The 57671-nt window shown below is 66.0% G+C and carries 44 protein-coding genes (1 of these 44 cut by a window edge); 26 read left to right on the forward strand and 18 right to left on the reverse strand.

Annotation, left to right across the window (positions count from 1 at the left end; translation table 11 throughout):
• Positions 1-281: 281 nt before the first annotated feature.
• On the forward strand, positions 282-2822 hold the full coding sequence (locus DESPIG_RS07210; protein ID WP_147588993.1) for a hypothetical protein: 2541 nt from the start codon (positions 282-284) through the stop codon (positions 2820-2822).
• Between the two features lie 297 nt (positions 2823-3119).
• On the opposite strand, the gene DESPIG_RS07215 is transcribed toward DESPIG_RS07210, so the two are convergent.
• A complete protein-coding gene (locus DESPIG_RS07215; protein ID WP_006006871.1) occupies positions 3120-4568 on the reverse strand; it encodes a M23 family metallopeptidase in 1449 nt (482 codons plus the stop codon).
• 281 nt (positions 4569-4849) lie between these two features.
• Here DESPIG_RS07215 and DESPIG_RS07220 point away from each other — a divergent pair, with 281 nt between their 5' ends.
• The 11 genes from DESPIG_RS07220 to fmt all read left to right on the forward strand — a co-directional run bounded on the left by DESPIG_RS07220 (position 4850) and on the right by fmt (position 20756).
• A complete protein-coding gene (locus tag DESPIG_RS07220; RefSeq protein ID WP_169304816.1) occupies positions 4850-6085 on the forward strand; it encodes an MFS transporter in 1236 nt (411 codons plus the stop codon).
• Positions 6086-6372: 287 nt separating this feature from the next.
• Positions 6373-7734 (forward strand): DnaA/Hda family protein, encoded by a 1362-nt coding sequence (locus DESPIG_RS07225; protein ID WP_006006876.1) that lies wholly within the window; start codon positions 6373-6375, stop codon positions 7732-7734.
• A 102-nt stretch (positions 7735-7836) separates the two neighbouring features.
• A complete protein-coding gene (gene dnaN, locus DESPIG_RS07230; protein ID WP_006006879.1) occupies positions 7837-8991 on the forward strand; it encodes a DNA polymerase III subunit beta in 1155 nt (384 codons plus the stop codon).
• On the forward strand, positions 8991-11390 hold the full coding sequence (gene gyrB, locus DESPIG_RS07235) for a DNA topoisomerase (ATP-hydrolyzing) subunit B (RefSeq protein ID WP_006006881.1): 2400 nt from the start codon (positions 8991-8993) through the stop codon (positions 11388-11390). Before dnaN ends, gyrB begins: the two co-directional genes overlap by 1 nt.
• 18 nt (positions 11391-11408) lie before the next feature.
• A complete protein-coding gene (locus DESPIG_RS07240) occupies positions 11409-11720 on the forward strand; it encodes a hypothetical protein (RefSeq protein WP_006006883.1) in 312 nt (103 codons plus the stop codon).
• Positions 11721-11822: 102 nt separating this feature from the next.
• The gene (gyrA, locus tag DESPIG_RS07245; protein ID WP_006006885.1) at positions 11823-14378 is read left to right on the forward strand and encodes a DNA gyrase subunit A; all 2556 of its coding nucleotides are present in this window, start codon (positions 11823-11825) and stop codon (positions 14376-14378) included.
• A 332-nt stretch (positions 14379-14710) separates the two neighbouring features.
• The gene (gene purF / locus DESPIG_RS07250) at positions 14711-16120 is read left to right on the forward strand and encodes an amidophosphoribosyltransferase (protein WP_006006888.1); all 1410 of its coding nucleotides are present in this window, start codon (positions 14711-14713) and stop codon (positions 16118-16120) included.
• 15 nt (positions 16121-16135) lie between these two features.
• Positions 16136-17407, forward strand: coding sequence for a histidine--tRNA ligase (hisS, locus tag DESPIG_RS07255; RefSeq protein WP_006006891.1), 1272 nt, complete (start codon positions 16136-16138; stop codon positions 17405-17407).
• On the forward strand, positions 17407-19263 hold the full coding sequence (aspS, locus tag DESPIG_RS07260; protein ID WP_006006894.1) for an aspartate--tRNA ligase: 1857 nt from the start codon (positions 17407-17409) through the stop codon (positions 19261-19263). The genes hisS and aspS overlap by 1 nt, the downstream gene beginning before the upstream one ends.
• A 12-nt stretch (positions 19264-19275) precedes the next feature.
• Positions 19276-19788 carry a peptide deformylase gene (gene def, locus DESPIG_RS07265; protein WP_006006896.1) on the forward strand — a complete coding sequence of 171 codons (513 nt, stop codon included), beginning with the start codon at positions 19276-19278 and terminating at the stop codon, positions 19786-19788.
• Complete coding sequence (fmt, locus tag DESPIG_RS07270) at positions 19767-20756, forward strand: methionyl-tRNA formyltransferase (RefSeq protein WP_006006898.1); 990 nt, start codon at positions 19767-19769, stop codon at positions 20754-20756. The genes def and fmt overlap by 22 nt, the downstream gene beginning before the upstream one ends.
• Before the next feature lie 371 nt (positions 20757-21127).
• Here fmt and DESPIG_RS07275 read toward each other — a convergent pair whose 3' ends face one another.
• Positions 21128-22996: a heavy metal translocating P-type ATPase gene (locus tag DESPIG_RS07275; protein WP_006006901.1), complete on the reverse strand. Its 1869-nt coding sequence runs from the start codon at positions 22994-22996 to the stop codon at positions 21128-21130.
• A gap of 176 nt (positions 22997-23172) precedes the next feature.
• Positions 23173-23448, reverse strand: a complete 276-nt coding sequence (locus DESPIG_RS07280) for a metal-sensing transcriptional repressor (protein ID WP_040369674.1) — start codon at positions 23446-23448, stop codon at positions 23173-23175.
• 577 nt (positions 23449-24025) lie between these two features.
• Here DESPIG_RS07280 and DESPIG_RS07285 point away from each other — a divergent pair.
• Complete coding sequence (locus tag DESPIG_RS07285; RefSeq protein WP_006006908.1) at positions 24026-24871, forward strand: DUF116 domain-containing protein; 846 nt, start codon at positions 24026-24028, stop codon at positions 24869-24871.
• Between the two features lie 5 nt (positions 24872-24876).
• Positions 24877-26394, forward strand: a complete 1518-nt coding sequence (locus DESPIG_RS07290) for a transcription antitermination factor NusB (RefSeq protein WP_006006910.1) — start codon at positions 24877-24879, stop codon at positions 26392-26394.
• Between the two features lie 517 nt (positions 26395-26911).
• Here DESPIG_RS07290 and DESPIG_RS07295 read toward each other — a convergent pair.
• Positions 26912-27925, reverse strand: coding sequence for a ParB/RepB/Spo0J family partition protein (locus tag DESPIG_RS07295; protein WP_006006914.1), 1014 nt, complete (start codon positions 27923-27925; stop codon positions 26912-26914).
• 80 nt (positions 27926-28005) lie between these two features.
• On the opposite strand from DESPIG_RS07295, the gene DESPIG_RS07300 reads away from it, so the two are divergent.
• A complete protein-coding gene (locus DESPIG_RS07300) occupies positions 28006-28407 on the forward strand; it encodes a hypothetical protein (protein WP_006006916.1) in 402 nt (133 codons plus the stop codon).
• A gap of 194 nt (positions 28408-28601) precedes the next feature.
• Here DESPIG_RS07300 and DESPIG_RS07305 read toward each other — a convergent pair whose 3' ends face one another.
• On the reverse strand, positions 28602-29387 hold the full coding sequence (locus DESPIG_RS07305) for a ParA family protein (protein ID WP_006006920.1): 786 nt from the start codon (positions 29385-29387) through the stop codon (positions 28602-28604).
• A 278-nt stretch (positions 29388-29665) separates the two neighbouring features.
• Between DESPIG_RS07305 and DESPIG_RS07310 the strand changes: the two genes are divergently transcribed.
• Positions 29666-30067, forward strand: coding sequence for a response regulator (locus DESPIG_RS07310; RefSeq protein WP_006006924.1), 402 nt, complete (start codon positions 29666-29668; stop codon positions 30065-30067).
• A gap of 9 nt (positions 30068-30076) precedes the next feature.
• Complete coding sequence (locus DESPIG_RS07315; RefSeq protein WP_006006926.1) at positions 30077-30892, forward strand: DsbA family protein; 816 nt, start codon at positions 30077-30079, stop codon at positions 30890-30892.
• A gap of 580 nt (positions 30893-31472) precedes the next feature.
• Here DESPIG_RS07315 and DESPIG_RS07320 read toward each other — a convergent pair.
• The 3 genes from DESPIG_RS07320 to DESPIG_RS07330 all read right to left on the reverse strand — a co-directional run bounded on the left by DESPIG_RS07320 (position 31473) and on the right by DESPIG_RS07330 (position 34420).
• Positions 31473-31955 (reverse strand): C40 family peptidase, encoded by a 483-nt coding sequence (locus DESPIG_RS07320; RefSeq protein WP_006006930.1) that lies wholly within the window; start codon positions 31953-31955, stop codon positions 31473-31475.
• Positions 31956-32397: 442 nt separating this feature from the next.
• Entirely contained in the window at positions 32398-33960 is a 1563-nt protein-coding gene (locus tag DESPIG_RS07325; protein ID WP_006006936.1) for an ammonia-forming cytochrome c nitrite reductase subunit c552, read from the reverse strand.
• A complete protein-coding gene (locus DESPIG_RS07330) occupies positions 33953-34420 on the reverse strand; it encodes a NapC/NirT family cytochrome c (protein ID WP_006006938.1) in 468 nt (155 codons plus the stop codon). The genes DESPIG_RS07325 and DESPIG_RS07330 overlap by 8 nt, the downstream gene beginning before the upstream one ends.
• Positions 34421-34733: 313 nt before the next feature.
• Between DESPIG_RS07330 and DESPIG_RS07335 the strand changes: the two genes are divergently transcribed.
• From DESPIG_RS07335 to DESPIG_RS07345, 3 genes are all read left to right on the forward strand, one after another.
• Positions 34734-37073, forward strand: a complete 2340-nt coding sequence (locus DESPIG_RS07335) for an ATP-binding protein (protein ID WP_006006941.1) — start codon at positions 34734-34736, stop codon at positions 37071-37073.
• Between the two features lie 273 nt (positions 37074-37346).
• Positions 37347-38792, forward strand: a complete 1446-nt coding sequence (locus tag DESPIG_RS07340) for a sigma-54-dependent transcriptional regulator (RefSeq protein WP_006006943.1) — start codon at positions 37347-37349, stop codon at positions 38790-38792.
• A gap of 110 nt (positions 38793-38902) precedes the next feature.
• Entirely contained in the window at positions 38903-39163 is a 261-nt protein-coding gene (locus DESPIG_RS07345) for a hypothetical protein (RefSeq protein WP_006006945.1), read from the forward strand.
• A gap of 329 nt (positions 39164-39492) precedes the next feature.
• Here DESPIG_RS07345 and DESPIG_RS13295 read toward each other — a convergent pair whose 3' ends face one another.
• Both DESPIG_RS13295 and DESPIG_RS07355 read right to left on the reverse strand, forming a co-directional pair.
• Complete coding sequence (locus DESPIG_RS13295) at positions 39493-40947, reverse strand: glycosyltransferase (protein WP_006006948.1); 1455 nt, start codon at positions 40945-40947, stop codon at positions 39493-39495.
• A gap of 94 nt (positions 40948-41041) precedes the next feature.
• A complete protein-coding gene (locus DESPIG_RS07355; protein ID WP_006006950.1) occupies positions 41042-42184 on the reverse strand; it encodes a DegT/DnrJ/EryC1/StrS family aminotransferase in 1143 nt (380 codons plus the stop codon).
• 281 nt (positions 42185-42465) lie between these two features.
• Between DESPIG_RS07355 and DESPIG_RS07360 the strand changes: the two genes are divergently transcribed.
• Positions 42466-43380 carry a DMT family transporter gene (locus DESPIG_RS07360; protein WP_040369675.1) on the forward strand — a complete coding sequence of 305 codons (915 nt, stop codon included), beginning with the start codon at positions 42466-42468 and terminating at the stop codon, positions 43378-43380.
• Between the two features lie 135 nt (positions 43381-43515).
• Here DESPIG_RS07360 and DESPIG_RS07365 read toward each other — a convergent pair whose 3' ends face one another.
• A complete protein-coding gene (locus DESPIG_RS07365; protein ID WP_006006954.1) occupies positions 43516-43890 on the reverse strand; it encodes a hypothetical protein in 375 nt (124 codons plus the stop codon).
• Between the two features lie 24 nt (positions 43891-43914).
• On the opposite strand from DESPIG_RS07365, the gene mutL reads away from it, so the two are divergent.
• Positions 43915-46092: a DNA mismatch repair endonuclease MutL gene (gene mutL, locus DESPIG_RS07370; RefSeq protein ID WP_040369676.1), complete on the forward strand. Its 2178-nt coding sequence runs from the start codon at positions 43915-43917 to the stop codon at positions 46090-46092.
• Positions 46093-46374: 282 nt separating this feature from the next.
• On the opposite strand, the gene DESPIG_RS07375 is transcribed toward mutL, so the two are convergent.
• Positions 46375-48777, reverse strand: coding sequence for a heavy metal translocating P-type ATPase (locus DESPIG_RS07375; protein ID WP_006006959.1), 2403 nt, complete (start codon positions 48775-48777; stop codon positions 46375-46377).
• Positions 48778-48792: 15 nt separating this feature from the next.
• On the opposite strand from DESPIG_RS07375, the gene DESPIG_RS14475 reads away from it, so the two are divergent.
• Complete coding sequence (locus tag DESPIG_RS14475) at positions 48793-49041, forward strand: hypothetical protein (protein WP_006006961.1); 249 nt, start codon at positions 48793-48795, stop codon at positions 49039-49041.
• A gap of 190 nt (positions 49042-49231) precedes the next feature.
• Positions 49232-49681 carry a Cd(II)/Pb(II)-responsive transcriptional regulator gene (locus DESPIG_RS07385; RefSeq protein ID WP_006006964.1) on the forward strand — a complete coding sequence of 150 codons (450 nt, stop codon included), beginning with the start codon at positions 49232-49234 and terminating at the stop codon, positions 49679-49681.
• 108 nt (positions 49682-49789) lie between these two features.
• Here the strand turns inward: DESPIG_RS07385 and DESPIG_RS07390 are convergent, their stop codons facing one another.
• Both DESPIG_RS07390 and DESPIG_RS07395 read right to left on the reverse strand, forming a co-directional pair.
• Positions 49790-51139 carry a sugar transferase gene (locus DESPIG_RS07390; RefSeq protein ID WP_006006965.1) on the reverse strand — a complete coding sequence of 450 codons (1350 nt, stop codon included), beginning with the start codon at positions 51137-51139 and terminating at the stop codon, positions 49790-49792.
• Positions 51140-51283: 144 nt separating this feature from the next.
• Positions 51284-52474, reverse strand: coding sequence for a glycosyltransferase family 4 protein (locus tag DESPIG_RS07395; RefSeq protein WP_040369677.1), 1191 nt, complete (start codon positions 52472-52474; stop codon positions 51284-51286).
• 400 nt (positions 52475-52874) lie between these two features.
• On the opposite strand from DESPIG_RS07395, the gene DESPIG_RS07400 reads away from it, so the two are divergent.
• Entirely contained in the window at positions 52875-53897 is a 1023-nt protein-coding gene (locus DESPIG_RS07400; protein WP_006006971.1) for an NAD-dependent epimerase/dehydratase family protein, read from the forward strand.
• Positions 53898-54252: 355 nt separating this feature from the next.
• Here the strand turns inward: DESPIG_RS07400 and DESPIG_RS07405 are convergent, their stop codons facing one another.
• The 3 genes from DESPIG_RS07405 to DESPIG_RS07415 form a co-directional block, all read right to left on the reverse strand.
• Positions 54253-54765, reverse strand: a complete 513-nt coding sequence (locus tag DESPIG_RS07405; protein ID WP_006006973.1) for an adenine phosphoribosyltransferase — start codon at positions 54763-54765, stop codon at positions 54253-54255.
• Between the two features lie 47 nt (positions 54766-54812).
• On the reverse strand, positions 54813-55154 hold the full coding sequence (locus tag DESPIG_RS07410) for a hypothetical protein (protein ID WP_006006975.1): 342 nt from the start codon (positions 55152-55154) through the stop codon (positions 54813-54815).
• Positions 55155-55320: 166 nt separating this feature from the next.
• On the reverse strand, positions 55321-55920 hold the full coding sequence (locus tag DESPIG_RS07415; protein ID WP_006006977.1) for a hypothetical protein: 600 nt from the start codon (positions 55918-55920) through the stop codon (positions 55321-55323).
• A gap of 131 nt (positions 55921-56051) precedes the next feature.
• On the opposite strand from DESPIG_RS07415, the gene serS reads away from it, so the two are divergent.
• Positions 56052-57329: a serine--tRNA ligase gene (gene serS, locus DESPIG_RS07420; RefSeq protein ID WP_006006978.1), complete on the forward strand. Its 1278-nt coding sequence runs from the start codon at positions 56052-56054 to the stop codon at positions 57327-57329.
• 280 nt (positions 57330-57609) lie between these two features.
• On the opposite strand, the gene DESPIG_RS07425 is transcribed toward serS, so the two are convergent.
• Positions 57610-57671: the 3' end of an Hsp20/alpha crystallin family protein gene (locus tag DESPIG_RS07425; RefSeq protein ID WP_006006980.1), read on the reverse strand. The gene runs 475 nt beyond the window's last position; the window shows 62 of its 537 coding nt (coding positions 476-537); its start codon lies off the right edge, out of view — the gene reads right to left on this strand; its stop codon occupies positions 57610-57612.

The following is a 57671-nucleotide window of genomic DNA, read 5'->3' on the forward strand; positions in this document are numbered from 1 at the left end:
GCCGGCATCCCAACCTTACTCCGATACGAAGGGTGGCCGGATCCGGTCGGGATTCCGCCTACAGGTGCCTCCCGCCTCTCCGGTGACAGCTCCGGCAAAGGGGCCGTGGGAAGGCCGTACTCATGCCGGGCCCCGCAGGGACCTCGCCGGACCGGCGCCACACAGGCGGACACGGGGTGGCGGCGCCGCAGGAAAACCCATAACGACACCCCGCCCGGCCACGGCAGCCGGAGCAGGCCACCAGACAGCCGCTCTCAACCATACGAATAAAGGGGGACGCCATGCCAGGACCAGTGCAGGCACCGCAGACACGCTACATCAGCCTCGATACGGATTTCGGCTATGACGCCCTGGGCGGCATGGGCCGCCTTGGCAGGCACAGCATGGAAGTGCTGGAGCCGGGCACACGGCAGACCGACCGCATCCCAGGCCCGCCCAGGACGGTGGGGCGCTGGTTCTCCAAACTTCTGGACAGCCTCACTCCGGCCGGCTGGCGTGCCCAGGGCAAGTTCCGGCGCGGGCTGGAAGACTTCAGCGCCCAGACGGGCAGGATCCTGGGCCATCTGCGCAATGCCGCTGCCGGTGCGCCCGACGATCCCCAGCGCCGTGCGGATCTGGAATCGGCCTTGCGGGAACTGGCCGGGCTGCGGCAGGCAGCGCGCCCCATGACCAGCCGGGGCACGGACTATGCCGAGCTGCTCCAGACCCGTGTGCGCCGCAACATGGCCATCCTGCGCGAGGAAGCTCCGCAACGGGCCGAGGAACTGCGGCAATTGCAGACGAGCGGCCTGCTGGATGCGGTCATCGCCGACCTCGATGAGGGACAGGCGGACATGGCCGCCGACCTGGCCCTGATCCGGGATGCCCTGCATACCGGGGCGGACGACATGGCCGCCCGCGTGGAGGCCCGGGCCACCGATCTGGGAACGGCTCCTGCCGCAGCGGTCGATGACACGGCGCCCCCAACGGCCCCGCAGCCCTATCGTTCGCGTTTCAGCCCCGCCGCCCTGCGGGACTTTTTCCTGGGCCGCATCACCTTCAGGGAGGAAGCCCGGCAGGCCCTGCAGGAACGCCAGGCCACCCTGGCCCGGTTCACGGGCGAGGCCCGGGACACCCTGCAGGCCGCACTGGAAGCCGTGGATGCCGTCCTGCAGGACAGACTGACGGCCGATGCGGACAGCTTCGCCCACGTCCAGCATCAGGTGGACGCCAAGATGCGCCGGGCCATCCACTGCGCTTTGGACGATGTCTGCGGTCTGGCCCTGCGCCATCTGGATACGCCGGAGAGCGTGGGGCAGGAGGGGCAGGACTTCCGCCGCATCGACGCGGACTTCGTCCGGCAGGAGCTGGCCGCCCTCCAACGCGGTGACCGGCCCTCGACCGGAGACAGTGCCCCGGCGGATGCGGCTCGCCCCGACGCTGATCCGTTCCGGCAAGGCATCCGGCAGGCACGCCTTCAGATACGGGACATCTCCCGCCTGTACGGCCAGCTGACGGAAGGTCTGGGCGAGCTGGCCCAGCGGGACAGCCGCTGCCGGACCGGCCTGCTGCTGCACGAGCTGGCCGAGACCGACCTGCCCCCGGACATGGACCGTCAGGAATGGGGCCAGGCCTGTGACACGCTCATCGAGGCCCTGCGCTCTCCCGCCACGGATCCCTGGGCCGTCAGGGACGCCCTGTCCCTCATCGACCGGAGGACGGGGGATGCCCGGATGCCGGAAGCCGTGCGCCAGCGCTTCCGGGAAGGGCGGGCCGATCTGCTGCGCCATCTCGAACCGGCCATGGATCGCCCCGTCTTCCAGCTTGCCGAGACCGGCCAGGCGGAGAGCCGCCTGGATGCCCTTGAGCAGGCGCGCGCCCTGCATCAGGTGGTGGGGCACGCGGGAGCACTGTTGCAGCGCGCCCGGCTGCCCCAGGCGGACAGCCTCATCTCCCAGGGGCTCCAGATCAGCCGTCTGGCCCTGCGCCTGCGTACCGACGGCCCGCGCGAGCCGGAACACCGGCAGCAGGCCATCGTGGAGCTGCGCACCTCCGTGGCCCGCTTCATGGCCAACCTGACCCTGGCCCGCATGCAGACGGAGAACCCCACCGTGCGCAGCGCCCAGCCCGAAGCCCGGGGCCTGGACACCGACGGCGCCCGGGAGGGCCTCGATCTGATCCGGCAGAGCGTGGAACGCATCCTTGGCGGCCTGAAGGACCAGGAAGGCGGCGTGGTGGCACGCGCGGCCCTGCAGGACGGCCTGCGGCTGCTGGAGAAGGGCAGGGACGCGGCCGTGGCCTGCGGCAGGCTCCTCGACAATGTCATCCATAAGGAAGCGAATGTGGCGGAACAGCTGGCCGTCTGCCTGGAATCCGGCCGGGACGATGCCGCCGCGGCCCTGCACGGCCTGCTGGAAGGCAGCCGCTGGGCCAAGGGCAAGCACGGCGAGGCAAAGGCCGCCATCGACGCCTTTCTGGCAGCCCTGCGCCCCGTGCAGGAAAGCCGGGGGCAGAGCCAGCTGCTGCGCTTCCTTGCCAACCGTTTGTCCGGCGCCTTCACCCCGCACGATGTCTACATGGGCTTCGACGGCAGCATCCACATGCTCATCAATACGGACAGGCAGGGCCTTGGCGGCAGCCGGAAGCTCCAGGGCACCCGCTGGATCACCCTGCCGCCGCCGGACCAGCTCCGGCCGGGCGTCACCACCGGCGTGCACCGTCTGGACCAGCTGCTGGATGCGGGGGACAACCGCACCACCTTCTACCCGCAGCTCCACCAGCTGCTGACGCGCTATTTCTCCGGCATCCCCTATGATCTCAGCCTTCCCGGAGACGGGCAGTAATTACGTGAAACAGTCCCGGGGGAAGACGTTCTCCCCCGGGCTTCCGCAACGGTTGCGGCCACGCCCCCTGCTTCAGCACACAGCCCCTTCACAGGGGCTTTTTCTTTTCAGGAGCGGGACAGGCCCCCGGAAAAAGTGCATTTGGAGGGGGATGGGGGGCTTGGGGGGGAAGGTACCCCCTTGGGGCACTGGTCAAAGGGGGTACCTTCCCCCCACAAAAGCAGTGCTCAAAACGAACGCCCCGTGCGATGCACGGGGCGTTCGTTTTGGCATACTGCCCAACAAATATCATGACCGCTACCTGACGGAAGGCTCCACGTCGTCCACAGGCACGATGCTGTCCACATCGTATTCCAGCAACGATGTCTGGCCCAGCAGCAGGGCACGTTCCTTTTCCACGGTCTTGCGGAAGCGCTCCATGGAGGCCTTGCGCACGCTCTCGCCGCGCGGGTTGATGGCCTTGGCCGGATTGACGAACTTGCCGTTCTGCCGCAGGCGGAAATCCAGATGCGGCCCGGAAGAAAGGCCCGTGCTGCCCACGAAGCCGATGACCTGGCCCTGCCGCACGCGCTGGCCGTTACGCAGGCCGCGGGCATAGCCGGACAGATGGGAATACATGGATTCCAGCCCGGCCGAATGCTTGATGATGACCTGGTTGCCGTAACCGCCGGCCCAGCTGCGCCGGGTGACCACGCCGTCGCCCACGGCCTTGACCGGCGTACCGGTGGGCGCGCCGTAGTCCACGCCCAGATGGGGGCGGCTGTAGCCCAGGATGGGGTGCTTGCGGTTGTGCGAGAAGCGGGACGTCACGCGGGTGAAGGCCAGCGGCGCCTGGAGCAGGGTCTTGCGCAGGTTCTCGCCCTTGGCATTGTAATGCTGCGGCCGGTTCTTGCCGTCACGGAACAGATAGGCCTCGTAGGTGGTGCCCGTATTGGTGAAGTGGGCGGCCAGCACGCGGCCATAGCCCTTGTACTCGCCGTCACGGTAGCGCTTTTCCACCAGCACCTTGAAACTGTCGCCGGGCTGCAGGTCGCGGATGAAGTTGATCTCCGAGCCGAACAGGTTGCCCAGGGTGAGGGCCAGCTGCGGGCTCTCGCCGATGTCGGCCACGGCCTGGAAGAGATTGTCGTCGATGGTGGCTTCCACCTGGGCGAGGGTGGTCACATATTCGATGGGCTCCACGCGGGCCACGGGCTCTTCCGCCCCTTCCACCACCAGACGGCGGCTGGCGTCGATCTCGTACTCGAAGCGCTTGAGCTGGCCGGAAGCCGGATCCACCACGATGGTGTAAGGCTGGCCGGTACGGAAGGCCCGCATGGAGAAGACCTGCCGGGCGGCGCTCACATAGGGGTGGGATCCGGAAGACGTGTTGCCCTCGATGATCTTGCTGACGGTATCGCCCTTTTCCACCGTGCCGTGCACCACGGCCTCGCCGTTGATGATCTCGGCCCCTTCGGGCAGCGGCACCGCGGGCTGGGCATCCTGATCCGCCGCTATCGCTTCCGTGGCGGCGGCTTCGGGAGCGTCGGGGGCTTCTGCCTGCCCGGCATCTTCCGCCCCGGTCGCAGAGGCCGTCGTCTCCCCATCCCGGGCCGGGGCCTCGGCGGCCTGCTCCGTCACGGCCTGGGCGGGAGCCGTATCTGCATCCTCCGAGCTCCAGGGCAGGTGGGCTATGCCCAGCTGCCCGGCCAGCAGGCCGAGAAGGATCACGAGGACGAAAAAGACTGCAAGTCCTGTTTTCTTCATGCGGTACACTCCAAACAGTATGGCATATAGCCTGCGCGCCCGTCAGTTGTCCAGCAAGATGCCCGCCGTCATCTCCGGACGAGGAACACGGAACGCGCCATGCCCTCCCTGAGGGGTGTTCCTTGTGTCATCATGTGCGTAAATATGATAACATACTGAAAATAAAGATAATAATAAAAACATTCGGACTTGATTTTCTTGCGCCTGCCGTATAGATGTTGCTCACGCAACAAACAATCATCATCGCAGCAGCGTCAGAGGACGCTTTCATGGAGCTTTCCGTGTCTTTGCATCTTTCCTACAAAAAATGGCTGTTTTTCGTCCTGTCCTCAGCCTATCTGGTGGTTTTCATCCAGAACGTGGCCATCACCGTCGTCACCCCCGATGTCATGCGGGATCTCGGGCTCTCCTCCGGTGACATGGGCCTGCTGGGTTCCGCCTATCTGTATGCCTATGCCCTCACCCAGGTCTTTTCCGGCATTCTCTCCACCCGCTTCGGCCCGCGCCGCCTGCTGAGCTGCCAGTTCCTGGTGGCGGCCCTTGGCGGCTTCCTTTTCGCCACGGCCCACAGTCTGCCCATGGCCGTGGCCGGGCGCCTGCTCAACGGCCTGGGCATGGCGGGGGTCATGTCCTCTTCCTTCACCCTGTTCAGCCGCTGGTTCGCGCCCGAGACCTTCTCCCGCCTCTGCACCCTGTTCTTCATCGCGGGCGGCATGGGCGGCCTGCTGGCCACCACGCCGCTCTCCCTGGCCAACCACTGGGTGGGCTGGCGGCTGGTCTTCCTGGCACTTTCCGTGCTGACCTGTTCCCTGACCGTCATCATCTATACCGTGGTGCGGGACTGGCCGCCCCATCTGGCCGCCACCTGCAACGGTATCCGCCTGGCAGACGTGCTGCGTGATGTGGCCGCCATGGCCAAACAGTCCGACTTCTGGAAGATGGTCGTCTGGTACCTGACCCTGCCGTCGCAGTATTTCGTGTTCCACGGCCTTTGGGGCGCGGTCTACATGGGCGGGACCTTCGGCCTTTCGCCCAGCCTCATCGGCAACATCCTGGCCATGGGCGCCGTGGGCTTCATCGCCGGGACGCCGCTTTTGACCTGGATCAGCGAAAAGCGCCTCAAGTCCCGCCGCAAGGCCATGGTCCTGGCCAGCCTGCTGGCCTGCGTCTCCGCTGCGGCCCTGAGCCTGGGCAGCGCCAGCCTGAGCGTGCCCCTGCTGTTCGTCGTTTCTCTGGGGCTGGGCATCGCGGCCAACGGTCCCTGCCCCGTGGGCTATGCCACCGGCCGGGAGCGCTTCGGCAATCGCATGGTGGGCAGCCTGAGCGGCATCCTGGCGTCCTCGGTCTTCGTGGGCGGGGCGCTGCTCCAGCTGGTCTCCGGGGCGCTGCTTTCCTTTGCCCAGCAGGCGGGCCTGTCCCAGCCCTGGACATGGGCCTTTGCCCCGCTGGTGCTCCTGGCTGCCGTCAGTGCTTTGGCCGCCTGGCTCCTGCCCGAGACATTCGTTGATAAAAAGTAATAAAAATAATATCTTAATAAAGATACGCACAAAAGTTTCATAAGTGACATAGTTAAGGATCCCGCCCCCGGCAGGCTGTACAGGCAGGCTGCTGGGGGCTTTTGTCAAACGCCGCCGTATCCCCCCACACAGAAGAAGGCAAAAAGGCTTACCGCCCAAATGCAAGCCTTCCTGACCCATCCGTCGCGTTGGAGAACCATCAGCGCACTTGTTTAGCGGACGTTTTTATGCTATAAAAACATCTTTGCGACGACCGGAAGAAGGTCCCGGATCGCAAGGGGCCGCTCATGACAAATGCACATGTTTCCCTTCAGGATTTTCGCCACCGCCTGCGCCGGCATCTGCTCGGCGGCATCCCCGGTGGCCCGGATGGCGGGGGAGCGCCCTGGCTGGATGGTCTGGTCATGGAGCACCTTCCGTCCGGCAATGTGTTGCGGATCACCTTTCCCCATATCTACTTCGCCCGCTGGTTCGCGCCGCACGAAACGGATTTTTCGGCAGCCGTGAAGGCCGCCTGGCCGGACGCCGACGCCCCCCGGCTGGAATATGTCCTGCCCGGGCAGCCCCGGCCCCAGGGCCCCGCGCCGCACACGGCCCCGGCCCGCATCCCGGACGCCCTCTTTTTCCATGATGACAGCAGGGACGAGATGCCGCTGCCGGGCGGTGCCCGCAATGCCTTCCCCCTGGCCATGGCCAGGGCCGTTGCCCTGCGGGAGCCCGGGCACAGCCCCTTCCTTCTCCACGGCGAAAAAGGCACGGGCAAGAGCCATCTGCTGCATCACATGGCCGCGGCCCTTGCCCGGCAGGACCTGCGCGTCATCCTGGCCCCGGCGGCCCGTTTTTTTCAGCACTGCCCTCTGGAGGAACAGACGGCCCCCCTGTTCTGGCAACAGGCCGATGCCCTGTTCCTGGACGATATCCAGACCCTGGGCGGGCAGCCCCGTTTCCAGCGCCTGCTGGCGGCCCTGCTGGCGCATCGCCCCGAAAAGGCCCCGGTGGTCCTGGCCCTGGAGGGCGGCCCCGATGTTCTGGGAACGTGGGAGCCCGGTCCCGCCGCCCGCGTCCGGCAGCTGTTCTCCGCCGAGCTGACCCCGCCGGACATGGAAGCCCGCATGCGTTACCTGCAGCAGTGCTGCCGCGAGAACGCCCTGGACCTGCCCCGCGAACATCTGCGCCTCATGGCACGGCGCGCGGCCCATTTCCACGGCCTGCGTTCCCTGCTGCTCCGGGTCAAGGCGGCCTGGGAAGATGCCGCCGCACCGCGCCCCAGCCTGGACGATCTGGAACGTCTGGCCCGCACGGGCCCGGTGCAGTCCTGCCATGCCGGACACGAACAGATCCTGGCCGAGGCCGCACGCTGCTGCGACGCCGCCCCCGCCGACATCACCGGTACGGGCCGCCACGCGCGCCTGGTCATGGCCCGGCAGGCGGCCATGTACGTCTGTCGCCGCCATCTGGGCCTTTCCTATCCCGAACTGGGCCGGGCCTTTGGCGGACGCGACCATAGTACCGTCATCCATGCGGTCAAAAAGATTGGAAAAATGCTGGAAAGTAACAAAGATGTGCAACACCTTGTCGCCAGACTGGAAAAATGCGCACATCAGGAACAGCCGGACGGCGCTCCCACGGATGACGTGTTCAGGGCGTAGACGGGCAGTGCTTAAAGGGCTTGCTAAAATTTCAAGTAAAAACAGCTTGTTGCAGAGGTTTCGCACAAAAGCACAGGCATCAATTATTACAAGGATTCTTTTATGAAACTTTCTGTTAATAAAGAACAGATCATCGAAGGCCTGCAGAAAGCGGCAGCCATCATCCCTGCCAAAGCAGGGGCCGCCTACCTGCGTTCCATCTGGCTCAAGGCCGAGAAGGGCAGCCTGTCCATCATGGCCACGGACGCCAATATCGAATTCACCGGCCGTTATCCCGCCGAAGTGAAGCAGCCCGGCCTCATCGGCGTGCAGGGCCGCGCCTTCGTGGATCTGGTGCGTCAGCTGCCCGCGGGCGTGCTCCAGCTCACCCTGGACGAGAGCACCGGCAACCTGCTGCTGGAACAGGGCCGCCGTACCTACAAGCTGCCCGTGAGCGGGGCCGAGTGGTTCCAGAACTTTTCCGAATTCCCGGACGAGACCCCGGTGACCTGGTCGGGCGACTTTTTGCAGGACGTGCTGGATCGCGTGGTCTTCTGCATCAGCGATGACGACGCCACCGACGCCATCACCTGCCTGTACATGAAGCCCTGCGGCAATGGCCGTATCGACGTCTGCGGCCTCAACGGCCATCAGTTCGCCCTGGTCTCCTTCACCCATGACGATCTGGCCGCCCGTCTGCCCGAAGAGGGCGTGCTGATCCAGAAGAAGTACCTGCAGGACATGAAGAAGTGGCTGGGCGTGGACGAGATCGAGCTCAACATCACCGACAAGCGCCTGTACCTGCGTACCCTGGACGGTGCCGAGAGCCTGTCCGTGCCGCGTGCCGGTCATGATTACCCCGACTACACGGTGTTCATGAGCCGCCTGGAAGGCGACGGCGTGAGCCTGCTCACCGTCAACCGCAAGGAAGCCATCGAGGCCCTGGGCCGCATCCAGATCTTCAACACCGACAGCGACCGCTGCGCCTATCTCGACCTGGGCGACAACGAAGTGCGCCTCTCCGCCCAGGGGCAGGACACCGGTTCGGCCAACGAGAGCCTGGAAGTGACCTACCGCGGCGACATCAGCCGCATCGCCTTCCCCACCCGCAACCTCATGGACGTGCTGGGCCACTTCAGTTCGCCCAGCGTGGACATGATCCTGACCGGCGCCGAAGGCCCCTGCGGCATCCGCGGTTCCGAAGACAACGAGTACACGGTCATCATCATGCCCATGAAGATTTCCGAATCCACCTATTATAGCGAGGAAGATGTTTAATGGCTCCTGACATGGCCTCCAGCTACGACGCCTCATCCATTACCATTCTCGAAGGGTTGTCCGCGGTGCGCAAGCGCCCGGCCATGTACATCGGTTCCACCGACGTGCGCGGCCTGCACCATCTGGTGTACGAAGTGGTGGACAACTCCATCGACGAGGCCATGGCCGGCTTCTGCACCCGCATCACCGTCATCCTGCACGCCGACAACAGCGTCACCGTGCGCGACGACGGCCGCGGCATCCCCGTGGACATCCATCCCAAGGAAGGCGTGCCCGCGGTGCAGGTGGTCATGACCAAGCTGCACGCCGGCGGCAAGTTCGACAACAACAGCTACAAGGTCTCCGGCGGCCTGCACGGCGTGGGCGTGTCCTGCGTCAACGCCCTGTCCGAGTGGCTGACGGTCACGGTGCGCCGCGACGGCAAGCGCTACCGCCAGCACTATTCCCGCGGCGTGCCGCAGGACCAGCTGACGGTCATCGGCGAGGCCGACGGCCACGGCACCACGGTGCGTTTCCAGCCCGACGAACAGATCTTCGAGGTGCTGGAGTTCTCGTACGACACCCTCAAGAAGCGCTTCGAGGAGCTGGCCTACCTCAACAAGGGCCTGTACATCGAGTGCATCGACGAGCGCACCAGCGAGACCCATGTGTTCCACGCCGAGGGCGGCATCCGCCAGTTCGTGAGCGACCTCAACTCCGGCCAGCAGGGCATCCATCCCATCATCATGGCCGAAGGCGTGGTGGACAATGTGGCCATCGACTTTGCCCTCCAGTACAACGCCGGCTACAAGGAGACCATCCTCACCTTCGCCAACAACATCCATACCAAGGAAGGCGGCACGCATCTGGTGGGCTTCCGTACGGCGCTCACCCGCGCCATCAACGGCTATGTGAAGAACCAGCCGGACCTGACCAAGAAGCTCAAGGGCACGGCCCTGTCGGGCGACGACGTGCGCGAGGGCCTCACGGCCGTCATCAGCGTCAAGCTGCCCCAGCCCCAGTTCGAAGGCCAGACCAAGACCAAGCTCGGCAACAGCGAAGTGGCCGGCATGGTGGCCGGCATGGTCTATGACAGGCTCACGGTCTACTTTGAGGAGAACCCCAAGGACATCCGCCTGATCATCGACAAGGCCGTGGACGCCGCCCGCGCCCGCGACGCCGCCCGCCGCGCCAAGGAACTGGTGCGCCGCAAGGGCGCGCTCTCGGACAACTCCCTGCCCGGCAAGCTGGCCGACTGCCAGAGCAAGGACCCCGCGGAATCCGAACTGTTCATCGTGGAAGGTGACTCCGCAGGCGGCTCCGCCAAGCAGGGCCGCAACCCGCGCAACCAGGCCATCCTGCCCCTGCGCGGCAAGATCCTGAACACCGAGCGCACCCGCTTCGACAAGATGCTGGCCAACAAGGAAGTGAAGGCCCTCATCACGGCCATGGGCGCGGGCATCGGCGAGGAAGACACCGACCTCGACAAGCTGCGCTACCACAAGATCATCATCATGACGGACGCCGACGTGGACGGCGCCCACATCCGCACCCTGCTGCTGACCTTCTTCTTCCGGCAGTATCAGGAGATGGTGGAAAAGGGCTACGTCTACATCGCGCAGCCGCCCCTGTACCGTGTGCACAACGCGCGCATGGAAAAGTTCATCAAGGACGATGCCGAGCTCAACGAGTTCCTGCTCAACCGCGTGAGCGAGGACGTGACCGTGGTGGCCGCCAACGGGCGGGAATACACGGGCCGCGACCTGATCCGCCTCATGGAGACCATCGAGAAGATCGAGCTGCGCGTGGCCGATGCCGAGAGCACCGGCATGCCCCGGCCCCTGTTCCTGGCCCTGGCCACCTATCCCCGCGCCGTGGACCGCGCGCTGCTGGAAGCCCGTGATGCCGACTTCCTGTCCTGGCTGGAGAAGCACGAATATGCCCTGAGCCTGGAACGGGAACACAGCGAGGACGAGGACGAAGGCCGCGTGTTCGCCGTGTTCGAGAACACGGGCAGCCACCACACCCGCCGCGGCATGGAATTCTTCGCCTCCCGCCTGTACCGGCAGACCTGGCAGCTGTTCAACGACCTGCGCGAACAGTGCGGCGAGCTGAGCTTCAGCCTGCGCCGCAAGGACAGCAGCAGCCAGGCCGGCGACGTGTTCGACCTGATGCAGATGACCCTGGACGAGGCCCGCAAGGGCATCAACATCCAGCGCTACAAGGGTCTTGGTGAAATGAACCCCGAACAGCTCTGGGTGACCACCATGAACCCCGAGAACCGCGTGCTGCTGCAGGTCTCGGTGGAGGACGCCAACGAGGCTTCGGACGCCTTCGAGGAACTCATGGGCGACCGTGTGGAGCCCCGCCGCGAATTCATCGAACGCAACGCCCTGAGCGTGCAGGATCTGGACATCTAGCTGCCGGAGGGACGACGCATGCAGGAAACTGGCAAGGAAAAGAAGAGCTGCTTCGGCTGCTCCGTCATCGCTGTCTGCGGCTGGCTGGTCTGCGCGGCCATGTGCCTGTGGCTGACCATCTCGCTGGAAGGCTACCCCAAGGCCTACAGCCTGGCCTATCCGGCAGCCATGGCGGTGCTGTTCAGCAACATCTTCGTCTTCATCTTCACCAGCTCCCGCTGCGCGGGGGACGTGCGCCGTCTCCTGCCCGCCGTGATCCGTGTCTGCTTCGGTGAGGGGACCATGCTGCTGCTGGTCTGGCTCTGGGGCAGGTACTGGCTGGCTGCCTGAGGACGCTCCCCGGCGGGGGCCGCCCGGCGGCTCCCCCGGTACATCCTTTGAGAAAGAATGCGGGACCCGCTCCCGATTTGATATTTTACCTGCGAGGCAAACGTGTCTGAACAGAACAGCGGCATACAGCAGCCGCAAGTCAGCATTGAGAAGGAACTCCGCAAGTCCTATCTGGAGTATTCCCTTTCGGTCATCATCGGGCGCGCCATCCCCGACGCGCGTGACGGCCTCAAGCCCGTGCACCGGCGCATCATGTACGCCCAGTACGAGCTGGCCAACAGTTACAACCGTCCGCACAAGAAATCGGCGCGCATCGTCGGTGACGTCATCGGTAAGTACCATCCCCACGGCGACAGCGCCGTGTACGATGCCCTGGTGCGCCTGGCCCAGGACTTCTCCATGCGCGACCCGCTGGTGGACGGGCAGGGCAACTTCGGTTCCATCGACGGCGACGCCGCGGCCGCCATGCGTTACACGGAAGTGCGCATGTCGCGTCTGGCCAGCGAGTTTTTGGCCGACATCGACAAGGAGACCGTGGACTTCCGCCCCAACTACGACAACACCCTGCAGGAGCCCTCGGTGCTGCCCACCAAGGTGCCCAACCTGCTGCTCAACGGTTCGTCGGGCATCGCCGTGGGCATGGCCACCAACATCCCGCCCCACAACCTGGGCGAGCTGTGCGACGCCCTGCAGATGCTGCTGGACGATCCCCAGTGCACCATCTCGGACCTCATGGAAGTGGTCAAGGGCCCGGACTTCCCCACGCGCGGCTTCGTCTACGCGGGCAAGGGCCTGTCCGATGCCTACCACACCGGTCGCGGCACCGTGAAAGTGCGCGGCCGCCTGGAAGTGGAAGAACGCAAGAAGGGCCTGCAGGCCATCGTCATCCGCGAGATCCCCTTCGGCCTCAACAAGTCCTCGCTGGTGGAGAAGATCGCCGGTCTGGTCAATGACCACAAGATCGACGGCATCTCCGACCTGCGCGACGAGTCCGACCGCAAGGGCATCCGCGTGGTCATCGATCTGAAGCGCGGCACCATCCCGGACATCGTCATCAACAGCCTGTACAAGTACACGCCGCTGGAGACCAGCTTCGGCATCAACATGCTGGCCGTGGTGGACAACCGTCCCGTGCTGCTCAACCTCAAGACGGCCCTGTCCTGCTTCGTGGACCACCGCCGCGAGGTGGTCATCCGCCGCACCCGCTACGACCTGCAGAAGGCCGAGGCCCGCGCCCACATCCTGGAAGGCCTGCGCATCGCCATCGACCACATCGACGAGGTGGTGGCCCTGATCCGCGCCTCCGCCAGCCCCGACGAGGCCCGCGCCGGCCTCATGCAGCGCTTCGAGCTTTCCGAGGTGCAGGCCCGCGCCATCCTGGACATGCGCCTGCAGCGCCTGACCGGCCTGCAGCGTGAAGAGCTCATGGCCGAATACCGCGAGCTGCTGGAAAAGATCGAGTTCTTCAAGTCCGTGCTGGAGAACCCCGAAGTGCTGCGCTCCGAGCTCAAGCGCGAGATCCGCGAGATCCGCGAGACCTTCGCCACGCCGCGCCGCACCGAAGTGCTCACCGACGCCCTGGGCGGCATCGACATCGAAGACCTCATCCCCGACGAGGAAGTGGTCATCACCCTGTCGCGTCGCGGCTACATGAAGCGCACCAGCCTGGAGAACTACCAGCAGCAGAAGCGCGGCGGCAAGGGCATCGCGGCCCTGCATACCTCCGATGACGACTATGTGCAGGAGTTTTTGACCACCACCAACCACCAGTACCTGTGCCTGTTCACCAACAAGGGCCGCATGCACCAGCTCAAGGTGCATCAGGTGCCCGAGGGCAGCCGCACGGCCAAGGGCGTGCACATCAACAACCTGCTGCCCCTGGAAGAAGGGGAGTGGGTCACCACGGTGCTGGCCGTGCGCGAGTTCGCCGAGGACAAGTACTTCCTCTTCGTGACCAAGCGCGGCATGGTCAAGCGCTCCTCGGCCTCGCTCTACGCGCGCTGCCGCAAGAGCGGCCTCATGGCCGTGGGCCTGCGCGAGGACGACGAGCTGGTGGTGGTGCGGCCCATCCGTGAGGACAGCCACATCGTGCTGGCCACGGCCGACGGCTACTCCATCCGCTTCGCCTGCAAGGACGTGCGTCCCATGGGCCGCGTGGCCACGGGCGTCAAGGGCATCGCCCTGCGCCGTCAGGACGTGGTGGTGGCCGGCGTCATCCTCAAGGAGAACGACCAGACCACGGAGATCATGTCCATTTCCGCCAACGGCTTCGGCAAGCGCACCCGCGTGGACCTCTATCGCCTCCAGTCGCGCGGCGGCAAGGGCATCATCAACTTCAAGGTCACGTCCAAGACCGGGCCCGTGGTGGGCGCCATGCCCGTGCGTGACAACGACGGCCTCATCATGCTGACCTCGGCCAACAAGGTGGTGCGCATCGGCGTGGAAGACGTGCGCAGCAAGGGCCGGGCCACCATGGGCGTCATGCTGGTGCGCCTGGACGAAGGCGCGCATGTGGTGGGCTTCGACCGCGTGGACGAAGGCGGCCAGACCGGCAGCCGTATGGACGATCTGGAGGACGATGACGACGCGCCCGAGAGCACGGTGGCACCTCTGGAGAGCGCTCCGGCGGAAGCGGGAGCCGATGACGGCAACGAATAGATACGCGGCGCGGCGCCCCTGGGGACGCCGCGCCCTTTGGTTCCGCTCCCCGGCGGCTGCCGGGGCGGACCCGGGCAGGCACAGGACCGGGGAGACCCGGCCGTGCATCCCTTCTTTCCCTGTCCGGGACAGAGCAGGAGTCAGGGGAGGAACGGCGCGGGCGCGGACTTGCATTGCGCGGCCCGCCGTTATATGACACGCCCTTTGTACCGCCGTGCGCTGGTCGGCCGCCTTGCCTGCAAGGCGGGCCCCGGAGCGGTGAGAGGGAAGACGGTCCCGCCGCAGGGCGGAGGAGACAACAACGCATTTTGCGCTGGCAGTGAGGAAACGCTATGATTCGCCACGAGTGTGGTCTTTTGGGTATCTACGGTCATGAGGAAGCTGCGCGACTGACCTATTTCGGTCTGTACGCCCAGCAGCATCGCGGACAGGAAAGCGCGGGCATCGTCACCATCGACGAGAAAGGCCTGCTGCACGAGCACAAAGGCATGGGCCTGGTGCCCGATGTCTTTGCCGAAGCCAACCTGCAGGCCCTGCCGGGCACCATCTCTCTGGGCCATGTGCGTTACTCCACCACGGGCCGTTCCGCGGCGCGCAACGCCCAGCCCTTCGTGGCCCACTACAAGGGCCTGGACATCACCATCGCCCACAACGGCAACCTGGTGAACACCATGGAGCTGCGCGAGGAGCTGGAGAACGACGGCGCCATCTTCAGCACCACCAACGATACCGAAGTTTTCATGCACCTCATCGTGCGAGCCCTGCGCGAGCATGACCTGGTGGACGCCATCCGCGAGGCCTGCGCCCGCGTGCGCGGCGCCTACTGCCTGCTGGTCTACGCCGGCGGCACTATGGTGGCCGTGCGCGACCCCCACGGTTTCCATCCCCTGGCCCTGGGCCGTCTGGACGGCGCGCCGGTGCTGGCCTCCGAGACCTGTGCCTTCGACCTGCTGGAAGCCGACTACGAGCGTCCCATCCAGCCCGGCGAGATGCTGATCATGGACGGCAAGGGCGAACACAGCGAACAGTTGCGCGGTCCCCTGCCGGAACGTCCCCGCCAGTGCATCTTCGAGCTGGTCTACTTTGCCCGCCCCGACTCCTTCGTCTTCGGCGAGCAGGTCTACCAGTGCCGCAAGCAGATGGGCTGGCAGCTGGCCCACGAATCCACCCCCGACGTGGACTTCATCATGCCCTTCCCCGATTCCGGCGTCTATTCGGCCGTGGGCTTCGCCCAGTGCGCCGAGCTGCCCTACGAGCACGCCATGATCCGTAACCACTACGTGGGCCGTACCTTCATCCAGCCCACGCAGAGCATGCGCAACTTCGGCGTGCGCGTGAAGATCAACCCCGTGCGCTCCATGATCGAAGGCAAGAAGATCTGCATCGTGGACGACTCCATCGTGCGCGGCACCACCATGATCACCCGCGTCAAGAAGCTGCGCGAGCTGGGCGCCAAGGAAGTGCACATCCGCATCAGCTGCCCGCCGGTGAAGTTCCCCTGCTTCTACGGCATCGACTTCGCCTCGCGCGGCGAGCTCATCGCCGCCAAGTACAGCCTGCCCGAGATCACCAAGATGCTGGACGTGGATTCCCTGCATTACCTGAGCATCGACGGCCTGCTGCGCTCCGTCATGCAGTCCGACAGCTACTGCCTGGCCTGCTTCGACGGCAATTATCCCGTGCCCTGCCGCGAGTCGGGCAAACTCCGTCTGGAATGCGGCGGCTGCTGCGGCAGCCGTTAGTCCGAGGTTTTTCACATGGCTGTTATCGCTAATCGTATCAAGGGCTTCGCGGACATGTATCCGCCGCAGAGCTCGCTGTTCACCCGCATGGAGAATACCGCGCGCGAGATCTTCGGCCGTTACGGCTTCGTGGAACTGCGCACCCCCGTGCTGGAATACACCGACCTGTTCAAGCGCTCCATCGGTGAAGAGACCGACGTGGTGCAGAAAGAGATGTTCACCTTCCCGGACCGCAAGGGCCGCATGATGACCATGCGCCCCGAAGCCACGGCCGGCGTCATGCGCGCCTATGTGGAAGATGCCCGCTACAGCCGCGAGTCCGTGAGCCGCCTGTTCACCACCGGTCCCATGTTCCGCTACGAGCGCCCCCAGAAGGGCCGCATGCGCCAGTTCCACCAGATCAACTGCGAGTGCCTGGGCTCCCACAGCCCCTACGCCGACGCGGATCTGATCATCATGCTCACGCGCTTCCTCACCGCGCTGGGCCTCAAGGACCTGACGCTCAAGCTCAACTCCCTGGGCTGCGCCCACTGCCGCCCTCTGTTCAAGCAGGCCCTGGTGGACTATCTGCACCGTCAGGACTGCTGTGACCAGCTGTGCGAGGACTGCACCCGCCGCATGGAGACCAACCCCCTGCGCGTGCTGGACTGCAAGCAGGAAAAATGCCGCTGCGTCACCGACGAGGCGCCCCGCCTGCTGGACTACAACTGCCCCGAGTGCAAGGAACACTTCGACACCGTGCTGCGCCTGCTGGACGCCGCCGGGGTCAAGTACGAGATCGACCACCGTCTGGTGCGCGGTCTGGACTACTATTGCCGCACCACCTTCGAGGTGGTAAGCGGAAGCATCGGTGCGCAGGCCGCCGTGGCCGGTGGCGGCCGTTATGACGGCCTGGTCAAGAGCGTGGGCGGCCCCGACGTGCCCGGCGTGGGCTTTGCCTGCGGCATGGAACGCCTGGCCCTCATGCTCGGGGACGAAGAAGCCCCCCGCCCGGATTTCTATGCCGTGGCCATGGACGCGCAGAGCCGCGACCTGAGCTTCGGCCTGGTGCAGCGCCTGCGCGGCCTGGGCCTCAAGGGCGAGATGAATTTCAGCGATGCCGGTTTCAAGGGCCTGATGCGTCAGGCGGGCAAGTCCAATGCCCGTTTCTGCTGCATCATGGGTCCCGATGAAGCGGCCGCCGGCGCCGTGGTCGTCAAAGACATGGACAGCGGTGAGCAGCAGACCCTGTCCCTGGATGCCGCGGCGGACTTCCTTGCTGCCAATTCTGACAATGGGAAAAAATAATGACTGAACAGACGCAAAGCCTGGACGTGCAGCAGGAGCACCAGAAGTTCATCGAAGACCTCGGCGACTGGACCCGCAGCCACACTTGCGGCCAGCTGACCCTGGACAACGATGGACAGACGGTCTGCCTCATGGGCTGGGTGCAATACCGCCGCGACCACGGCGGCCTCATCTTCGTGGACCTGCGTGACCGTGAAGGTCTGACCCAGGTCGTTTTCAGCCCCGATATCGCTCCCGCCGCGCACGAGAACGCGCACATCCTGCGTTCCGAATACGTGCTGGCCATCAAGGGCGTGGTGCGTCCCCGTCCCGAGGGCATGACCAACCCCAACCTGGTCACCGGTGCCATCGAAGTGGTGGTGCATGAGTGGAAGCTGCTCAACACCTCCAAGACCCCGCCCTTCGCCATCGAAGAACGCTGCGACGCCGGTGAGAACCTGCGCCTGGCCTGGCGTTATCTGGACCTGCGCCGTCCGCGCATGCAGGCCAACCTGCGCCTGCGCCACAAGGTGGCCCAGGCCATCCGCCGCCAGCTGGACGACGACGGCTTCCTGGAAGTGGAGACCCCGGTCCTCACCAAGTCCACGCCCGAAGGCGCCCGCGACTTCCTGGTGCCCAGCCGTCTCAACCCCGGCCAGTTCTACGCCCTGCCGCAGTCGCCCCAGCTGTTCAAGCAGCTGCTCATGGTGGGCGGTTTCGACCGCTACTTCCAGATCGTGCGCTGCTTCCGTGACGAAGACCTGCGTGCCGACCGCCAGCCCGAATTCACCCAGGTGGATATCGAGATGAGCTTCGTGGACGAGGAAAAGGTCATGACCATGGCCGAAAACCTCATGGCCCGCGTGTTCCACGACGTCATGGGCATGGACATCCCCCGTCCCTTCCCGCGCATGAAGTATGAAGAAGCCATGCGCCGCTACGGTGTGGACAAGCCCGATACCCGTTTCGGTCTGGAGCTGGTGGACATCACCGACATCGTGCGCGGTTCCGGCTTCAAGCTCTTTGCCCAGGCCAAGCTGGTCAAGGCCATGAAGGTGCCCGGCGGCGAAGCCATGACCCGCAAGGAGATCGACGCCTACACCGAGTTCGTCAAGATCTACGGCGCCATGGGCCTGGCCTGGATCAAGATCAAGGAAAACGAGTGGCAGTCGCCCATCGCCAAGTTCCTGTCCGAAGAAGAACGCGCCGGCATCCGTGAGGCCCTGGACCTCCAGGTAGGCGACATCGTCTTCTTCCAGGCCGGCGAGCCCGCCATGGTCAACGCCGCCCTGGGCAACCTGCGCGTGCACCTGGGCAACCAGCTGGGCCTGATCCCCGAGAACACCTTCAACTTCCTGTGGGTGACGGAATTCCCGCTGTTCGAATACAGCGAGGAAGAAAAGCGCTACGTGGCCTGCCACCATCCCTTCACCTCGCCCGCGCCCGGTCATCTGGAGATCATGAACAGCGACCCGGCCCGTGCCCTGGCCCGTGCCTACGACATGGTGCTCAACGGCAACGAAGTGGGCGGCGGTTCCATCCGCATCCACTCCGCCGAAGTGCAGCGCCACATGTTCCAGGCCCTGGGCTTCACGCCCGAGCAGGCCGAGGCCCAGTTCGGCTTCCTCATCCAGGCCCTGGAGCACGGTGCGCCGCCGCACGGCGGTCTGGCCTTTGGTCTGGACCGTCTGGTCATGCTGCTTTCCGGTGCGTCCAGCATCCGCGACGTCATCGCCTTCCCCAAGACCCAGAAGGCCACCTGCCTGATGACCGAGGCGCCCTCCACGGTGTCCGCGCGTCAGCTGCGTGAACTGGGCCTGCGCCTGCGCGAGACCGACAAGGAAGCCGCCAAACCCGCCGAGAACGCCCAGGCCTAGCGGGAGGATGCCATGATTCTGGATATTGTGACCTATCCCGCTGCCAGCCTGAAGGAAAAATGCGTGCCCGTGACGGAGATCACCGACGAGATCCGCCAGCTGGCCGCCGACATGCTGGAGACCATGTACGAGGCCCCCGGCGTGGGGCTGGCCGCCCCGCAGGTGGGCCGTAATATCCGCATGCTGGTCATGGACCCCGCCGCGCAGGACGAGGAGAAGCAGCCCCGGGTCGTCATCAACCCCGAACTGACCCTGAGCGAGGAGACCGTGCTCAGCCGTCAGGAAGGCTGCCTCTCCGTGCCCCTCAACTACCGGGCCGACGTGCAGCGCGCCGAGCGCGTGCACCTGCGTTACATGGATCTGGACGGCAAGATCGTGGAAGAGGATCTGGAAGGCTTTGCGGCCATCGTCATCCAGCATGAGGCCGACCATCTGGACGGCACCCTCTTCATCGACCGCATCGGCCGCCTGCGCCGTTCCCTGTACGACACCCGGGTGAAGAAATGGCTCAAGCGCAAAGGATAGTCTTTATGGGTACTCCGGACCTGGCCGCCGCCGTGCTGCGGCGGCTGGTCCGGTGGCCCGGCGGCAATGTGGTGGCCGTCTACACCCAGCCTGACCGGCCCGCCGGCCGGGGCCACAAGCTGACGCCCTCGCCGGTGAAAAAGCTGGCCCTGGAGCTGGGCCTGCCCGTGCACCAGCCCCTGAACTTCCGTCAGGAAGGCGCGGTGGACGAGCTGGCGGCCCTTGAGCCCGACCTGCTGGTGGTGGCCGCCTACGGCCTCATCCTGCCGCAGGCCGTGCTGGACATCCCCACGGTGGACACCCTCAACGTGCATACCTCCCTGCTGCCGCGCTACCGCGGCGCCGCGCCCATCCAGCGCGCCGTCATGGAAAACTGGCAGCCCGGGGATGTGACGGGCGTGTCCATCATGCGCATCGTGCCCGCCCTCGACGCCGGGCCGGTCTACGCCCAGTGCGAGGTGCCCATCGGCGAGCATACGGCGGGCAGCCTGCATGACGCCCTGGCCGAAGCCGGGGGCGAGCTGCTGCTCACGGTGCTGGACCAGCTTCGCGACGGCAGCGCCCAGGCCCGGGAACAGGACGAGAGCCGCGTCACCTATGCCGCCAAACTGGCCAAGGAAGACGGCTATATCGACTGGGACCGTCCGGCCGCCGAGGTCCACGCCCGTATCCGCGGCGTGACGCCCTGGCCCGGTGCGCGTCTCCAGGCCCGTTTCGACGGGCAGGATGAGCTGCTGCCCCTGCTGCTCCAGCCCGGCCGCGTGGACGAGCCCTGCGACGGTGTGCGGCCCGGCAGCCTGCGTACGGACAAGAAAGGCCTGTGCGTGGCCTGTGCCGACCGCTGGTACCGTCTGCTGGTGGTGCGCCCCCAGGGCCGCAAGGACATGGAGGCCGCGGCCTTCGTCAATGGTCATCTGCGTCCGGCGCAGTATGGCGTGTGCGGCATGGCCGTGCCTTTTGGCGAGTAGGGCAGGATATTTTTTTGTGGGGGAAGGGGCGTTTTTGTAAAAACTGCCCCTTCCCCCACGCCCCCAACCCCGAAAAAATGTTATCCAGGTGACGTCACCCGTCCCCGTCGCTGACTGGCGGGCAGTGACAGCGCACATGGACCGAAAAGAGAGAGGAAAGGCCGCTCCTGACGGAGCGGCCTTTCTGTTTTTTGCGGGTGGCTGCTGTCTGCGGCAGCAAGCTCTGGGTTTGGGGGATCCTCAGTGCAGGATGCGTCCCCCCTTAATCATATTGTCCTGAGTAAAGCGCATTTGGGGGAGGATGGGGGCTTGGGGGAAGGGACCCCCTTTTTGCGCTAGGCAAAGGGGGTCCCTTCCCCCAAAAAACCTTCCTACCTTCCGGCCTCCTTGTGGCGCCAGTTCAGGAGCAGGGCCGAGTTGATGATGACCAGCACCGAACCGGCATTGTGGACGAGGGCGCCCAGCACCGGCGAGAGCAGACCGCCCATGGCCAGGAAGATGGCCGCGAAATTGAGGATCATGGAGAAGGACAGATTGAGGGTGATGGTGCGCATCATGCGCCGGGCCAGGGCAAAGATGTGCGGCAGCTCCTTGATGTCGTCATTGACCAGGGCCATGTCGGCGGCATCCACGGCGATGTCGCTGCCGATACCGCCCATGGCCACGCCCACGAAGGCTTTTTTCAGGGCGGGCGCGTCATTGATGCCGTCACCGATCATGCAGACGGGCCGTTCCTGACGCTGACTGTCCGCGATCCATTCCAGCTTGTCGGCGGGCAGGCAGTTGGCGCGCACGCCGTCCAGGGCCAGGCCCGCGCTGACGCTGCGGGCGGCGGCTTCGTTGTCGCCGGTCAGCAGCATGGTGGATACGCCCGCGTCCCGCAGGCCCTGCAGGGTGGCGGCAGCCGTGTGGCGCAGGCTGTCGGCCAGGGCGATGAAACCGGCAAAACGTCCGTCCAGGGCCACATAGACGAGGCTCTGGCCCGCATCAAGGGCACGCTGTGCCGCGTCCCTTTCCGTGGGGGACAGCTCGATGCCGTTGTCCTGCAACAGGGCAGGGTTACCCGCCAGCAGCGCATGGCCGTCCACTCGGGCGAAGACGCCGCGCCCGGGCAGCATGCGGAAATCCTCGGCTTCGGGGATGTCCCGGGTGCCCGCGTCCCGCACGATGGCCTTGCCCAGCGGATGTTCGGAGCGCCGCTCCGCGGCCGCGGTCAGGACATGCAGCTGCTGCGGCGCGAGCTCGGGCAGGGCGCTGTGTACGGCGGCCACGCCGGGGGTGCCCCGGGTCAGGGTGCCGGTCTTGTCGAAAGCCACGACCTTGACGCGGGCCAGACGCTCCAGCGCGTCCCCTTCCTTGACCAGCACGCCGTGGCGGGTGGCATTGCCGATGGCGGCCATGATGGCCGTAGGCGTGGCCAGCACCAGGGCGCAGGGGCAGAAGACCACCAGGATGGTCACGGCGCGCAGCACTTCGCCGGTCACGATCCAGGTGCCCGCAGCGGCGGTCAGGGCCGTGACCACGATCCAGGTGGCCCAGCGGTCGGCCAGGCTCACGATACGGGCCTTGCCCGCGTCGGCGGACTGCACCAGGCGGATCATGCGCTGCAGGGAGCTGTCCTCGCCCACCTTGACGGCGCGCATGTCGAAGGCACCGAACTGGTTCACCGTGCCGCTGGACACCGCATCGCCGGGGCCCTTGTCCACGGGCAGGGACTCGCCTGTCATGACCGACTGGTCGATGGCCGTCTGGCCGCTGACGATGATGCCGTCCACAGGGATGGTCTCGCCGGGCAGCACGCGCAGCAGGTCGTCCACGCGCACTTCTTCGGCGGGGATGATGCTCTCGGCGCTGCCGTCCAGGCGGCGGGCCGTGCGCGGGGTCAGGTGCACCAGCCGCTCGATGCCCGCCCGGGCCTTGGCCACGGTGCGTTCCTCCAGCAGGGCGCCCAGCTGCATGATGAAGGCCACCTCACCGGCGGCGAAGATCTCACCGATGATGACGGACGCCAGCAGGGCCAGCGAGACCAGCACGTCGGCCTTGATGTCGAAGCGCGTGAACAGGCCTTCGGCGCCTTCCTTGATGATGGGCACGCCGCACAGCAGCACGGCCAGCCAGGCCGGGTCCACAGGACCGGGGACAAGTTCCAGAAAACTCAGCAGCAGGGCCACTGCCGATATGCCCAGGGCCAGTGCCTGCCGGGGCTCTTCCCTGAGCCATTCCTTGACGTCTGCCAGCATGGAGCCTCCTTGTCTGTCCGGGGCGTCATGAGCATCGCAAGTCCGGCATGTGCCGGAAGGCTCTGCGGCGGATGTGCGCGGGGACAGGCGGGTGGAAAAGTATTCGATCGGCCTCAAGATACCTATAGGGGTATAGGTAGTCAAGCAGGGGCCAAAAAAAAACCGGGCAAGCCCGGCTAGCTGCGACGGGAAAAATGTTCCACGGCCTTGGCAAAGGCTGCGATGGTGGCGTCGGCATCCCCGTGTTCGATGCCGTCGCGCACGCAGTGCTGCAAATGGCCTTCCAGCACGATCTGGCCCACCCGGTGCAGGGCGCCCTTGACCGCGTTGATCTGGATGAGGATGTCCTCACAGGGCACGTCCTTGTCGATCATCTGGTCGATGGCCTGCAGCTGGCCCATGAGCTTCTTCATCCGGCGGTGCAGGTTCTCCGCATCCATGCATTTTCTCATACGTCCTCCTTTCAGGGCAGGGGACATTATTGCGGGCCGTCTGTCAAGAGGAGGGCAGATACGGGGCCGGGGTATGCTCCGGCTCCTGTCCGCCTGCGGCTATTCCTCTCCGCGCCCTGAAGCCGGCGGCTGCGTCACACGGAGGGCAGAGGTGTTCCTGAGGGCGTTTTTTCCGGCGACGTGTCTGCCAGGCAGGGAGATGGCGCACGCCTTTTGTGTGCAGGGATAGGGAAGGGGCATACGGCCGGGCGCCGTTCGGAGGGCTGCCCTCCCGGAAGCGAACGGGGGCAAGCCCGCGTCTTCCCAAACGAATCACGGCAGGCACGGACCTCCGCTGTCACCGGGAGGGGAGCCCAGGGGCATCTGTTGTCCCGGCGGGCTTTGGTGTAGGATGGGGCGCTGCGACCGTGACGGTGAGCCTGTCTGGTGTGCCCTGAAGGGCCCTGTCATGGCGGGCCATATGAGCGCTTTTTTTTCTTTTTTTGATGCCCGGCATGGCTGATGGCCCAAAATGCCGTACAGGGCATCTGTGGGCCATCTCGGCCGTGTGGCCGTTTTTGGCCTTCACTGGAGTCCTATGCTGCGAAAGTCTCCCTATTCCCTGCCTGCCAGCCAGTACGGCGGCGGGCGCAAGCGCATCTTCATCGGCCTGATGCTGGCCTCCTGTTGCGTGGCCTGTCTGGCCCTGGCCTTCTTCCTCATCCTGCCCTGGTCGGACTATGGCCAGACCCTCACCTGGCTGCCGCTGTTGTGCATGCTGGTGGGCGGGGCAGGCATCCTGGCTCTGCTCTGGATGTGCGGCACGCTGGTCTGGCATGTCTACACGGGGCGTTACCTCCCCGGGGTGAGCAGCGTGCGCCATGTGACCATCCGGCTCTTCTTCCCGCTCATGGAGCTGCTGGCGAAAGTGGTGCGCATGGAGCGCAAGCGGGTGCGGCATTCCTTCATCAAGGTCAACAATGAGCTGGTGCTGGCCGACCGCCCGCGCGTGCGGCCGGAGCGCCTGCTCCTGCTGCTGCCGCACTGCATCCAGCGCAGTGCCTGCCCGCACCGGCTCAACCATAATGTGGACCTGTGCCGCCGTTGCGGGCAATGTCCCGTGGGCGGCCTGTTGCAGCTGCGGGACCGTTACGGTTTCCATCTGGCACTGGCCACCGGCGGTACCATCGCCCGGCGCATCGTGGTCCAGACGCGGCCCCGCATGATCATCGCCGTGGCCTGCGAACGTGACCTCACCTCCGGTATCCAGGACAGTTACCCCTTGCCCGTCTTCGGCATCCTCAACCAGCGCCCTTGCGGCCCCTGCCTGGACACGCTGGTGTCCCTTGCGGCCGTGGAGGGGGCCGTACGCCTGTTCCTCGGGCTTGAGGATACGGGACAGTCCGAGGATAACACTAAAAATAATCATTTTATTTCAAAGTGATACCTATGATAGGAACAAAAAGGAAAGCAGGCCGGGATACGGCCGGTCAGGCCTTTGCCGCTGAAGGCAACGGTCATTTTACGGAAAGCCGCCGTCTGCGGCAGCTCCCGCCCGCGGCTCCGGCCTTGGCCCTGCGGGCCCTGTGCCTGCTGGACAGCGCCTTCAGCGCGGGCTGCACCATACAGGCGGCCCTGCAGCAGGTGCTGGAAGACACGGCCCGGCGGCAGGAGGGCGGTCTGGCCGAGCGTGACCGGCATCTGGCGGCGGAGCTGGCCTACGGCACCCTGCGCATGGAGAACCGTCTGGCCTTCGTGCTGGGCAAGGTGCTGCGGCAGCCGCTCAAGCTGCCCCTGCCGTTGCGGCGCCTGCTGGCGGTGGCCGCCTATGGCCTGCTGTTCCTGGATCGCCTGCCTGCCCATGCCGTGCTGCATACGGCCGTGGATCTGGCCCGGCAGCTCTACGGGCCGGGGCTGGCCAAGGTGGTCAATGGCAGCCTGCGTTCCGTGCAGCGTCTGGGCGATGCCGTCCAGGCACCGGATTTCTATGCCGGGCCTGCGGATGAAGAGAGTTTTTTTGCCGAGGATGCGGCCGCAGCAAAAAAATTGCGTGGCCTCGCCTTGCCGGAGGAGGAACTGCGGCTGGCCCGCTTCCATGCCGTGTCGCGCTGGCTGGTGGCCCTGTGGCAGCAGGCCTACGGTGACGAGGCCTGCCGGGCCCTGCTGGCCCGTTCCGGGACGCGTCCCTGGCAGGCGCTGCGCGTCAATGCGTCGCGTCCTCAGGCCGCGGCCCTGAAACAGGCCTTGCTGGCCTGTGCCCCGGCGGACGGTCCCGCGCCGCAGGCCGTGGGGCGCTGGGGCGTGGCCTTCGCGCCCGGGAAGACGCCTGACGCCGTGCAGGGCGAGCCGCTGGCCCGTCTGCTGGAGCAGGGGGCCCTTTCGCAGCAGGCGGCGGCCTCACAGGAAGTGATGGCCGCGCTGGGGCTGGAAGACTGGCTGGGGCGTGGCTGGCCCGTCTGGGATGCCTGCGCCGGTTACGGCGGCAAGAGCGTGCAATTGCTGGAGCAGGGGGGAGATGTGCGCCTGTGCACGGACCGCAGTTTCTCCCGTCTGCGGCAGGTGCCGGGCCATTGCAGCCGTCTGGGCCTGGCGTTGCCGCATCTGGCCCTGGCCGATGCATCCCGGCCGCCCGTCTCCCGCTGGCAGGGCGGCATCATCGCCGATGTGCCGTGCAGCGGGCTGGGCGTGCTGGCTCGCCGTCCCGATCTGCGCCGTCGTCCCCGGACGGCCCTTGCCGAGCACGCCGACCTGCAACGGGCCATCCTCAAGGCTTTGGCTGCGCAGCTGGAGCCCGGCGCCGAGCTGGCCTACATCACCTGCACCCTGCATCCGCTGGAGAACGAGCAGGCCGTGGACTGGCTGCTGGCGGAAGACAGCGGTCTGGAGCGCCTCGTGCAATGGCAGACGCCCCACGATCACCCCTGGCTGGAAGGCATGTTCGCCGCCCGCCTGCGGCGGCGTGGGTAGGGGAGAAGATTCTTGAGGGGGAAGGGGGGACCCTATCTCTGCTGTCGATGCCCGTAGCTTCCTTCGTCGCAACGGGCACGGCCCCAAGGGCCGCCATTCGGTCGCTGGCTAACGCACAAGGGTCCCCCCTTCCCCCTCAAACTCCCCCATCCCCCTCCCAACGCGCTTTATCAGGGAGGATGGTGGAGTCCGGTAACGCTAAGGGTATCTCCTGGCTGCCGGTCTCCAGGGGGAGCCTGAATCTCCAGTGTGATTGACCTGAAAGATACGAACAGGGGGCACGGTGTATCTTGACCGGATACACCGTGCCCCCTGTTGTTTTTTGTCATTCTGGTGGGAAGGATTACTGCCCATTTTGACAGGGAGGGAATCACTGTCTTTCAGACAACGGCGGGGACTTTTGGCCCGGACCGGAAGAAAAGTTTTTTCAGGGATGGGGAGAGCGCGAGAGGGGAAGGGGCAGTTTTTACAAAAAACGCCCCTTCCCCTCTCGCCATGATCTTTCTTTGCCTCCCGGCTACTGACGGGGAGTCTTGGCGTCCACCGGGGCCGCGATGGCTTCCCCGGCGGGCTCGTCTTCGGGGATGTGGCAGTGCAGGCGGTTCAGCAGGGCTTCCAGCTCCTGGGGGCTGTTGTAGCGCAGGGTGATGCGGCCGCTTTCCATGTCGCCGCTGACGCGGGCCTTGCAGGGCAGGGCGGCGCAGAGGCTTTTTTGCAGGGCGGCGATCTGGGGCAGCTTTTTGCGCTTGCAGGGGGCGGGCCGCTGCTGGGCGGCTTCGCTGGCGGTGGTCCAGGGCAGGCGCTGTTCTTCGCGCCAGAGGGCCACGGCCTCTTCGGCCTGACGCACGCTCAGGGACTCGCTGATGATATGGCTGCGCAGCACTTCGGCGGCGGCCAGGGCGCGGTCGTCATTGCCCAGGGCCAGCAGGCAGCGGGCATGACCGGCGCTGAGGCGGCCGTGATGGAGATCGCCCTGCGCGGCGGGCGAAAGCTGGAGCAGGCGCAGGGCATTGGCGATGGCCGGGCGGCTTTTGCCAAGGCGGGCGGCCAGGGCCTCCTGCGTCAGCTTGAGGGTCTCGCGCAGCTGTTGCAGGGCCTGGGCCTCTTCCATGGGATTGAGGTCTTCGCGCTGCAGGTTCTCGATAAGGGCGGCGGCCATGACCTCGGCATCGCTCATCTCGCGCACGTGCACGGGCACCTGTCCGAGGCCGGCCTGACGGGCGGCCCGCCAGCGGCGTTCACCGGCCACGATCTGGTAGTGTCCGGGCCTGTCGGCCAGGGGACGCACCAGCAGGGGCTGGATGATGCCCTGCTCACGGATGGAGGCCGCCAGTTCGGCCAGGGATTCGGCGTCGAAGGTCTGGCGGGGCTGGCTGGGATTGGCATGCAGATGGGACAGGGGCAGCAGGGTGGGGCTGTGTTCCGTGCCCGTCTCTTTTTCCGGCGTATCGTTCTTTTCCTGCCGGGCGGCGCCCATATCCGTACGGCGCAACAGGGCGTCCAGGCCGCGGCCGAGACCTTTGCTACTCATGCTCTCTCCTTGACATCATGCCGTGCTGGCGGCACTTTTTACGACAGTGATTGCCCCAAACCTTTTGACCAGAGGAAACCATGTCCAACAAGCATCTTCTGTACCTGACCGATCGTCAGGGAAATCTGGAAGGGGTGCAGCTTTCTGCCGCCCTGTGGTCGCATTGCGAGGCGGCCGTCGTCAAGGCCCTGAAGGCCATGGAGCCCCCCCTGGAACACCTGAACGACGAGCCCGTGGCTGATTTCGAGCGCCTGCTCCAGTTCTGGGATTTCCGCTATCCGTACAGCCCCGAGGTCACCTGTCCGCATTGCGGCGCCCACACCGCCGACTGGCGCAACGACCCCGCGCATCCTTTCCATCTGACCACGGCCAATCTGGGCGGTCTGCTGGTCTTCCGCTGCAAGAGCTGCCAGTCCACGGTGCGCCAGAAGCATTTCCGCGACCACATGGCCGTGGAATGCACGCCCTACAATCCTGACTAGTCTTGCCGGCAGTGTACGCTGGCGCTGTTTTTGCCGGGCTTTGCCCGGCTTTTTTTATGCCCGCGCCACAGCCATGACGGCGCGCATGGCCGCTGTTCCCGGCGATGGACCGTCCGCGCATTCCTGACCGTGGGAAGGAAAGAGGTCGCTGGGGGAGGGGCCATCAAGGGCTGGCGGCCGTCACGGAACTTTTTTTAGCGCGGCTGCGGCATGCGGGCGGGATCGCGCAGGGCCACTTCCTTGGCAAGGTTGAGGTAGGCGTCGGCGCCCTTGGACTTGATGTCGTAGTGGATGATGGACTTGCCGTGGCTGGGCGCTTCGGAAAGGCGCACATTGCGCGGGATGACCGTCCCGAAAAGGTGGTCGGGGAAGCAGCGCTGCACTTCGTCGCGCACTTCGCGGGTCAGGCGGTTGCGGGCATCATACATGGTCAGCACCACGCCCAGCAGGTTCAGCTTGGGATTGAGGCGTTTTTTGACCAGCTCGAAGGTCTGCAACAGTTTGACGATGCCTTCTAGGGCGAAAAACTCGCATTGCAGGGGGATGAGCAGTTCCTGCGAGGCGCAGAGGGCGTTGAGGGTCAGCAGGCCCAGGGACGGCGGGCAGTCGATGATGATGTAATCGTACTCCGATCCCAGCGGTTCGAGGCAGTCGCGCAGGTAGAACTCGCGGGCCATCTTGTCCACCAGTTCCAGCTCCACGGCCACCAGGTTGGTGCTGGCGGGCAGCACGTCGAGGAAGGGCGTGCGGGTGCTGCTGATGCTTTCGTGGATGTTTTCCGGCGTGTAGAAGGTGGAGTAGAGGTCGTGGTGCAGGTCTTCCTGGGCGATACCGATACCGCTGGTGCTGTTGGCCTGGGGGTCACAGTCCACCAGCAGCACGCGCTTTTCCATGACGGCCAGTGCGGCGGAAAGGTTGATGGCGGTGGTCGTCTTGCCGACGCCGCCTTTTTGGTTGGCTATGGAAATGATGCGCGCCATGCTGTCCTCCGGGCTGTGTTTCACGGGAAACAGGGGGGCTGTTTCACGGGAAACAAACAAAAAAGTGAGGCCCCTCTGCCGGGGCCGCCATCTGCGGAACAAAATAAAGAAAAGCCCGGCAAATGGGAAGACGTGAACCGTCCGTGACAAAAAAATGCCGGTATGGCCGACAATATCGCGCTGACCGATGGCAGCCGCAGCACCCGGGACGGGGGGTCTTGCCCCGGATTCCGTTTCTGGCTAAAATCAGCGCCGCATTGCAACAAGGAGTTGGTTCCATGGCTGATACGCGCATTCTTCTGGTGGATGACGAAAAGGAAGTGACGGCCCTGCTGGCCAAGCGTCTTGTACGGCGCGGCTACCAGTGTGCCACGGCGGCGGACGGCCAGCAGGCCGTGGACGCCATGCGCGAACAGCCATTCCCCATCGTCGTCATGGACGTGAAGATGCCCAATATGGACGGCATCGCCGCCCTGAAAATCATCGTGGAGCAGTGGCCCACCGCCCAGGTGATCCTGCTTTCCGGCCATGCGGACATGCAGCTTGCTGTGCAGGCCATGAGCGAAGGCGCTTTCGGCTACCTGATGAAACCTGTCGATTTTGATGAACTCCTGTTCAAAATCGAAGATGCCGCCATGCAGAGCCGGCTGGAAGGGCCGGAAAGCGACATGGCGCGATAGGATCTTTGCATGAAGAAACTGTTCCGTCCTCTGGTGCTGGGCGGTGTCCTTTTGCTGGCGGTGGGCCTGGCTCCCGTCATGGACACGACTCCCGCCCGTGCCGCCACCGTCACCGACGCCAACCTGAAGCAGATGCTGGAGGATCTGCTGCGCGAACATCCCGAGATCGTCCTGGACGTGCTGCGCTCCCACAGCGAAGACGTGCTGGACATCGCCCAGGCGGGCGCCAATGCGCGCCGCAAGGCCGCTCTGGAAGCCCAGTGGCACAAGGAAGTGAAGAACACGCCGCAAAAGCAGATCTCGCTGGCTGGCCGCCCGGTCAAGGGCAATGCGGCGGCGCCGGTGCGCATCGTGGCCTTTTCGGACTTCACCTGCCACTATTGCCAGCAGGCCACCCATGTGCTGGACGAGATCATGAAGAAATACGGCAAGAACGTCAGCCTGGTCTACAAGCACATGCCGCTGGACGAGCAGGGCCCGGGCATGCTGGCCGCCCGCTACTTCGTGGCTGTGGCCGCGCAGAGCGAGAGCAAGGCCTGGAAGTTCTATGATGCCATGTATGCCGACCGCGACCGCCTGCTGCTGGAAGGCCAGAAGTTCGTGGACGAGGTCTGCGACAAGCTGGGCCTGGACAAGGCTCGTCTGCAAAAGGACGCCTCCAGTGACAAGACGGCCCGGATCATCGCCCAGGATCTGGATGATGCCAAAAAGCTGAAGATCGACGGCACGCCCTGCTTTTTGGTCAACGGCCTGATGGTGCGGGGCGCCCTGTCCGAGCCCCTGTTCGAAGCGGCCGTGGACACCGCTCTGGAAGCGGCGCGCTAGTTTTTCGTAAGTGTACGAAGACCGGTTGCGGGATGCCCCGTAGCCGGTCTTTTTTTATGCCTTTTGCCGGGGGCGACGTGCGGCGGGCCTTTCCTTCGGGGAAACGGGGGCTGGAACACTCTGTGACGTTTTTTCCGGGGCAGGGGCTTGATACCGCGCATCTTGTGCGAAGAGCCGGGTGGTCTTGTAAGGGGTATGTGAGGCGGTCCGTCCCCGTTGCCGGGGGTGGGGCGAGCGTACGGATGCCGCCGTTATGGGGCCGTCGTCATGCCCGGGGCGGGAGGAAGCGGATAGCGGATGCAAGAGGGCGGACAAGGCAAAGGACAGCCCGGAGGCTGCCCTTTATGTGAAGGCCGGGCGTGGCGAAACGCCCGTCAAGATTAGCTGGGATAAAAAAGTGGAAATCTCACTGCAACGCTACGTCAAAAAACTCCTGATGGCAAGATGCCAGCCCGTATGCCCGAAGAGGAAAAAGACAGGTATGCGGAAAAAAGCGGTCTGCCCGGCCGGACACCTGGGAAAAAGGCATGAAAAAAGCGCGGATGACCGCGCTTTTTTTCGTACTTTCCAGCAAAAGGGATCAGATGACGATGCGGCGTACCGCGATGAGTCTGTTGCCCCAGTAGGGCTCCATGTTCTCCCGGCGCACGGTCTTGCCGCGGCTGGGGCTGTGGATGAAGGTATTGTTGCCCGCATAGATGCCGGTATGCAGGCCGCGGGGGCCGCTGCTGGTCCTGAAGACCATGATGTCGCCGGGCCGGGGCGCGCTCTTGGGCACGGCATAGCCGGCACGGGCCTGGTCCACGGTCACGCGCGGGACCTTGAGGCCGTTCTGGCGGTAGGCCCACCAGATGAGGCCCGAGCAGTCGAAGCCGCGGGAGGGGGAGGCCCCGCCCATGCGGTATTGCTTGCCTTCCTGGCTAGAGGCCGTGCGTACGATGTTCTGGGCCCGCTGGGGATTGTTGTAGCCGGGATCATCCGGCTGGAACATGGCACAGCCCGATGCGCTGCCCAGGATCAGGGCCAGGAAAAATATCTGCAAAAGACGGCGATAGGTTCTCATGATCCGCTCTGCCTGAAAGTTTGAAAGTCACGGCGTGGAGATGCCGTCGGAAAAACTGTTTTCCAGATGCAAAGCAAATAGCGGGCCAAAAAGGCACGTTTGGGGAAATTTTTATAAATAGCAAGTAAAAACAGGTGGATGAGGCTCAAAAGAACAGCATGACGGCCTGCAGGAGCAGACAAAAATCCGTCATCCTTTTCGCATGAAACGGGGCGCGCGTCAAAGTTTCCACGCCGTCGGGGCCGTCGTGCGGCTGTAGCGGGGGCAAAAAAAGGCCCCGTGCGGGGCCCCGAGGGTGGAGGATAGCGGCATGGCCGGGCGGGAACCGGACCGTTGCATGCAAGGCCGGGGAGGGGGAGGGGAATCCCCTCCCCGGGCTGAGGTCTTCCTCATGATGAGGGGGACCGGCAGGGGCCCGGTCCCTTTCCCGGACCGAGAGGCCCTAGCGGGCGCTCAGTTCCTGACCGTCCCACACCTGTTCGGCCTTGGGCAGCACGGGCAGGAGCCGCGTCCAGGGATGCTGCTGCAGGAAATCGGCATCCTGCTGCAGCTTGCGGCTCATGTTCAGGATGGGCGGCACGATCTGCTTGATGTCCCCGGCCAGGGCGGGGCTGATGCTGTAACCGGTGGCCTGTTCGGCCAGGGCCACGGCCTTGTGGCTGAACTCCATGGAGCTCATGAGGGTGTCCAGGGCCTTGGCGGGGTTATGGAAGCCCACGCTGTTCTCGGCGGACACGTAGTCCCAGTAGAGCTGGCCCTTGCGGACCATCTCGCGGGCCTCGGCCATCAGGCTGTCATAGTTGGCGGCGCGCTGTTCGGCGGGCACCGCGTTGGCCAGGCGCACGGCCTCGTGGGCGCGCACGGATTCTTCCTGGGCCTTGAGCAGCTGCGTGAAGGTCTTTTCCTGGGTGTAGAGCACGCGGCCGCGCAGGTAATCGGCGGTCTTGTCGGCATGGCACTGGCGGCAGGCGCGCAGCTCGGGATCCTTGAGGGGCGAGGTCATCCAGTGGCTGGAGACCTTCTTGCCGTCCACGCGCTGGTAGGGCATGTGGCAGTCCGCGCAGGAGACGCCGGCGGCGCCGTGGGTGCCGTCGATGAAGGTCTCGTACTCGGGATGCTGCATCTTGATCATGGGCACCTTGGAGGCCGCATGCACCCAGTCGGTGAAGGGCGCGCTGCTGCCGTCGGCCTGCTTGGGACCGTGGCTCTTGTAGTATTCATACATGTCGCCGGGGCCGAAGCCATTGTCCCAGGGGAAGACGGGACGGCCCGCGGGCCCGTTGTCCTTGTGGGTGAAGTAGTATTCCACATGGCACTGGGCGCAGACCAGGGTGCGCTTTTCGTTGCGGGAGAGCTTGTTCCAGTCCTTGCCGGAACGCTTCAGCCAGTCCTTGAGCGGTTCGGAGTAGGGGCGCAGCTCCATGGTGGCCGGATCGTGGCAGTTGCTGCAGCCGATGGTCTCGTCCATCTCGCTGATGGCGTCCTTGCCGCGGAAGGTGTTGACGTCCTTGCTCCAGAAGGCGTCACCGTACTTGCCGACCCATTCCATCATCTTGGGGGTCTTGCAGTTCCAGCAGGTGGCGGGCAGGCCGCCCTTTTCCCCGTAGCGGTTGATGCGGTCGATGTTGACGAAGTCCTTGACGGCATAGGTATGGCCGCGGGCCTCGTTGTATTCGTACATGAAGGGATAGCCCAGCCAGAGGTTCTTCAGGTAGGGCTGGGCGTGCTTGTAGCCCTTGGGCAGGGGATTCACGTCGTCGTTCTTGTGGAACGGCACCGAACCCTTGTACTCGGTCATGACGGACGTCTCGTTGTTTTTCTGGTACGAGGCGTACTGATGCGGGAAGGCCTCCTTGTAGGCCGAGATGCGGGTCTCGCCCGCGGGCAGGCCGGTCTTGTATTCCGGGGCCTTCAGTTCGGTGTCCACGTCCTGGCAGCCGCCCAGCAGGGGCAGTGCCAGCAGGGCCGCGGCCGCAAGGGTGAGGCCGAAGAGTCGATTAGTCATAAGCAACCGTCCTTGTGCTGATGGGCTTGTGGCGCATGTGGGCCATATTGCGGTGGCAGTCCACGCAATAGGGCTTGGCATCCATGCTGGCGACTTCGCTGTTGGTGGCAAAGTGGCAGGCCTTGCAGTTTTCGTTGACCACGTCGCGGGTGCGCGCGCTGAGCGGGCGGGGGATGTCCTTGCCGGACACGTTGCCCATGAAGTCGCGCAGCCCTTCCTGTGCCTTGAACGGCAGCTTGGCCAGCAGGTTGTGCGGGGCGTGGCATTCGTTGCAGGCGAGCTTGGCATGCGTGGACAGCTTGTGCGTCACGGCGGCCTCCTGCATGATGTGGCAGCTGGCGCAGAACGGACGCTGGTCCGTCGAGACCATGGCAAAAGCCATCACGGCCAGCAGTGCCGCGCCCGCTGCCAGACCACCCAGAAAGACTTTGAGCCAGGGTCCTGTGCGGGGTGTACCCATAAAGAGCCTCCTTCGTTGATATCGTCGCCTGTCCCGCACCAAGGGGCAGGTGTGACGATCTGAGCATGACGCCGGTCCCCTCCGGCGTTTGTTCCAAAAAGAGCAAGGGGCGTGCCAGTCTGGACGAATGTGAGCATATTCACATTTTTCCTTGTCTTATCAGTGTATTATTGAATGAGTCGTCGTTATGGCCCTGGCGGGGCTCTTGTGATTTTCAGAAAAAAAAGACAGATTTTCCGAAAAATCTGACAACTCCGGCCCTGTTTTCGCCGCCGGGAACACCGGCGTGTCCGGACGGGCCGACGGAGGAAGCATGTCCGACCCCGTGCGAGTCCCGCCCTCCGGCGGGCCCGGGCACTGGCGGCGCTGGCTGTTGCCCGTGCTGGCCAGTGTCGCCTGGCTGGTCCTGACCTTTTTCCTGTACCGCCATGCCGTGCAGGGCGAGCAGGCCCACCTGCTGGAACTTTGCCATACCCGGCTGGCGGCCACGGCCCATCAACTCATGGATGCCCGTGACTGGAACGCGGGCCATGGCGGCGTCTATGTGCCCCTGAGCGCTTATGGCGAGCCCAATCCCTGGCTGCCGGAAAAGGACAGGACCCTGCAGACCGCCGACGGGCGGACGCTGGTGCTCATGAACCCCGCCTACATGAGCCGCCAGATGGCCGAACGCCTCACCGAGCCCGGTTTCCGTCTGGCCATCGTGGGCCAGGATCCCCTGCGTCCGGGCAACCGGGCCGACGACTGGGAACGGCGGATACTGGCCACGGCCACGCAGGGCGGGCAGGTCTTCTTCAGCGGGGAGGATTGTCTGCCGCAGGGCCGCCTGCGCCTGCTCAGGACGCTGGCCGCACAGGAAAGCTGCCTGCGCTGTCATCAGAGCCACAGGGAAGGGGACATGCTGGGCGGCATCAGCATCAGCATGGATGCCGCCGCCTATGTGCACGATCTGGAGCGGAAGCAGCGTGAGCTGGGCCTGCTCTATGGCCTGCTGGCCCTGACCGGGGTGCTGGCCGTGGGCGGCATCACCAGCAACCTGACCCTGCGGCGCCTGCAGGCCGAAGAGAAGAGCCGCCTCAAGAGCGCCTTCATGGGGCGCCTCAGCCACGACATGCGTACCCCGCTGGCGGCCATGCTGGGCATGAGCGATCTGCTCGACCGCCGGGACTGCGGGCCGGAGCAGCGGCATACGGCCCTGTCCTATCTGCGCCGGGCCTGCGGGGCCCTGCTGGAGATGGTGGACGACATCACCGACCACGCCTCGCTGGAGCAGGGAGAAGTGCGCCTGCGCTGCCGGACCTTCGATCTGCCCGCCTGTTTGCGGGCCTGTGCCGACCTGTACAGACCGGCGGCGGAGGCCAAGGGGCTGGAGCTGCAGCTGCATCTGGCGCCGCAGCTGCCCCGGCAGGTCTCCGGGGACAGCTTCCGCCTGCGGCAGGCCCTGGGCAATCTGGTGAGCAATGCCGTCAAATTCACGGAACAGGGCCGCATAGACGTGACGGCGGGCGGGGAGCGTCTGGCCTCCGGTGTCTTCCTGTTGCGGTTGGACGTCCGGGACAGCGGGCCCGGGCTGGAGCCCGGCGAGGAAAAGGCGGTCTTTGAGAGCTTTCACCGGGGCAGTGCCGCCGGCGGCAAGCCGGGCACCGGTCTGGGCCTGAACATCGTGCGCACCATCGCCCGCCGTATGGGCGGAGACGTGCTGGTGCGCTCCTGCCCCGGACAGGGTTGCACGTTCACGCTGGAAGTACGGCTGGCGATGGCGGCCGGCGGCCCCGGGGCGAAGTCCGGGACTCCGTGCCCGGCGGAAAAGGACGCCGAGGCTCCGGCCCCTGCGGCGGGCCCCTTGCAGGGCCTGCGCGTGCTGGTGGCCGAGGATGACGCCGCGGGCCGTTATCTGCTCGAGGTGCGCTTGCGGGAACAGGGCTGCACCGTGGGGCTGGCCGCTGACGGGGAACAGGTGCTGGACATGCTGGCCGCCCCGTGGGACGTCATCCTGCTGGATGCCGGCATGCCCCGCATGGACGGCCTGACCGTGCTGGAGCGCGTCCGTGCCGGACGGAGCGCCGCGCCCCGGCAGCAGGCGGTGATCGTCCATTCCGCCGGTCTGTCCCCTGATGAGGAGGCGCACTTCCGCTCCTTGGGAGTGCGGGCCCTGCTGGACAAGCCGGTGCCCCCGGCCATGTTGCTGGCTGCGTTGCGGGATGTGCCCCGCGGCAGCTCCGGCGGCGGGCAGCAGGAGCCGCCGGTGCCCTGTGGCGCGGAGGAGACCGCTCCCGTCATCTGGGACAGGGCGGCCGCGCTGGCGGCCACGGAGCAGGACGAAGAGCTGTTGCGTACCTTGGTCACGGCCTTGCGGGACGACTTGCCGCGGCTGCAAGCGGGCCTGGAAGCTGCCCGGGAACTGGCCGCCGATCCCGCGGCCCCGGCGGCCCATACGGCGGAGGCCCTGCGCCGGGCGGCCCATGCCCTGAAGAATTCCGCGGCCACGCTCTGTTTTGAGGAGCTACGTCTCAGGGCGGCGGCCCTGGAACAGGCGGCACGGCAGGCGCCGGCGAGCACGCCGGAGAAGGCGGAAGAGCTGGCACCTTTGGCGGCGGCCTGTGCCGAGGCCCTGGCGCGTGCCGAAGAAGTCCTGCGGCGGGGAGACGTCTGATGCCGGTGTCTTTGCGGTGGACGCTCCCCCGTGCGGGAAGCGTGACGGGCAGGGAAAGGCTCCGGGCCGTACTGCCGCTTGCCGGGGGCGCTGGAGCGCGCACCAGCCGCAGGAAGGCCGACGGCAGCCAGAAATGCTTTTGTATTTGGCCCATCAGCCGGAGAGCGCAGGAAAAAGAGAACGATATGCCGGGCAGCAGGCGCGCCCCTGTGCCGTGCCCGGGAATGGCCACAGGGGAGGCTCCGGGACACAGGCCCGGGCAGGGAGGCGAGGATGGCCCGTGTGCTGGTAGTGGATGACGAGAACCTGATGCGCACCATGGTGGAGGTGGCCTGCCGCCGTCTGGGGCACGAGGCCCTGTGCGCGGCCACGCTGGCGGAAGGGCGGCGTCTGGCGGCCGCGGGCGTGGACGTCATCCTTCTGGACATGCTTTTGCCCGACGGCAATGGTCTGGATGCGCAGCAGGAGCTGGCGGCCCTGCCCGATGCGCCGGACATCGTGGTCATCACGGGCCACGGCGACGGCGATGCGGCGGAAAAGGCCCTGCGCGGCGGTGTCTGGGATTTCCTCATGAAGCCCGTGCGGGTGCGCGATGTGGAAGAGACCCTGAGCCATGTGCTGGAGGCCCGTGACAGACGGCGCTCGCGCCGGGGCCTGGAACTGGAGCCGGGGCAGGTGGCGGGGAGCGGCCCGGCCATGCAGGCGGCGCTGGCCCAGCTGGAACAGGCGGCGCACAGCGACGTCAATGTCCTGCTGCTGGGCGAGACCGGCGTGGGCAAGGAGCTGTTCGCCCGCACCCTGTACCGCAACAGCCACCGGGCCTCGCGGCCTTTCGTGGCCGTGGACTGCGCCTCGTTGCCGGAAACGCTGGTGGAGAGCCATCTGTTCGGCCATGCCCGGGGGGCCTTCACCGGTGCGGAGCGGGCCAGCGAGGGCCTGCTGCGGGCGGCGCATCAGGGCACGCTCTTCCTGGACGAGGTGGGCGACCTGCCGCAGGGCATACAGGGGGCTTTTTTGCGGGCGCTGGAATTGCGCCGCTTCCGTCCCGTGGGCGAGGTGCGCGAGGTGGAGAGCGATTTTCGCCTGGTGGCGGCCACCAATCAGGATCTGGAAGCCATGAGCGAGGACGGGCGCTTCCGCAAGGATCTGCTCTACCGCCTGCAGGGCATGACCATCGTGATCCCGCCCCTGCGCCGGCGCCGGGACGAGATACCCCTGCTGGCACGGCAGGCGGTCATCCGCTGCTGTCGCCGCAACGGTATGGAGGAGAAGGAGCTTTCCCCCCTGTTGCTGGAGATGCTGGACGAATACGACTGGCCGGGCAATGTGCGCGAGCTGTTCCACACGCTGGAGCGGGCCTGTCTTGCGGCGGAACATGCGCCCCTGCTGCTGCCCGCGCACCTGACCACCGGCCTGCGTGTGGCTGTGGCCCGCAGCCGGGCCGGACAGGGACGCGGCACGGGCGACGGGCCCGGCGGCAGGGAGGCCTGCCTCCCGCTGGCCGATGCCGGGGCCCGGGCCTGTAGCGCGCCTGTCCTCCCCCCCATGCCGGAGGAGGGGCAGTCCTTCCCGTCATTGCGCAGCTGGCGGCATGAGGCGGAGCGGCACTACGTGGCCCAGGTACGGGCGCTGTGCGGCGATGATGCCCGGGCGGCGGCACGCATGGCCGGGGTCTCCCGCGGACACTGGTACGAACTGCTGAAAAAATACGGCTTCTAGGCCCGCAGGGTGCTGCCTGAAAAGGGCGCAAAGGCTTGCGGCAGGCCGGGAAAGCGGATACAAGGGGAGAAGGGACATTTCCCAGCTTTGTGAGAAAGGATTACCTAGGCATGAGCAATCCCATTACCGTGAAAGGCTATGTCTGTTCTGTGCCCCGTGCCGCCGACGCGCGGCAGGCCAGTGTGGCTGTGGTGCAGGACGATGTGGAATATCGCATCATCCCTCGTGGCGCCGGTGCCGATCTGGCCGACGAGGTGAGCGCCCTGGTGGAAGTGACCGGCCTGCTGGAGCAGGTGGACGAGGTCAACTACATCCAGGTCCGCGGCTATACGCTGGTGGACGATACTTCTTCCTGGGACGACGACGAATAGCGCTTTCACGGAACGCTCGCCGGGCCGGTGCTGACCGACGGCGGGCGTTGCCGCGCTGTTTCCCGGTTACCGCAGGACGGCCTGGCCGTCATGTCCGCTGCACGTCAGGCGTGCGGGTCTGGACGTGCGTCCCCGGGAACGTCCCTTGTATTGTTATATAAGGCGAGGCATGCCGCATGCCCCGCCTGTTTCCGCGCGATATGCGAAGACGGCGGGAACGCGTGATGCGTTCCCGCCGTCTTTTTTTATGGGCGTCAGTCCGTTGGGCGCCACGGCCCGGAACCAAAGACCACCCGCATGGCGGGTGGCCCTGATGTCTCAAATATCCCCTAGCGGCGGCGGATCACGGCCGGCAGGGCAAAGTACAGGCGCGCGGCCAGATCGAAGCAGGCCCCGGGCAGATGGCTGGCCCACCAGAAAAGGCGGTATTTGCGCGACTCGTCACGCCAGGGCCCGATGACGGCGCGGGCCTCGCTGCCGCGTCCTTCGCGCCACAGGCTCACGGCCTTCTGGAAGGCGGCGCGGCGCGTCAGCAGGCTGACGAGCTCGGGATGCGCCGCATCATAGCCGGGCCAGAGGCGGCGGTGTTTTTCCAGGATGTACAGGGTCTCGTCCGCGAACTGGCCGAATTTGCGGAAGGTGGTGTTGTTGCCGTGTACCCGCCACAGGGTCAGGGGCGCGTCCACATGGTCCAGTTCCCAGTCGTGGGCCACGCGGTAGAAAATGTCGGCTTCCTCGCAGACGTTGAGGCTCTCGTCGAACCAGACCGGCGCGCCGCCCTCCCGGGCGGGCGGACAGACCACGCTGTCCAGGGCCGCGCGGGAAAGCATGGCCGAGGACATGGAGATCCACTGCCGTTCCATGAGGGCGGCAAAGGCCTTGCCGCGCTGGGGGCGGGATTCGGCGAACAGGCGCTTTAGCACATGCTTGCCGTCGAAGATCTCGGTATCGGTGCAGACCAGGCCCACATGCGGATCGGCTTCGAAGCAGGCCACCTGACGGGCCAGCTTTTCGGGCCGCCACAGGTCGTCGCAGTCCAGAAAGGCCACATAGCGCCCCTGGCTTTGGGCGATGGCCAGGTTGCGGGCCGCGCCCAGGGGCACGGTCTCTTCACCGCGAAAGTAGCGCAGGCGCCCGGCCAGCCCGGCATGGCCCCGGGCTATCTGCGGGCTGCTGTCCGTGGAGCCGTTGTCCCAGAAGATGACCTCGAAATCGGTGAAGGTCTGGGCGGCCAGGCTGTCCAGGGTCTCCTGCAAATGTTCGGAGCTGTTCAGGCAGTTCATGATGACGGAGACCACGGGGGCCTCGGACGTGGGGACATGATGCATGGATGTACCTCGGGATGACGGGGACGACAGGTTCATGGCGCGCATGGGCCGGAAGACCCAGAGACGGCACAGCAGATAGAGGAAGAGCGGGGCCGCCAGGGAGGCGGCGGGCAGGGCCAGGCCGTGGGGGACGCCGCACCAGCCCAGCCCCCGGGCGAACAGCTCGCCCAGCCAGAGGCCCGCGCCCTGCACCAGGGCGAAGCGGGGCAGCATGCGGGCGTGGTCGCCGCGCCTGATGCCGAACGTCCAGAAGCAATGCCCCGCATAGGCGGCCAGCAGGGCCAGCAGCCCGGCAAGGGCCTGGGCCGCCGGAGCGGGCCAGTGCGCACCGCGGACGAGCAGATGCGCGGCCCAGAGATAGCAGAGGGTGGCGGTGCTGCCCACCATGCCGAAACGGAGCAGGGGACGGGACAGCAGGCTGCGGGCAAAGGCCGTGGTCTCGGACAGTATGGTCATGGCATGTTCGGGATGGCATGCGCCGGGCATGGCCCTGTACCGGCGGGACGCCGGACGTACGGAGCCGCCTGCGGCGGCTCCGTAGCGGGAAAGGTCAGGCCAGTGTGGCCGTGATGACGTCGCAGATGTGTTCCACATCGGCGGCGCTCAGGCCGGGGTGCATGGGCAGGGTCACCAGCTCGCCGTAGAGCTGTTCCGTCACAGGCAGGGGCAGGGAGCCCGGAGCGGGGCGGAACAGGCTCAGCAGATGGTTGGGCTTATAATGGACGCCCACCGGGATGCCTGCGGTGGTGAGGGCGGCCTTGAGCTCGTCCTTGCGGCCGTCGAGCACACGCACGCAGACGATGTGCGGCACCACGAAGTCCTGCGGATCGGTCTGCAAGAGGCGCAGGCCGTCCAGCCCGTCCAGACGCTTCCGGTAGATGTCGCCCAGGGCGCGGCGGGCCGGGATGAACTCCCCGTCCAGACGCGAGAGCTGCACGCGGCCGATGGCGGCCATGATGTTGCTCATGTGGAAACGCCAGCCGATGCGCTTCACGTCCGGGTCCCAGGTGCGGGTACCGGCAAAGCGGGAGCGGGTGTCGCCCTCCACGGAGAGCAGACGGGCATCGGCGGCATACCCGGCTTCCGTGGCGTTGAAGAAGACGGCGCAGCCGCCTTCGCCGGACGTGATGTTCTTGATGCCGTCGAAGCTGAAGCAGACCACGTCCCCGAAGCTGCCGATCTTGCGGCCGTGATGCAGGCAGCCGAAGGCATGGGCGGCGTCTTCGATGACGCGCAGGCCGTGCTCCCGGGCGAAGGCATGGACTTCATCCAGATGCCAGGGGTTGCTGGCGTAATGGACGGGCATGATGGCCAGCGTGTCGGGCGTGATGCGGCGGGCGGCGTCCTTGAGGTCGATGGTGCCGGTCTCGGCCAGCACGTCACAGGCCACGGGCTCGCAACCGGCGGCCTCGATGGCCTGGAAGGAGGCCACGAATGTCAGGGACGGCACCAGGATCTGCGGCTTGCGGGCGGCATCGCGCGGGGCGATGGCGTCCACGGCCAGGGTCAGGGCCGCAGTGCCCGTGTTGGTGGTCACCACCTGTTCGGGCGCCACGCCCAGATAGGCGGCCAGTTCCTGTTCGAACAGGCAGGTCTCGTGTCCCATGCCCAGATAACCGTCCTCGACGATGACGCGCCGGACGGCTTCGGCCTCGGCTTCGCCCACGATGGAACGGGAAAGACGCATGCTCATGGCATATCCTCATGTTTCATGGAAAAGTACCGGGCAGGGGCAGCCCGGAACTCTGCAATACGCCCTATCGTACGGCTGGGCAAGCCGGCTGTGGGGGGCTTCCGCGCACGGTACGGGGCGGAAGGGCGGGCGGCCGTGCCGAGGCGGCCCCCTGCGGTATGTGCGCGGACGGGCTGCTCTTTTGCTCGACCTTTTGCTCCGGCTTTGGCATGCTGCTGCGACGCACGGAGGCCCGGGCAGGCCGCGCCTCCGGCCCCGGCTACCGAGGAGGAGATATCGTCATGTGGGTTCGCATCTGGCCGCATCTGGCCCTGCTGCTGGCCATGGTTTTCTGGAGCACGTCCTATGTGGCCCTGCGCATCGCGCTCAGCGCGCTGGATCCGTTCACGGTCATGGCCGGGCGCATGGGCGTGGCCACGCTGCTGTTCCTGCCGCTGTGGGGCGGGCTGCTGCGCGACTTGCGCCGCAAGGGGCAGTGGCGCTGGCTCCTGCTCATGGCCTTTGCCGAGCCCTGCTGCTACTTTTTGCTGGAGACCCGCGCCCTGTGCCTGACCACGGCCTCGCAGGCGGGCATGATCATCTCGCTGCTGCCGCTCATCACCGCCGTGGTGGCCTGGCGTCTGCTGGGCGAAAGGGTCAGCCTGCGCGGCTGGATAGGCTTTGCCCTGGCCGTGGCCGGGGTGGTCTGGCTCTCCCTGCAATCGGCCGTGGACGAGACCGCCACGGCGCCTGTGCTGGGCAATTTCTTCGAGGGGCTGGCCATGGTCTGTGCCGCCCTCTATACCGTGCTGGCCCGGCGTCTTTCCGCCGCCTATTCGCCCCTGCAGATCACGGCCGTGCAGTCCTTCGTGGGCATGAGCTTTTTTGCCGGGCTGCTGGCGCTGGCGCCCCTGGACTACACGCCCGTGCTGCTGCATGTGGAGGTGCCGGACTGGGCCCCCTGGGCCAGTGTGGTCTATCTGGGCGGGGTGGTCTCACTGGGGGGCTACGGCCTGTACAACGTGGGGGTCAGCCGTCTTTCGGCCGCCGGTGCCGCCGCCTACACCAACCTTATCCCCATCCTGACCCTGGCCAGCGGCGTCATCCTGCTGCGCGAGGTCTTCCTGCCCGGCCAGTACATGGCCTCGGTGCTGGTGGTGGCCGGGGTGCTGCTCAGCCAGTGGGGCGGCCAGAAAGGCCGGCGCGAAGACAGCTAGGGGCTGTGCGGATGCTGGGGCCTGCCGTTTTCGCCGGGTTTTGGAGAAGACGTCCGGCAGGCTCGGAATTATGAATGGCAAGGCGCCCGCCTCCTGAAGGAGACGGGCGCCTTGTTTTTGGTCTGTGGACAGGGATCAGGCATTGCCCGCGTAGAACACGTGGCGGGCGCTGCGGGCCGCGCTGATGCGGTAGATCTGGATGATGTAGCGCCCTTTGCCGCCGCACAGGGGGCAGGAATCGGTGATCAGCACGCAGCTGGCGTCCAGTTCCAGCGGGTCGATGCCCACGGCCGCCAGCAGGCGGCGGGTACGGCCCTTTTCCCAGACGATGGGCGCGCCGCAATGGCCGCATTCCACATAGAGCATGTCGGGGTCGAAGACTTCCGGCTGCGGCAGCACGGGCACGTTGACCGTATGGGGGGCCTCCTGCCGCGCGCTCAGGGAACGGCTGCCGTGCAGCAGGGGGCGTCTGCGATTGAGGGGGCGCCGGAGGGCGCGCTTGCCTTGCATCTGGCGGCCGGATAGAGTGGCCGCATGTCTGGAGTATCTCGTCATATTCGTTTGTTACCGCCTGAGTTGCGCAATCAGATCGCCGCCGGCGAGGTGGTGGAGCGCCCGGCCAGTGTGGTCAAGGAACTGGTGGAAAACAGCCTGGATGCCGGAGCCACGCGCGTGGACGTGTTTTTGGAGAACGGCGGCCAGAGCTGCATCCGCGTGCAGGACGACGGTGCGGGCATCGCCCCCGGCGAACTGGAACTGGCCGTGACCCGTCACGCCACCAGCAAGATCGCCAGCATGGACGACCTTGAGCATATCGCGTCCTACGGCTTCCGCGGCGAGGCCCTGCCGAGCATCGCCTCGGTGGCCCGTTTCAGCATGGAATCCGCCGTGACCGGAGCCGACGGCGGGACGGAGGCCAGCCGCATCGTGGTGGAATTCGGCCGCCTGCTGGCGGTGGAGCCTTCGGCCCTGCATCGGGGCACCATCGTGGAAGTGCGCGATCTGTTCACCAATATACCCGCACGGCTCAAGTTTTTGAAGACCCCGGCCACGGAGCTCAAACGGGCCCAGGACTGGCTGGTGCGTCTGGCGCTGGCCCGCTGCGACGTAGGCTTCACGCTCCGGGCCGGAGAACGCGAGGCCCTGCGCTTTTTGCCCGGGCAGAGCCTGCGCGACCGCCTGGCCCAGCTGTGGCCGCGCCTGGTGGTGGAGGCCCTGCGCCCCTTCGATGCCGAACGTCACGGCATCCGGGCCCGGGGTCTGGCGGCCCTGCCGTCGGTGAGCCAGCAGCGCGGGGACCGCATCCTGCTGTACGTCAACGGCCGCAGCGTCAGCGACAAGCGCCTGCTGGCCGCCGTGCGCGAGGCCTACAAGGGCCGCATCACCAGCCGGGATTACCCGCAGGTGGTGCTCTTCGTGGACATGCCGCCCGACATGGTGGACGTCAACGTGCATCCGGCCAAGAGCGAGGTCCGCTTCCGTGACGAGTCCTCGGTCTTTTCCGCCGTGCTCCATGCCGTGCAGGGGGCGCTGGTCAGCGATGTGGAAAGCGTGCTGGACGCGGCCCGCGAGGCCGATGATGCCCGCCCGGTGGCGGCGCAGTCCCGCCTGTGGGACGACCTGCCTCCGCGCCCGCAGGGCTTTTGGGGCAGTGCCGATGCCGCGCCCCTGATGCGGCATGAGGAGGACGAAACGCGGGAAGACGAAGGCCAGTGGCAGGTGCGGCGGCCCGATGCGGACGACGGTACGTGCCCTGAGTCCATGACGGGCACGGGAGAGGTAGCGGATGCCCCGTCCGTGCCGTCATCGTCCGGCAGTGCGGCGGCCTTCGCCTCCAGGCGGACGGCCCCCGTGGGCCTGCGGGAAGCCGTGGCCCCTTCTGCGTTTTCGGCCGCGTCCTTCGCGGAGGACGGGGACGGAGCGGGACGTTTGTCCGCCGACAGACAGGAATTTTTCGAGAGCGCCCGGCAGACGGCCCGCACGGCCATGCCGCCCGAGCATGTGGCGCCCATGGCGGGGCAGGATGACGCAGGCCATGCGGCGGAACAGGCCCATACGCCGGAGACGGACGGGACGGAAGTCCTGCCGGGAGCCGGGGATGCCGCCTGCGGGCCTGATACTGCCGTGACGGACGAAAGCGCCGCCGGACGGCATGAGCTGGTGGTGGGCGGCCTGACCTATCTGGGGCAGGTGGCCGAGACCTATCTTGTTTTGCGTGATGCGTCCGGCGCCCTGATGCTGCTGGACCAGCACGCGGCGCACGAGCGCGTGCTCTACGAGCGTTTGCGCAAGGGGGCCTTCGCGGGCACGGCCCAATGCCTAGCCCTGCCGCTGGAACTGGCCCTGCAGCCGGTGGAAGAGGAGCGCTTTCTGGAAGTGCGGGACAATCTGGAGCGCATGGGCTTCGATGTCTCCTGCTCCGGCGGCCGTCTGCTGGCCCGGGGCATCCCGCCCTCCCTGTCCCGCAGCGAGGCCGGGGAGTTCCTGCGCGAGGTGCTGGCCGGTCGCAAGGACGACATCCGCGCCATGTTCATTTCCCTGTCCTGCAAGGGCGCCATCAAGGCCGGGCAGCGTCTGGCCGATGACGAGGCCGCGGCCCTGCTGCGGCAGTGGCTGCATACGCCGGAGCGGGAATACTGCCCGCATGGCCGCCCCAGCATCCTGCGCTGGGATGCCGTGGCGCTGGAGAAACTGTTCAAGCGCCGCCAGTGAGGCCTTTGGCCCTGTGCGCGTGCGGCGGCGTTTCCGCCGTGTGCGTGATCGCAGAGCCTTGTGCTGACGGGCCTTACCGCAGGATACGTTCGCGATCATGTCCGGCGGGCAGTGGTTCCGGCCGCTCCGGCAAAGCAGGCATCAGGTGCCGTATAGATAAAAAAGACCGGGACAGTCCCTCAGGGGGCTGTCCCGGTCTGTCATTCATGGCGTGGGAAGGATCCGGGCCCCACAGGTGCGCATGGCGCCATGGAGCGGGGATGCCGCTCCGCATCCGGGCCGCTATTGCCGCATGGCCCGTAGGCCGTTGGCCACCACCAGCAGGGCCGTGCCCACGTCGGCAAAGACGGCCATCCACATGGTGGCGTGACCGGTGAAGGTCAGGGCGAAGAACAGCGCCTTGACGCCCAGCGCCAGCGTGATGTTCTGCACCAGGATGGCGAAGGTGGCCCGGGACAGGCGGATGAAGCGGGGGATCTTGCGCAGGTCGTCGTCCATGAGCGCCACGTCGGCGGTCTCGATGGCGGTGTCCGTGCCGTTGCCGGCCATGGCGAAACCGACGTCGGCCCGGGCCAGCGCCGGGGCGTCGTTGATGCCGTCGCCCACCATGCCCACCTTGTGTCCCCGGGCTTCCAGTTCCTCGATGACGGCGAGCTTGTCCGCCGGGAGCAGACCGGCCTTGAAGCTGTCCACGCCCACCTGACGGGCGATGGCCGCCGCCGTGTGTTCGTTGTCGCCGGTGAGCATGACCGTGGTCACGCCCAGTTCCTTCAGTTCCCTGACAGCTTCCAGGCTGCTTTCCTTGAGCGTGTCGGCCACGGCCAGCAGGGCCCGGATGCCGTCGTCGCCCACGAGCGCGACCACGGTCTTCCCCTGCCGTTCCAGCCGGGAGATCCGCTCGTCGATCTCTGCCGGGCAGCGGCCCAGCGATGCCGCAAGGGCGCGGTTGCCCAGGTACCAGCGACGGCCGGCCATGATGCCGCTGACGCCCTGACCGGGCAGGGCCGTGAAGTCGTCCACGTCCCGCAGGGGGATGTGGTCTTCCGCGGCGGCCTGGGCGATGGCGCCGGAAACCGGATGGTCGGAACGGGCCGCCAGGCTGGCCGCCAGCGAGCGGACTTCCGCCTCATCTTCCTGCCCGGTGCACAGGCAGTCGGTCTGGCGCGGCTTGCCGTGGGTGAGGGTGCCGGTCTTGTCCAGAGCCAGGCAGTCCAGACGTCTGCCCTGTTCCAGGAACATGCCGCCCTTGATGAGGATGCCGTAGCGGGTGGCGGCGGCCATGCCGCTGACGATGCTCACCGGCGTGGAGATGACCAGGGCGCAGGGGCAGCCGATGACCAGTATCACCAGCGCGGTATAGATGGCGTCCGTCCAGGCGCTGCCCAGGAACAGGGGCGGCACCACGGCGGCCAGCAGGGCCACCAGGAAGACGGCCGGGGTGTAGTAGCGCGCGAAGGTATCCACAAAGCGCTGCATGGGGGCGCGGCTGCCCTGGGCCTCTTCCACGGCGTGGATGATGCGGGCCAGCGTGGTGTCCGTGGCCGCGGCGGTCACCCGGAATTCGAAGGAACCGGAGGTGTTGAGGGTACCGGCGTAGACCGTGTCCCCGGCCTGCTTTTCCACCGGCATGCTCTCGCCGGTGATGGGCGACTGGTCCACCATGGAATGGCCGTCCAGCACCAGACCGTCCAGGGCGATCTTCTCGCCGGGGCGCACGCGTACGCGGCTGCCCACGGCCACCGTGCGGATGTCGGCTTCCTGCCAGCTGCCGTCCTCGCGCAGCACCGTGGCCGTATCGGGCGCCAGGGCCAGCAGGTCCTTGATGGCGTTGCGGGCCCTGTCCAGGGCCTTGGCCTCGATGGCTTCCGAGACGTTGAACAGCACCATGACCATGGCGGCTTCCGGGAACTGCCCGATGAGCACGGCCCCGGTGACGGCCACGGACATGAGGGCATTGATGTTCAGGTCGAGGTTGGAGACGGCCAGCCAGCCCTTGCGGTAGGTGGTCAGGCCGCTCAGCAGGATGGCGATGATGGCGCAGCACAGGGGCAGGAGCGTCAGTACGGGCCAGCCGCCCACGCTCCAGGAGGCCATGTCGAGGCCGAAGGGACGCGCCCCCCAGTGCTGGATGAGCTCCAGGATCTCGGAAAGGGCGGCAAAGCCGCCGGCCACGGCCAGGCGCTTCCAAGGGATGCGGGGGGCCGGGATGGCGTCCTGCGTCCGGTCCGTCCCTTCCAGCAGCCGGGCGCCCATGTCCAGCCCTTCCAGAGCGGCGGTGATGGCCGGGAGGGCCGCGGGCTCGTGCCGCACGCGCACATGGCGCTGCATCAGGTCGATCTCAAGGCCGAGCAGCCCCGGCAGGCCGTCCAGGGCCTTGCGGATGAGGCGTTCTTCCGTGGGGCAGTCCATGCCGCTCACCGCAAAGACGGCCGTGGCGCCTGCGGCGGCATCCAGAGGCTCCGGCGTCATGTCGATGGCCTTCAGGGCGGCCTCGATGGAGGCGGTGGACGGGAGCTCATGCTCTACGGTGAGCACGCGCTGCATGAGATTGAAGCTGAGTCCGGTGATGCCGGGCACGGTGGCCAGCTTTTTTCTGATGAGCGCCTCTTCCATGGGGCAGTCCATATTGAGGATGCGGTACACGGCGCGCGTGGCGGAAGGGGCCGCCAGCGTGCTCCAGTCCACGGCCTGGGGCGCGTCATGGCCGCAGCAGCCGTGCTCGTGCGCATGGTCGTGGTCGCAGCTTTCGTGTTCGTGCGCGTGGCAGCTTTCCGCATGGCCATGCGAGTGGTCGCCGTGCTCATGATCATGGCCGCAGCACGCGTGGCCGTGGCCATGGCTGTGGTGATCATGCTCGTGGCCGTGGGCGGCGTGTTCGTGTCCGGCGGGCAGGGTGGCTGCCTTGTCACATACGAAGCCTTGCGGGTGCCAGGCACCGCAGGGGCATAAAAACAGTGCGTCACTGCTCATGGTCGTTCCTCCACGGGGATGCCGGTGGCCGACGCCCCCGGTCGTTCTTGCTATAGACAGACCATAGGGCCTATAGTCGCTATAGGGTCAAGAGGGGAGGACGCGTCGGGAAAAAATTTTTCCGGCAACTGCCGTTCCATCCCGGACAGGCCCGGACCGGAGGACAGGCATGAAAGTGAAGATAGGCGAACTGGCAAAGATGACCGGCTGTCAGGTGGTCACCATCCGCTATTACGAGAAGGAAGGGTTGCTGAAACGCCCGGAGCGCACGGAACGGAACTATCGTCTTTACGGGGACGAGGACATCGCGCGGTTGCGCTTCATCCGGCATTGCCGCCAGCATGGCATGAGCCTGGACGAGATCCGCACCCTGCTGGTGTACAGTGACCATCCCACGGGCAGCTGTGACTGGATCAACAGGCTCATCCGCACGCACATCGAAGCGGTGGAGCAGCAGATACGGGATCTTGAGCACCTCAAGGCGCATCTTGAATCCCTGTACCATAAATGCGACGGCAGCCGGGAAGGGGGCTGCGGCATCCTGAAGAGCCTTATCGACGGCGAAAACTGCCAGTATTGCCAGACACGGCAGCAGCGTACGGGACAGGAGCATCCCTGAACCTCGCAGGGCCGTCTTTGGGACCCTCTGCATTCGGACGGGAAGAAAAAAACGGGGCGGACCAGACAAGCTGATCCGCCCCGTCGTGCATGTACCGGGATGTCCGGCCTAGCGCGCGCCCTTGGGGAAGAGCACCACGCCCACGGTCTTGAAGATGATGTGGATGTCCAGCAGGATGGAGATGTTCTTCACATAGAACAGGTCGTATTCCAGCTTGTGGCGGGCATCTTCCTCATTGGCGCCGTAGGGGTAGCAGACCTGGGCCCAGCCGGTGAGGCCGGGCTTCACGGTATGGCGCAGGCTGTAATAGGGGATGTGTTCCTTGAGCTGCTTCACGAAGGTCATGCGTTCGGGACGGGGGCCGATGAAGCTCATGTCGCCCTTGATGATGTTCCAGATCTGGGGCAGCTCGTCGATGCGCACCTTGCGGATGAACTTGCCCACGCGGGTCACGCGGGCGTCGTTGGCGGCGGCCCAGACGGCGCCGTTCTTTTCGGCGTCGGTACGCATGGAGCGGAACTTGTAGACCGTGAATTCCTTTTCATACAGGCCCACACGATCCTGACGGTAGATGACCGGGCCCGGCGATTCCAGGCGGATCAGCAGGGCGGTGATGAGCATGATGGGCGCGGCCGGGATGAGCAGCATCAGGGACAGGAACAGGTCGAAGGCGCGCTTCAGGCGGCGCAGGCTGCCGCGGGTGTTGAGCGAGAAGCCTTCGGTCTGCAGCAGCCATTCCTCGGTGATCTGGGAAAGGGGCAGGCGCTGCACCACATGCTCGTAGAAGGTGCGGATGTCCACCACCATGGCGCCGTGCAGCTTGGCTTCCAGCAGGTCATGGGCGATGTCGTCGTCGATGGGGGCGTCGGGCAGGAGCACGATCATGGTCGCGTCGTGCTGCTTGGCGGCTTCCAAGGCCATGAAGGGCGGGCCGAAGCATTCACCGGCGTCGGGGTCCTGGTCCTTTTCGCCCACATAGCCCAGGATGCGGGCCTTGGGCAGGCCTTCGGCCAGCAGCTTGCGCACCTTGCCGCCGCGGTCCACGCCCACCAGCAGGACGCGCAGGGGATGGGTCAGCTTGTCGGCATTGAGATAGTAGAGGAAGCGCCAGCCCAGGCAGAACACGAAGGAGAGCGCGAAGAGCAGGAGCACGGTCACGCGGTCGAAGCGCCAGTTCTCCAGGGCGAAGGACGCCGTGGCCGAGCTGATGATGCCCAGCACGCAGGCCACCAGGATGCGGCCCAGGGTGTCCTTGAAGTCTTCCATGCCCACGCTGTAGGCGTCGAGGATGTAGAAGAACAGCAGATAGAAGAAGATGGTGAACAGGGAGGCGCCGGTATAGTCGTCAAAGACGCTCAGGTCGGGCGCGATGGTCACCATGCCCGAAACGGCCAGGGCCAGCAGGATGCAGCACAGGTCCACCACCTGCATCAATGCCATGCGGTAACGGCTGATCATAGTTTCTCCATTTTTTCGTACAGTGGACGGGACAGGCCCGTGGGCTGCCGGTGGCGGGCGGGCTGTCCCTGTGACCGCGAGACACCGTCGTCCCGGCAGCGCCGGGACAGGAGCGGGCCGCCCCGGGCCCGCGTCGTTGCTTGTTTATCCGGCCGCGCGGGGCACGCGCATGTCGGCAAGGATCTTCTCGGCCACGACTTCGGCATCGAACTCGCGGCAGGCCAGATCACGGCCGGCGGCCCCCATGCGGACCAGCAGTCCGGGATCGTCCAGCAGGCGGCGCATGGCGGCGGCCAGCGCGCGGGGATCGTGCGCGGCGCAGATGCAGCCGTTGACGCCGTCTTCCACCACTTCGCGGCAGCCGGGCACGTCCGTGACCACGGCGGCACGGCCCATGCTCATGCCTTCCATGATGGACGTGGGCGTGCCTTCACGCCACGAGGGCAGCACCAGCGCGTGGCAGGCCGCCACATAGGGGCGCACGTCGCGGGTCTCGCCCAGGTATTCGATGCTGCCTTCGTCCTGCCAGCGGCGCACCTGATCCAGGCCCACGCTGCCCAGACCCTGTTCCGGCGGGCCCAGCAGCTGGAAACGGGCGGCGGGGTACTGCGTTTTCAGTTCCCTGGCCGCGGCGGCGTATTCGGGCAGGCCCTTGGCCTCCAGCAGACGGCCCACCAGCAGGAAGATGATCTCCCGCTCTTCGGGGGCGCAGCCCTCGGCGGGCAGGGGCGGCAGGGGCGCTTCGGCAAAGCGGCGGATGTCCACACCGGTGCCGCGCGCCATGAGCACGCGCGCGCTGCGGCGCAGGATGCCGACCTTGCGGAACAGCTCCGCATCGTCGCGGTTTTGGAAAAACACGCCTTCGGCCCCGGCAAGGGCGCAGTGGTACAGGCCGATGCTCAGGCGGTTGACGCATTTCTTGAAAAAGGTGTCCGCCTCGAAGGCGTAGCCCAGGCCGGTGATGGTGGCGTAGATGTGCGGCACCCGCGCCAGACGCGCCGCCATGCAGCCGTAGATGACGGGCTTGATGGTGGTGGCGAAGAGCAGATCCGGCTTTTCCCGTTTGAACAGGCGGTACAGGGCGTGCATGGTGGCCATGTCGCGCAGGGGATTGAGGCCCTTGCGGTCCAGGGGATAGTGGCACAGGCGCACGGCCGGGCCTTTTTGGAAGGCGGGATCTTCTTCGCCGATGGCGCGGATGGCGGCCTCGGCAGCGTCGTCGCCCGCGGGCACGGCGCAAAGGACCTCATGCCCGGCGGCACGCATGCGGCGCATGAGGACGGTCCAGAAATTGGAAGTGGAACGGGCCTGATTGCCCAGGATGAGTATTTTCACGGCATATCCTTTGCCCACCTGTCCGGCGGGTACGCTCCGTGATGGGGCGCTGTCTGTCCTGCGGGGCAAAGAGCATCCCCGCCTGGCCGGACCGGAAAGGGAGACGTGCCGGCCAGGTCTGGCCGGTCTCCTGTGTGGTGGGCTCTTCACGGGCTATACCAGCATCCCTTGCCGCTGAAAAGAGGCAAAGGGGCCCTGCGGGCGGGGGCAGGCCACGGACAAAAAAACGCGATTCCGGCAGGATGCGCAAAAAAGCCCCTGCCGGGGCAGGGGGCGCGTCTTTTGACAGCGGCGTCGGCACAGCGTACAAGGAAAGCACGCCGTCTGTGCCGCGAAGGCGGGATCTCCCGTTTTCGCGGCCTCCCGGCGGGCAACTACGACCTTTGATAAGGAAGGCAATATGAGCGCCTATACCCAACTGTGCGAAAAGATGCGTGCCGAACCCTCCACCTGGCTGGTGACCGGCGTTGCCGGTTTCATCGGCTCCAACCTGCTGGAACATCTGCTCAAGATGGGGCAGACCGTGGTGGGCCTGGACAACTTCCTCACCGGTTACCAGAAGAACCTGGACATGGTGGAGGCCCTGGTGGGCCCCGAAGCCTGGAGCCGCTTCACCTTCATCGAAGGCGACATCCGCGATCTGGATACCTGCCGCAAGGCCTGCGAAGGCGTGGACCATGTGCTGCATGAGGCCGCCCTGGGTTCCGTGCCGCGTTCCATCGACGATCCCATCCTGTCCAACAGCTGCAACATCACCGGTTACCTCAACATGCTGGTGGCCGCGCGTGATGCGGGCGTGAAGAGCTTCGTGTACGCCGCCTCCTCCTCCACCTACGGCGATTCCCCCGAACTGCCCAAGGTGGAAGACAAGATCGGTCATCCCCTGTCGCCCTATGCCGTGACCAAATATGTGGACGAGCTCTACGCCGACGTCTTCGCCCGTTGCTACGGCTTCACCACCGTGGGCCTGCGTTACTTCAACGTTTTCGGCCAGCGTCAGGATCCCTACGGTGCCTATGCCGCCGTCATCCCCCAGTGGTTCGCCAGCCTGCTGAAGAAAGAGACCGTCTTCGTCAACGGCGACGGCGAGACCAGCCGCGACTTCTGCTACATCGACAACGTGGTGCAGGCCAACCTGCTGGCCAGCTTCGCCGCGGACGAAGCCCGCAACAAGGTCTACAACGTGGCCTTTGGCCAGCGCACGACCCTGAACGAGCTGTTCGACCTCATCCGTGAGGAAGTGGTGCGCCATATGCCCGAGGCCGCCACGGCCACGGCCACGCATCGCGATTTCCGCGCCGGTGACGTGCGCCACTCCCTGGCCGACATCACCCGCGCCCGCACCCTGCTGGGCTATGAACCCCAGTTCGACGTGCGCACCGGCCTGCGTCTGGCCGGCGACTGGTACGCCGCCAACCTGTAGGCTGTCCTTTCGTTTTTGATGCCAAGGCCCCCGGCACTGGAAAGCGCCGGGGGCCTTTTGTTTCATAGGAGAGAGATAGTGCAGAGGGAGGGCGTCTTTTCCCTCACAGGCCATCCGTTCCGTGGTCTATCGTCCTGTTCCATGGGAAACGGCCGGGCCTTCCTGCAAAAGCAGAAGAGCCCGGCCGTTGGATAAAACGCGCTGGGGAAGGGGAGCTTGAGGGGGAAAGCCCTCTCGCGCGAGTAGCGACCGGATGGTGGCCCGCGGGGCCGTGCCCGTTGCGATGCAGGAAGCTACGGGCATCACAGCAGAGATGAGGGGGGTACCCCCTCAAAATAAAAAACGAAGCTCCCGGCTACACGTGCAGCAGCACGGACAGGGGGATGTCGCCCAGCACCTTGCGGCCGCCCAGGGCATCCAGTTCCATGAGCATGCAGCAGCCCGCCACGGTGGCGCCGCTCTGGCCCACCAGACGGATCATGGCGTCCAGGGTACCGCCGGTGGCCAGCACGTCGTCCACGATGAGGACGCGGTCCGCCGGGGTCAGGGCATCCTTGTGCAGGCACAGGGTATTGGAGCCGTATTCGAGGTCATAGCTGGCTTCGAAGGCTTCACAGGGCAGCTTGCCGGGCTTGCGTACCGGGGCCAGGCCCACGCCCAGACGCCGGGCCAGCGGCGCCGCGAACAGAAAGCCCCGCGCTTCGGCAGCCACGATGCGGGTGGGCCGTAGGGGCTGGGCCGCGTCGGCCATCCGTTCGATGACCTCCCCGAAGGCTTCGGGCGAGGCCAGCAGGGGCGTGATGTCGTAGAACAGGATGCCGGGCTTGGGGTAGTCGGGGACGTGACGGATGAAGGCGGCGATATCCATGCGGGCTCCTTGGGGAAAAGTGGGGAAAAAGGGCGATGATCCCGGCATCAATGGCCGGAATAGTCCAGGACGTTGTTCAGGGGCGCGCTGCTGCTTTTGACCTGTCCGCCGGCGAACACATGCCGGGTCAGACGCCAGCCGTCCATGTCGAGCACGTCCAGCTTGCCCTGCATGTCCGGCGTCAGATGGGCACGGAAGGCCTCCACCACCTCGTCTTCGGGAAAGTAGGAACCTTCCATGGAGATGCGGGCCATGTCGCCTTCCTGGCAGAGCAGGGGCACGTCCTCATCTTCGTTGAGGGCATCGCGCAGGGCCGATTCCAGCGCCGCGTACAGGGCGGGCGTCACAGGATAGACATGGCCGTAGGCCTTGACCAGGGGATCGCGCACAGCAGGCTCCGGGGAAAGGGGTTGGGCGGGCGGACGGCAGGAAGCGGTCGTCCGCGGCCGGGACAAGGCATCATTTTGGGGCAAGTATCCCAAAAAAGAAAGGCCCCGCTTGCGGCGGGGCCCCGGAAAACGAAGGGCTCCCGAAGGAGCCCCTGAGATATCCTGTTTACTTGCCGTCCACGATGGCCTTGATCTTGCGGGCCATGGGCTGCACCAGTTCGCGCATGCTGTTGAGCATGATCTCTTCCGCGGCACCGCCGGAGGGGATGCCGCTGCGGTTCTGGCTGGAGTTGAGGGTCTCCTTGACCACACGGCCGTTGCGGGGCGCCAGACGGTAGGTGGCGCGCATGGAGGTGGCCAGTTCGGTGGCGGAGACTTCACGCAGCCAGGCCTGTTCCACGGTACCGGTGACGATGTAGTCGGGGTTACCGCTGCGGGCCTGGTTCTCGTCCATGGCATAGGAGACCTGCACGCCCTGGCGGCGCAGCTCGTCGGCCAGGCCGCGGCTCACCCACTGGGCCAGGTCGTCGCTGGCCACGAAGGCGCTGCCGTCACGACGCACGCCGAGGTTGGTGGTATCCTGACGGTTGTCGGTGAAGGGCACCACGGTCACGCGCGGGGCATTGGGAGCGGGCAGCACGGGATTGACCGCGGGCGCGGGCGAAAGCAGGCGCACGGTGTTGCTGGGACCGCAGGCAGTCAGGAACATGGCCAGCATGAGCGCCAGCGAAAGGAAAAGAAGGCGTGTGATACGGGCGGATTTCATGGCAAGGTCTCGCAGGAAAGATGTTTTAAAAAGTTTTGAGACTTTTTATATACGCAATGCCCTTGTCTTGCAAGGTCTGGGGGCTCGTGGTAGCGTGGCCTCCACATTGCGCATGCTATGCAGGAGTTTTTATGATCGACCTCAAACTGGTGCAAAAACAGCCCGAAGTGCTGGCCAAGGCCCTGGCCGACCGGCAGTCGCCGCTGAAAGTAGATGAGTTCCTCGAACTGGACGGCCGCCGTCGTGCGTTGCTGGCCGAAGTGGAAAGCCTGAAACAGCAGCAGAACGCCGCCTCCCGTCAGGTGGCCCAGATCAAGCGTGAGGGCGGGGACGCCTCCCACATGATGGAAGAACTGGGCGCCCTGTCGGCCCGCATCAAGGCCCTGGACGTGCAGACCGCCGAAGCCAAGGCCGCTGTGGAAAACTGGCTCATGGGGGTGCCCAACATCCCGGACGCCAGCGTGCCCGTGGGCAAGGACGAGACCGAGAACGTGGAAGTGCTCCGCTGGGGCACGCCGCGCCAGTTCGATTTCGAGATCCGTCAGCACTGGGAGCTGGGCGGCGCCGCCCTGGATTTCGAGCGCGCCACCCGTCTGGCCGGCAGCCGCTTTGCCCTGTACATGGGCTGGGCCGCCCGTCTGGACCGCGCCCTGGTCAACTTCTTCCTGGACCAGCATGTGAAGCACGAGGACTACATCGAAGTCTGTCCTCCCTTCATGGTCAACCGCGCCACCATGACCGGTACGGGCCAGCTGCCCAAGTTCGAGGAAGACCTCTTCAAGATGCCCGCCTGGGACTACTACCTCATCCCCACCGCCGAGGTGCCCCTGACCAACATCCACGCCGGTGAGGTGCTGGACGAGGCCGACCTGCCCCGCGCCTACTGTGCCGCCACGCCCTGCTTCCGTTCCGAAGCCGGTGCCGCCGGCAAGGACACGCGCGGCCTGATCCGCCTGCACCAGTTCACCAAGGTGGAGATGGTGCGCTTTGCCCATCCTGACGACAGCTTCAACCAGCTGGAGATCATGGTGGGCCATGCCCGTACCCTGCTGGAAAAGCTGGAGCTGCCCTACCGCGTCATCACCCTGTGCACGGGCGACATGGGCTTCGGTTCCGCCAAGACCTACGACCTGGAAGTCTGGCTGCCTGCCCAGAACACCTACCGCGAGATCTCCTCCTGCTCCAACTGCATCGATTTCCAGGCCCGCCGTGCGGACATCCGCTTCAAGCCCAAGGGCGGCAAGAGCACCTACTGCCATACCCTCAACGGCTCCGGCCTGCCCACGGGCCGCGCCATGGCCGCCATCCTGGAGAACGGCCAGCAGAAGGACGGCAGCATCGTACTGCCCAAGGCCCTGGTGCCCTATATGGACGGCGTGGAAGTCATCGAGCCTGCGGGCAAGAAGTAATCCACGGTCGAACAGCGAATCCGATAAGGCGGTGCCCCTCGCGGGGTGCCGCCTTTTTTCGTGCCTGGGATGTGGAAAACTCAGCGGGCTCGTTCCGGGAAACGGCAGCGTTGCCGGAGCCGCGAGATGAAGAGGGAAGGGGGATGCCTGGCGGCCGCCCGGCATGTGCATAAAAAAAGCGGCCTGCCGCGTGGCGCGGCAGGCCGTGGAGTCCGCCCGTTGCGGGCGGTCCGGCTCCCCGAGGAGTGGGAGCCGGAGGAGGGTCCTTCAAGAGGGGGGATTACTGTTTCTGCACCGTGATGGAACGGGCGGCGGGGGCTTCAGGCTGTTTGCGGGGGATGA

It is taken from the genome of Desulfovibrio piger ATCC 29098, assembly GCF_000156375.1.
In the GTDB taxonomy this organism is placed as follows: Bacteria; Desulfobacterota; Desulfovibrionia; order Desulfovibrionales; family Desulfovibrionaceae; genus Desulfovibrio; species Desulfovibrio piger.

Excerpts from the sequence above, each read along its gene's own strand:
- DESPIG_RS07210 (WP_147588993.1), top strand. The coding sequence starts at position 282 with ATGCCAGGACCAGTGCAGGCACCGCAGACACGCTACATCAGCCTCGAT.
- DESPIG_RS07215 (WP_006006871.1), bottom strand. The coding sequence starts at position 4,568 with ATGAAGAAAACAGGACTTGCAGTCTTTTTCGTCCTCGTGATCCTTCTC.
- DESPIG_RS07225 (WP_006006876.1), top strand. The coding sequence starts at position 6,373 with ATGACAAATGCACATGTTTCCCTTCAGGATTTTCGCCACCGCCTGCGC.
- dnaN (WP_006006879.1), top strand. The coding sequence starts at position 7,837 with ATGAAACTTTCTGTTAATAAAGAACAGATCATCGAAGGCCTGCAGAAA.
- gyrB (WP_006006881.1), top strand. The coding sequence starts at position 8,991 with ATGGCTCCTGACATGGCCTCCAGCTACGACGCCTCATCCATTACCATT.
- DESPIG_RS07240 (WP_006006883.1), top strand. The coding sequence starts at position 11,409 with ATGCAGGAAACTGGCAAGGAAAAGAAGAGCTGCTTCGGCTGCTCCGTC.
- purF (WP_006006888.1), top strand. The coding sequence starts at position 14,711 with ATGATTCGCCACGAGTGTGGTCTTTTGGGTATCTACGGTCATGAGGAA.
- hisS (WP_006006891.1), top strand. The coding sequence starts at position 16,136 with ATGGCTGTTATCGCTAATCGTATCAAGGGCTTCGCGGACATGTATCCG.
- aspS (WP_006006894.1), top strand. The coding sequence starts at position 17,407 with ATGACTGAACAGACGCAAAGCCTGGACGTGCAGCAGGAGCACCAGAAG.
- def (WP_006006896.1), top strand. The coding sequence starts at position 19,276 with ATGATTCTGGATATTGTGACCTATCCCGCTGCCAGCCTGAAGGAAAAA.
- fmt (WP_006006898.1), top strand. The coding sequence starts at position 19,767 with ATGGCTCAAGCGCAAAGGATAGTCTTTATGGGTACTCCGGACCTGGCC.
- DESPIG_RS07275 (WP_006006901.1), bottom strand. The coding sequence starts at position 22,996 with ATGCTGGCAGACGTCAAGGAATGGCTCAGGGAAGAGCCCCGGCAGGCA.
- DESPIG_RS07280 (WP_040369674.1), bottom strand. The coding sequence starts at position 23,448 with ATGAGAAAATGCATGGATGCGGAGAACCTGCACCGCCGGATGAAGAAG.
- DESPIG_RS07285 (WP_006006908.1), top strand. The coding sequence starts at position 24,026 with ATGCTGCGAAAGTCTCCCTATTCCCTGCCTGCCAGCCAGTACGGCGGC.
- DESPIG_RS07290 (WP_006006910.1), top strand. The coding sequence starts at position 24,877 with ATGATAGGAACAAAAAGGAAAGCAGGCCGGGATACGGCCGGTCAGGCC.
- DESPIG_RS07295 (WP_006006914.1), bottom strand. The coding sequence starts at position 27,925 with ATGAGTAGCAAAGGTCTCGGCCGCGGCCTGGACGCCCTGTTGCGCCGT.
- DESPIG_RS07300 (WP_006006916.1), top strand. The coding sequence starts at position 28,006 with ATGTCCAACAAGCATCTTCTGTACCTGACCGATCGTCAGGGAAATCTG.
- DESPIG_RS07305 (WP_006006920.1), bottom strand. The coding sequence starts at position 29,387 with ATGGCGCGCATCATTTCCATAGCCAACCAAAAAGGCGGCGTCGGCAAG.
- DESPIG_RS07310 (WP_006006924.1), top strand. The coding sequence starts at position 29,666 with ATGGCTGATACGCGCATTCTTCTGGTGGATGACGAAAAGGAAGTGACG.
- DESPIG_RS07315 (WP_006006926.1), top strand. The coding sequence starts at position 30,077 with ATGAAGAAACTGTTCCGTCCTCTGGTGCTGGGCGGTGTCCTTTTGCTG.
- DESPIG_RS07320 (WP_006006930.1), bottom strand. The coding sequence starts at position 31,955 with ATGAGAACCTATCGCCGTCTTTTGCAGATATTTTTCCTGGCCCTGATC.
- DESPIG_RS07325 (WP_006006936.1), bottom strand. The coding sequence starts at position 33,960 with ATGACTAATCGACTCTTCGGCCTCACCCTTGCGGCCGCGGCCCTGCTG.
- DESPIG_RS07330 (WP_006006938.1), bottom strand. The coding sequence starts at position 34,420 with ATGGGTACACCCCGCACAGGACCCTGGCTCAAAGTCTTTCTGGGTGGT.
- DESPIG_RS07335 (WP_006006941.1), top strand. The coding sequence starts at position 34,734 with ATGTCCGACCCCGTGCGAGTCCCGCCCTCCGGCGGGCCCGGGCACTGG.
- DESPIG_RS07340 (WP_006006943.1), top strand. The coding sequence starts at position 37,347 with ATGGCCCGTGTGCTGGTAGTGGATGACGAGAACCTGATGCGCACCATG.
- DESPIG_RS07345 (WP_006006945.1), top strand. The coding sequence starts at position 38,903 with ATGAGCAATCCCATTACCGTGAAAGGCTATGTCTGTTCTGTGCCCCGT.
- DESPIG_RS13295 (WP_006006948.1), bottom strand. The coding sequence starts at position 40,947 with ATGACCATACTGTCCGAGACCACGGCCTTTGCCCGCAGCCTGCTGTCC.
- DESPIG_RS07355 (WP_006006950.1), bottom strand. The coding sequence starts at position 42,184 with ATGAGCATGCGTCTTTCCCGTTCCATCGTGGGCGAAGCCGAGGCCGAA.
- DESPIG_RS07360 (WP_040369675.1), top strand. The coding sequence starts at position 42,466 with ATGTGGGTTCGCATCTGGCCGCATCTGGCCCTGCTGCTGGCCATGGTT.
- DESPIG_RS07365 (WP_006006954.1), bottom strand. The coding sequence starts at position 43,890 with ATGCAAGGCAAGCGCGCCCTCCGGCGCCCCCTCAATCGCAGACGCCCC.
- mutL (WP_040369676.1), top strand. The coding sequence starts at position 43,915 with ATGTCTGGAGTATCTCGTCATATTCGTTTGTTACCGCCTGAGTTGCGC.
- DESPIG_RS14475 (WP_006006961.1), top strand. The coding sequence starts at position 48,793 with ATGGCCGCAGCAGCCGTGCTCGTGCGCATGGTCGTGGTCGCAGCTTTC.
- DESPIG_RS07385 (WP_006006964.1), top strand. The coding sequence starts at position 49,232 with ATGAAAGTGAAGATAGGCGAACTGGCAAAGATGACCGGCTGTCAGGTG.
- DESPIG_RS07390 (WP_006006965.1), bottom strand. The coding sequence starts at position 51,139 with ATGATCAGCCGTTACCGCATGGCATTGATGCAGGTGGTGGACCTGTGC.
- DESPIG_RS07400 (WP_006006971.1), top strand. The coding sequence starts at position 52,875 with ATGAGCGCCTATACCCAACTGTGCGAAAAGATGCGTGCCGAACCCTCC.
- DESPIG_RS07405 (WP_006006973.1), bottom strand. The coding sequence starts at position 54,765 with ATGGATATCGCCGCCTTCATCCGTCACGTCCCCGACTACCCCAAGCCC.
- DESPIG_RS07415 (WP_006006977.1), bottom strand. The coding sequence starts at position 55,920 with ATGAAATCCGCCCGTATCACACGCCTTCTTTTCCTTTCGCTGGCGCTC.
- serS (WP_006006978.1), top strand. The coding sequence starts at position 56,052 with ATGATCGACCTCAAACTGGTGCAAAAACAGCCCGAAGTGCTGGCCAAG.